This is a genomic window from Streptomyces sp. NPDC048211 (genome assembly GCF_043202315.1).
In the GTDB taxonomy this organism is placed as follows: domain Bacteria; phylum Actinomycetota; class Actinomycetes; order Streptomycetales; family Streptomycetaceae; genus Streptomyces.
Genome location: NZ_JBIDAD010000001.1, coordinates 276981 through 332587, shown reverse-complemented (window position 1 = coordinate 332587; position 55607 = coordinate 276981). Strand labels below are relative to the sequence as shown.

57 protein-coding genes and 1 pseudogene (2 of these 58 cut by a window edge) are annotated in these 55607 nt (G+C 71.2%); 21 read left to right on the top strand and 37 right to left on the bottom strand.

Features of this window, described 5'->3' with window-relative positions; all coding sequences use genetic code 11:
* The 4 genes from ACGFZA_RS01625 to ACGFZA_RS01610 form a co-directional block, all read right to left on the bottom strand.
* A protein-coding gene (locus tag ACGFZA_RS01625; RefSeq protein ID WP_007453079.1) for a GuaB3 family IMP dehydrogenase-related protein crosses the window boundary here: on the bottom strand, positions 1-532 show its 5' end (the start). 593 nt of this gene lie to the left of the window's left edge; the window shows 532 of its 1125 coding nt (coding positions 1-532); it begins with the start codon at positions 530-532; its stop codon lies off the left edge, out of view.
* A gap of 105 nt (positions 533-637) precedes the next feature.
* A complete protein-coding gene (guaB, locus tag ACGFZA_RS01620) occupies positions 638-2140 on the bottom strand; it encodes an IMP dehydrogenase (protein ID WP_385284241.1) in 1503 nt (500 codons plus the stop codon).
* A gap of 137 nt (positions 2141-2277) precedes the next feature.
* Positions 2278-2853, bottom strand: coding sequence for a sigma-70 family RNA polymerase sigma factor (locus ACGFZA_RS01615; protein ID WP_326738164.1), 576 nt, complete (start codon positions 2851-2853; stop codon positions 2278-2280).
* A 314-nt stretch (positions 2854-3167) separates the two neighbouring features.
* The gene (locus tag ACGFZA_RS01610) at positions 3168-3779 is read right to left on the bottom strand and encodes a response regulator transcription factor (protein ID WP_003948568.1); all 612 of its coding nucleotides are present in this window, start codon (positions 3777-3779) and stop codon (positions 3168-3170) included.
* Between the two features lie 411 nt (positions 3780-4190).
* Between ACGFZA_RS01610 and ACGFZA_RS01605 the strand changes: the two genes are divergently transcribed.
* Positions 4191-4517, top strand: coding sequence for a WhiB family transcriptional regulator (locus ACGFZA_RS01605; protein WP_385284238.1), 327 nt, complete (start codon positions 4191-4193; stop codon positions 4515-4517).
* 94 nt (positions 4518-4611) lie between these two features.
* Here the strand turns inward: ACGFZA_RS01605 and ACGFZA_RS01600 are convergent, their stop codons facing one another.
* Positions 4612-5502 (bottom strand): LysR family transcriptional regulator, encoded by an 891-nt coding sequence (locus ACGFZA_RS01600; RefSeq protein WP_385284235.1) that lies wholly within the window; start codon positions 5500-5502, stop codon positions 4612-4614.
* A gap of 118 nt (positions 5503-5620) precedes the next feature.
* Here ACGFZA_RS01600 and ACGFZA_RS01595 point away from each other — a divergent pair, with 118 nt between their 5' ends.
* Positions 5621-6286 carry an MOSC domain-containing protein gene (locus ACGFZA_RS01595; protein WP_385284315.1) on the top strand — a complete coding sequence of 222 codons (666 nt, stop codon included), beginning with the start codon at positions 5621-5623 and terminating at the stop codon, positions 6284-6286.
* Between the two features lie 57 nt (positions 6287-6343).
* A complete protein-coding gene (locus tag ACGFZA_RS01590) occupies positions 6344-7117 on the top strand; it encodes an SDR family NAD(P)-dependent oxidoreductase (protein WP_385284232.1) in 774 nt (257 codons plus the stop codon).
* An 8-nt stretch (positions 7118-7125) separates the two neighbouring features.
* On the opposite strand, the gene ACGFZA_RS01585 is transcribed toward ACGFZA_RS01590, so the two are convergent.
* Entirely contained in the window at positions 7126-8655 is a 1530-nt protein-coding gene (locus ACGFZA_RS01585; protein ID WP_393676416.1) for a right-handed parallel beta-helix repeat-containing protein, read from the bottom strand.
* Positions 8656-8903: 248 nt separating this feature from the next.
* Between ACGFZA_RS01585 and ACGFZA_RS01580 the strand changes: the two genes are divergently transcribed.
* The 5 genes from ACGFZA_RS01580 (at position 8904) to ACGFZA_RS01560 (ending at position 14271) form a co-directional block, all read left to right on the top strand.
* The gene (locus tag ACGFZA_RS01580) at positions 8904-9989 is read left to right on the top strand and encodes a substrate-binding domain-containing protein (protein ID WP_385284226.1); all 1086 of its coding nucleotides are present in this window, start codon (positions 8904-8906) and stop codon (positions 9987-9989) included.
* 144 nt (positions 9990-10133) lie between these two features.
* On the top strand, positions 10134-11462 hold the full coding sequence (locus ACGFZA_RS01575; RefSeq protein WP_393676413.1) for an ABC transporter substrate-binding protein: 1329 nt from the start codon (positions 10134-10136) through the stop codon (positions 11460-11462).
* Positions 11462-12355, top strand: a complete 894-nt coding sequence (locus tag ACGFZA_RS01570) for a carbohydrate ABC transporter permease (protein ID WP_385284221.1) — start codon at positions 11462-11464, stop codon at positions 12353-12355. Before ACGFZA_RS01575 ends, ACGFZA_RS01570 begins: the two co-directional genes overlap by 1 nt.
* Entirely contained in the window at positions 12352-13206 is an 855-nt protein-coding gene (locus ACGFZA_RS01565) for a carbohydrate ABC transporter permease (RefSeq protein ID WP_385284218.1), read from the top strand. The genes ACGFZA_RS01570 and ACGFZA_RS01565 overlap by 4 nt, the downstream gene beginning before the upstream one ends.
* Before the next feature lie 36 nt (positions 13207-13242).
* Positions 13243-14271, top strand: a complete 1029-nt coding sequence (locus ACGFZA_RS01560) for a hydroxyacid dehydrogenase (protein WP_393676410.1) — start codon at positions 13243-13245, stop codon at positions 14269-14271.
* Between the two features lie 228 nt (positions 14272-14499).
* On the opposite strand, the gene groL is transcribed toward ACGFZA_RS01560, so the two are convergent.
* From groL to ACGFZA_RS01540, 4 genes are all read right to left on the bottom strand, one after another.
* Entirely contained in the window at positions 14500-16122 is a 1623-nt protein-coding gene (groL, locus tag ACGFZA_RS01555; RefSeq protein WP_359132140.1) for a chaperonin GroEL, read from the bottom strand.
* 102 nt (positions 16123-16224) lie between these two features.
* Positions 16225-16533: a co-chaperone GroES gene (gene groES, locus ACGFZA_RS01550; protein WP_024490209.1), complete on the bottom strand. Its 309-nt coding sequence runs from the start codon at positions 16531-16533 to the stop codon at positions 16225-16227.
* 343 nt (positions 16534-16876) lie between these two features.
* The gene (locus tag ACGFZA_RS01545) at positions 16877-17197 is read right to left on the bottom strand and encodes a hypothetical protein (protein WP_393676408.1); all 321 of its coding nucleotides are present in this window, start codon (positions 17195-17197) and stop codon (positions 16877-16879) included.
* The gene (locus ACGFZA_RS01540; protein WP_385284211.1) at positions 17194-18210 is read right to left on the bottom strand and encodes a polysaccharide deacetylase family protein; all 1017 of its coding nucleotides are present in this window, start codon (positions 18208-18210) and stop codon (positions 17194-17196) included. The genes ACGFZA_RS01545 and ACGFZA_RS01540 overlap by 4 nt, the downstream gene beginning before the upstream one ends.
* Positions 18211-18306: 96 nt before the next feature.
* Here ACGFZA_RS01540 and ACGFZA_RS01535 point away from each other — a divergent pair, with 96 nt between their 5' ends.
* A complete protein-coding gene (locus tag ACGFZA_RS01535) occupies positions 18307-19572 on the top strand; it encodes a methyltransferase domain-containing protein (RefSeq protein WP_393676406.1) in 1266 nt (421 codons plus the stop codon).
* A 9-nt stretch (positions 19573-19581) separates the two neighbouring features.
* Here the strand turns inward: ACGFZA_RS01535 and ACGFZA_RS01530 are convergent, their stop codons facing one another.
* The 9 genes from ACGFZA_RS01530 to tsaB all read right to left on the bottom strand — a co-directional run bounded on the left by ACGFZA_RS01530 (position 19582) and on the right by tsaB (position 25654).
* Positions 19582-19947: a hypothetical protein gene (locus ACGFZA_RS01530; protein WP_385284205.1), complete on the bottom strand. Its 366-nt coding sequence runs from the start codon at positions 19945-19947 to the stop codon at positions 19582-19584.
* Between the two features lie 56 nt (positions 19948-20003).
* A complete protein-coding gene (locus ACGFZA_RS01525) occupies positions 20004-20669 on the bottom strand; it encodes a hypothetical protein (RefSeq protein ID WP_385284202.1) in 666 nt (221 codons plus the stop codon).
* A 52-nt stretch (positions 20670-20721) separates the two neighbouring features.
* A complete protein-coding gene (locus ACGFZA_RS01520; RefSeq protein ID WP_385284198.1) occupies positions 20722-21192 on the bottom strand; it encodes a VOC family protein in 471 nt (156 codons plus the stop codon).
* A 72-nt stretch (positions 21193-21264) separates the two neighbouring features.
* Entirely contained in the window at positions 21265-22515 is a 1251-nt protein-coding gene (locus ACGFZA_RS01515; protein WP_393676403.1) for an RNA polymerase sigma factor, read from the bottom strand.
* A 51-nt stretch (positions 22516-22566) separates the two neighbouring features.
* Complete coding sequence (locus ACGFZA_RS01510; RefSeq protein ID WP_385284192.1) at positions 22567-22929, bottom strand: YciI family protein; 363 nt, start codon at positions 22927-22929, stop codon at positions 22567-22569.
* Between the two features lie 163 nt (positions 22930-23092).
* The gene (locus ACGFZA_RS01505; protein ID WP_385284189.1) at positions 23093-23371 is read right to left on the bottom strand and encodes a hypothetical protein; all 279 of its coding nucleotides are present in this window, start codon (positions 23369-23371) and stop codon (positions 23093-23095) included.
* A complete protein-coding gene (gene tsaD / locus ACGFZA_RS01500; protein ID WP_393676400.1) occupies positions 23368-24471 on the bottom strand; it encodes a tRNA (adenosine(37)-N6)-threonylcarbamoyltransferase complex transferase subunit TsaD in 1104 nt (367 codons plus the stop codon). Before tsaD ends, ACGFZA_RS01505 begins: the two co-directional genes overlap by 4 nt.
* Positions 24471-25010, bottom strand: a complete 540-nt coding sequence (rimI, locus tag ACGFZA_RS01495; RefSeq protein ID WP_385284184.1) for a ribosomal protein S18-alanine N-acetyltransferase — start codon at positions 25008-25010, stop codon at positions 24471-24473. The genes tsaD and rimI overlap by 1 nt, the downstream gene beginning before the upstream one ends.
* Positions 25007-25654: a tRNA (adenosine(37)-N6)-threonylcarbamoyltransferase complex dimerization subunit type 1 TsaB gene (gene tsaB, locus ACGFZA_RS01490; protein WP_393677595.1), complete on the bottom strand. Its 648-nt coding sequence runs from the start codon at positions 25652-25654 to the stop codon at positions 25007-25009. Before tsaB ends, rimI begins: the two co-directional genes overlap by 4 nt.
* Positions 25655-25849: 195 nt before the next feature.
* On the opposite strand from tsaB, the gene ACGFZA_RS01485 reads away from it, so the two are divergent.
* Positions 25850-26386, top strand: coding sequence for a hypothetical protein (locus ACGFZA_RS01485; RefSeq protein WP_385284308.1), 537 nt, complete (start codon positions 25850-25852; stop codon positions 26384-26386).
* A gap of 70 nt (positions 26387-26456) precedes the next feature.
* Here ACGFZA_RS01485 and ACGFZA_RS01480 read toward each other — a convergent pair whose 3' ends face one another.
* The 9 genes from ACGFZA_RS01480 to ACGFZA_RS01440 all read right to left on the bottom strand — a co-directional run bounded on the left by ACGFZA_RS01480 (position 26457) and on the right by ACGFZA_RS01440 (position 35682).
* Positions 26457-26621: a hypothetical protein gene (locus ACGFZA_RS01480; protein WP_385284181.1), complete on the bottom strand. Its 165-nt coding sequence runs from the start codon at positions 26619-26621 to the stop codon at positions 26457-26459.
* Between the two features lie 138 nt (positions 26622-26759).
* A complete protein-coding gene (gene tsaE, locus ACGFZA_RS01475; RefSeq protein WP_393676397.1) occupies positions 26760-27320 on the bottom strand; it encodes a tRNA (adenosine(37)-N6)-threonylcarbamoyltransferase complex ATPase subunit type 1 TsaE in 561 nt (186 codons plus the stop codon).
* Positions 27289-28539 carry an alpha/beta fold hydrolase gene (locus tag ACGFZA_RS01470; RefSeq protein WP_385284175.1) on the bottom strand — a complete coding sequence of 417 codons (1251 nt, stop codon included), beginning with the start codon at positions 28537-28539 and terminating at the stop codon, positions 27289-27291. Before ACGFZA_RS01470 ends, tsaE begins: the two co-directional genes overlap by 32 nt.
* A gap of 130 nt (positions 28540-28669) precedes the next feature.
* Positions 28670-29839, bottom strand: a complete 1170-nt coding sequence (gene alr, locus ACGFZA_RS01465; RefSeq protein ID WP_393676394.1) for an alanine racemase — start codon at positions 29837-29839, stop codon at positions 28670-28672.
* A 72-nt stretch (positions 29840-29911) separates the two neighbouring features.
* Positions 29912-30304 carry a DUF488 domain-containing protein gene (locus ACGFZA_RS01460; RefSeq protein ID WP_385284170.1) on the bottom strand — a complete coding sequence of 131 codons (393 nt, stop codon included), beginning with the start codon at positions 30302-30304 and terminating at the stop codon, positions 29912-29914.
* Positions 30305-30330: 26 nt separating this feature from the next.
* Complete coding sequence (locus ACGFZA_RS01455) at positions 30331-31797, bottom strand: NAD(P)H-hydrate dehydratase (protein ID WP_393676392.1); 1467 nt, start codon at positions 31795-31797, stop codon at positions 30331-30333.
* Positions 31798-31837: 40 nt separating this feature from the next.
* Complete coding sequence (locus ACGFZA_RS01450; protein ID WP_393676390.1) at positions 31838-32206, bottom strand: holo-ACP synthase; 369 nt, start codon at positions 32204-32206, stop codon at positions 31838-31840.
* 28 nt (positions 32207-32234) lie between these two features.
* Positions 32235-34082, bottom strand: a complete 1848-nt coding sequence (glmS, locus tag ACGFZA_RS01445; protein WP_385284164.1) for a glutamine--fructose-6-phosphate transaminase (isomerizing) — start codon at positions 34080-34082, stop codon at positions 32235-32237.
* A 118-nt stretch (positions 34083-34200) separates the two neighbouring features.
* Positions 34201-35682 carry an MFS transporter gene (locus ACGFZA_RS01440; RefSeq protein WP_393676387.1) on the bottom strand — a complete coding sequence of 494 codons (1482 nt, stop codon included), beginning with the start codon at positions 35680-35682 and terminating at the stop codon, positions 34201-34203.
* 126 nt (positions 35683-35808) lie between these two features.
* Here ACGFZA_RS01440 and ACGFZA_RS01435 point away from each other — a divergent pair, with 126 nt between their 5' ends.
* Positions 35809-36792, top strand: a complete 984-nt coding sequence (locus tag ACGFZA_RS01435) for an Lrp/AsnC family transcriptional regulator (RefSeq protein ID WP_385284158.1) — start codon at positions 35809-35811, stop codon at positions 36790-36792.
* Between the two features lie 126 nt (positions 36793-36918).
* Here the strand turns inward: ACGFZA_RS01435 and ACGFZA_RS01430 are convergent, their stop codons facing one another.
* From ACGFZA_RS01430 to ACGFZA_RS01420, 3 genes are all read right to left on the bottom strand, one after another.
* Positions 36919-38802 carry an ABC transporter ATP-binding protein gene (locus ACGFZA_RS01430; protein ID WP_393677592.1) on the bottom strand — a complete coding sequence of 628 codons (1884 nt, stop codon included), beginning with the start codon at positions 38800-38802 and terminating at the stop codon, positions 36919-36921.
* Positions 38803-39158: 356 nt separating this feature from the next.
* Positions 39159-39365 carry a DUF397 domain-containing protein gene (locus tag ACGFZA_RS01425; RefSeq protein WP_393676385.1) on the bottom strand — a complete coding sequence of 69 codons (207 nt, stop codon included), beginning with the start codon at positions 39363-39365 and terminating at the stop codon, positions 39159-39161.
* A complete protein-coding gene (locus ACGFZA_RS01420; RefSeq protein ID WP_393676383.1) occupies positions 39362-40213 on the bottom strand; it encodes a helix-turn-helix domain-containing protein in 852 nt (283 codons plus the stop codon). The genes ACGFZA_RS01425 and ACGFZA_RS01420 overlap by 4 nt, the downstream gene beginning before the upstream one ends.
* A 136-nt stretch (positions 40214-40349) precedes the next feature.
* Between ACGFZA_RS01420 and ACGFZA_RS01415 the strand changes: the two genes are divergently transcribed.
* The gene (locus ACGFZA_RS01415; RefSeq protein WP_393676381.1) at positions 40350-40838 is read left to right on the top strand and encodes an ATP-binding protein; all 489 of its coding nucleotides are present in this window, start codon (positions 40350-40352) and stop codon (positions 40836-40838) included.
* A gap of 233 nt (positions 40839-41071) precedes the next feature.
* Here the strand turns inward: ACGFZA_RS01415 and ACGFZA_RS01410 are convergent, their stop codons facing one another.
* On the bottom strand, positions 41072-41482 hold the full coding sequence (locus ACGFZA_RS01410; RefSeq protein WP_385288895.1) for a hypothetical protein: 411 nt from the start codon (positions 41480-41482) through the stop codon (positions 41072-41074).
* A gap of 614 nt (positions 41483-42096) precedes the next feature.
* On the opposite strand from ACGFZA_RS01410, the gene ACGFZA_RS01405 reads away from it, so the two are divergent.
* Positions 42097-42486 (top strand): RidA family protein, encoded by a 390-nt coding sequence (locus tag ACGFZA_RS01405; protein WP_393677589.1) that lies wholly within the window; start codon positions 42097-42099, stop codon positions 42484-42486.
* A gap of 36 nt (positions 42487-42522) precedes the next feature.
* On the opposite strand, the gene ACGFZA_RS01400 is transcribed toward ACGFZA_RS01405, so the two are convergent.
* The gene (locus tag ACGFZA_RS01400; protein ID WP_393676379.1) at positions 42523-43440 is read right to left on the bottom strand and encodes a LysR substrate-binding domain-containing protein; all 918 of its coding nucleotides are present in this window, start codon (positions 43438-43440) and stop codon (positions 42523-42525) included.
* Between the two features lie 141 nt (positions 43441-43581).
* Between ACGFZA_RS01400 and ACGFZA_RS01395 the strand changes: the two genes are divergently transcribed.
* From ACGFZA_RS01395 to ACGFZA_RS01360, 8 genes and pseudogenes are all read left to right on the top strand, one after another.
* A complete protein-coding gene (locus ACGFZA_RS01395) occupies positions 43582-44007 on the top strand; it encodes a nuclear transport factor 2 family protein (RefSeq protein WP_393676377.1) in 426 nt (141 codons plus the stop codon).
* A gap of 25 nt (positions 44008-44032) precedes the next feature.
* Positions 44033-44962 carry a zinc-binding dehydrogenase gene (locus ACGFZA_RS01390; RefSeq protein ID WP_393676375.1) on the top strand — a complete coding sequence of 310 codons (930 nt, stop codon included), beginning with the start codon at positions 44033-44035 and terminating at the stop codon, positions 44960-44962.
* Between the two features lie 163 nt (positions 44963-45125).
* Complete coding sequence (locus ACGFZA_RS01385) at positions 45126-45599, top strand: carboxymuconolactone decarboxylase family protein (RefSeq protein WP_393676373.1); 474 nt, start codon at positions 45126-45128, stop codon at positions 45597-45599.
* A 139-nt stretch (positions 45600-45738) separates the two neighbouring features.
* Complete coding sequence (locus ACGFZA_RS01380; protein ID WP_385288910.1) at positions 45739-46662, top strand: RNA polymerase sigma-70 factor; 924 nt, start codon at positions 45739-45741, stop codon at positions 46660-46662.
* Between the two features lie 170 nt (positions 46663-46832).
* On the top strand, positions 46833-48278 hold the full coding sequence (gene argG / locus ACGFZA_RS01375; protein ID WP_326738122.1) for an argininosuccinate synthase: 1446 nt from the start codon (positions 46833-46835) through the stop codon (positions 48276-48278).
* Positions 48279-48585: 307 nt separating this feature from the next.
* A complete protein-coding gene (coaA, locus tag ACGFZA_RS01370) occupies positions 48586-49581 on the top strand; it encodes a type I pantothenate kinase (protein WP_393676370.1) in 996 nt (331 codons plus the stop codon).
* Between the two features lie 27 nt (positions 49582-49608).
* Complete coding sequence (locus ACGFZA_RS01365; RefSeq protein WP_393676368.1) at positions 49609-50583, top strand: DUF389 domain-containing protein; 975 nt, start codon at positions 49609-49611, stop codon at positions 50581-50583.
* A gap of 124 nt (positions 50584-50707) precedes the next feature.
* Positions 50708-50977 (top strand): annotated as a pseudogene (locus tag ACGFZA_RS01360) (PH domain-containing protein); the annotation flags it as partial.
* A 239-nt stretch (positions 50978-51216) separates the two neighbouring features.
* On the opposite strand, the gene glmM reads toward ACGFZA_RS01360, so the two are convergent.
* From glmM to ACGFZA_RS01340, 4 genes are all read right to left on the bottom strand, one after another.
* Complete coding sequence (gene glmM, locus ACGFZA_RS01355) at positions 51217-52575, bottom strand: phosphoglucosamine mutase (protein ID WP_385288844.1); 1359 nt, start codon at positions 52573-52575, stop codon at positions 51217-51219.
* A 163-nt stretch (positions 52576-52738) separates the two neighbouring features.
* Positions 52739-53266 (bottom strand): 30S ribosomal protein S9, encoded by a 528-nt coding sequence (rpsI, locus tag ACGFZA_RS01350; protein ID WP_385288847.1) that lies wholly within the window; start codon positions 53264-53266, stop codon positions 52739-52741.
* Positions 53267-53311: 45 nt separating this feature from the next.
* Positions 53312-53755: a 50S ribosomal protein L13 gene (gene rplM, locus ACGFZA_RS01345; RefSeq protein WP_266781688.1), complete on the bottom strand. Its 444-nt coding sequence runs from the start codon at positions 53753-53755 to the stop codon at positions 53312-53314.
* A gap of 790 nt (positions 53756-54545) precedes the next feature.
* Positions 54546-55607, bottom strand: the 3' portion of a protein-coding gene (locus tag ACGFZA_RS01340; RefSeq protein WP_326738115.1) for an ATP-binding cassette domain-containing protein. 558 nt of this gene lie beyond the right edge of the window; the window shows 1062 of its 1620 coding nt (coding positions 559-1620); its start codon lies beyond the right edge, outside the window; its stop codon occupies positions 54546-54548.

Below are 55607 nucleotides of genomic sequence, written 5' to 3'. Positions count from 1 at the left end.
TCAGCGGCTCGGCCGCGCCCGAGACGTGCTCGGCGGAGACCGTCGTACCGCGGATGACGAAGATGTCCACGCCCGCGTCGACGACGGCCTTGGAGAACTGGGCGGTGCGCTGCGGGGAGAGCGCGGCGGCGGTGACGACACCGGAGTCGCGCACCTCCTTGATGCGCTGCCCGATCAGCTCCTCCTGGATGGGGGCGGAGTAGATCTCCTGGAGCCGGCGGGTCGCGGACTCGACCGGCATCTCGGCGATCTCGTCGAGGAGCGGCTGCGGGTCGGCGTGCCGGGTCCACAGGCCTTCCAGGTTGAGCACGCCAAGGCCGCCGAGCTCGCCGATGCGGATGGCGTGCTGCGGGGAGACGACGGAGTCCATGGGAGCGGCCAGGAACGGCAGCTCGAAGCGGTAGGCATCGATCTGCCAGGCGATCGAGACCTCCTTCGGGTCGCGGGTCCGGCGGCTCGGGACGACGGCGATGTCGTCGAATGCGTATGCCCGGCGGCCGCGCTTGCCGCGCCCGATCTCGATCTCAGTCACGATGGTGTGGCCTTTCCCTCTACGTCTGCGCTGTCCAGTATCCCCGACACATGGGGGAGGGGCGGTTCCGGGAACCCCGGACCGCCCCTCACCTGCGCTGTCGCGTTACTTCCTGCTGTAGTTCGGTGCTTCGACCGTCATCTGGATGTCGTGCGGGTGGCTCTCCTTGAGACCCGCCGAGGTGATCCGTACGAAACGGCCCTTGCTCTCCATCTCGTCGACGGAGGCCGCGCCCACGTAGCCCATCGTCTGGCGGAGACCGCCGACGAGCTGGTGCAGCACGTTGGCCAGCGGGCCGCGGTAGGGCACCTGGCCCTCGATGCCCTCGGGGACGAGCTTGTCGTCGGAGGACACCTCGGCCTGGAAGTAGCGGTCCTTCGAGTACGAGCGGCCCTGTCCGCGGGACTGCATCGCGCCGAGCGAACCCATGCCGCGGTACGACTTGAACTGCTTGCCGTTGATGAAGAGGAGCTCGCCGGGCGACTCCTCGCAGCCGGCCAGCAGGGAGCCCAGCATCACGCTGTCGGCACCGGCGGCGAGCGCCTTGCCGATGTCGCCGGAGTACTGGAGGCCGCCGTCGCCGATGACCGGGACGCCCGCCGCACGGGCCGCGAGGGCGGCCTCGTAGATCGCGGTGACCTGCGGGACGCCGATGCCGGCGACCACGCGGGTGGTACAGATCGAACCGGGTCCGACCCCGACCTTGACGCCGTCCACGCCGGCGTCGACCAGGGCCTGGGCGCCGTCGCGGGTCGCGACGTTGCCGCCGATGACGTCCACGTTCACGGCCGACTTGATCTTCGCCATCCAGTTGAGGGCGTTGCTGTTGTGGCCGTGCGAGGTGTCGACGATCAGGAAGTCCACCCCGGCCCCGGCCAGCGCCTGGGCGCGGTCCAGCGCCTCCGGGCTGGCGCCGACGGCCGCGCCGACGAGCAGGCGGCCCTCGGCGTCCTTGGCCGCGTTCGGGTACTGCTCGGCCTTCTTGAAGTCCTTGACCGTGATGAGGCCCTTGAGGATGCCCGCCTCGTCGACCAGCGGAAGCTTCTCGATCTTGTGGCGGCGCAGCAGCTCCATGGCGTCCACGCCGGAGATGCCGACCCGGCCGGTGACCAGCGGCATCGGCGTCATGACCTCGCGCACCTGGCGCGAGCGGTCCGACTCGAAGGCCATGTCGCGGTTGGTGACGATGCCGAGCAGCTTGCCCGCCGGGTCGGTGACCGGGACGCCGCTGATGCGGAACTTGGCACAGAGCGCGTCGGCCTCGCCGAGCGTGGCGTCCGGGCTGACCGTGATCGGGTCGCTGACCATGCCGGACTCGGACCGCTTCACCAGGTCGACCTGGTTGACCTGGTCCTCGACCGAGAGATTGCGGTGCAGTACGCCGACGCCGCCCTGACGGGCCATGGCGATGGCCATACGCGCCTCGGTCACCTTGTCCATGGCGGCGGACAGCAGCGGGATGTTCACCCGTACGTTCCGCGAGATGAGCGTCGAGGTGTCGACCGCGTTGGGCAGCACTTCAGATGCGCCCGGCAGCAGCAGCACGTCGTCGTATGTCAGCCCGAGCGTCGCGAATTTCTCGGGCACTCCGTCGACGTTTGCAGTCATGACACCTTCCCCAAATGGCCTTGATCGGTGCGGATGTCCATGCTAACGGCCTCCGGGGGTGTCTCATTCCATGAACAAGATCACCGGGAGGTTCTGTAGCTTCCTACGGCACCATTCCGCGACGCCCCAGGCCGGGCTCACTGTTCCGCGAGGGCCCGCAGCCGGCTCAGGGCACGGTGCTGGGCGACCCGGACGGCACCCGGCGACATGCCGAGCATCTGTCCGGTCTCCTCGGCGGTGAGCCCGACGGCCACCCGCAGGACCAGCAGTTCCCGCTGGTTCTCCGGAAGGTTGGCGAGAAGCTTCTTGGCCCAGGCGGCATCGCTGCTGAGGAGCGCCCGCTCCTCGGGCCCGAGTGAATCGTCCGGCCGCTCGGGCATCTCGTCGGAGGGCACCGCGGTCGATCCCGGGTGCCGCATCGCGGCCCGCTGGAGATCGGCGACCTTGTGCCCGGCGATGGCGAAGACGAAGGCTTCGAAGGGCCTGCCGGTGTCCTTGTACCGCGGCAGCGCCATCAGCACCGCGACACAGACCTCCTGCGCCAGGTCCTCCACGAAGTGACGGGCATCACCGGGCAGCCGGTTCAGCCGGGACCTGCAGTAGCGCAGCGCGAGGGGGTGGACGTGGGCCAGCAGATCATGGGTGGCCTGCGCGTCGCCCTCGACGGCACGATGCACCAGGGCACCGATCACCGTCGTTCCTTCCTCGCGCATCGAACCATGGTGCCCCGGCGCCGCATCATCCGCGGCACCGCGTCCGTAGTTGTGCACCGAAGCGTTATGAGCGGGTGCGCCGGAAGTCATGTCCTGCGCCCTCCCCTTCCGCTCGACCGAATCGTTCCCGAGGAACTCCACGTCTCAAGGATGCGTCATCGGCCGGGAAGCGTCACATGCCGCCGGGGCGGCGGGCTGCACGGGCGGGGTACGAGCAGGTCGCGTCCGGGGAGGCGACCCGGCACCGCACCCCTCACCCGGGGTCGCCCCGTCCGCCCACGAGCGGACGGGGAGTGGATGTCGGCGGCCGGCCCTCAGCGGACCAGCCCCCAGCGGAATCCGAGCGCCACCGCGTGCGCGCGGTCCGAGGCGCCGAGCTTCTTGAACAGGCGCCTGGCGTGCGTCTTCACCGTGTCCTCGGAGAGGAACAGCTCCCGGCCGATCTCCGCGTTGGAGCGGCCGTGGCTCATCCCTTCGAGCACCTGGATCTCACGAGCGGTGAGCGTGGGCGCCGCACCCATCTCGGCCGAGCGCAGCCGCCGCGGGGCGAGCCGCCACGTCGGATCGGCCAGGGCCTGGGTGACGGTCGCCCGGAGCTCCGCCCGGGAGGCGTCCTTGTGCAGATATCCGCGGGCCCCGGCGGCGACCGCGAGCGCGACACCGTCCAGGTCCTCGGCGACGGTCAGCATGATGATCCGCGCCCCGGGGTCGGCGGAGAGCAGCCGGCGGACGGTCTCCACACCCCCCAGACCGGGCATGCGTACGTCCATCAGAATCAGATCCGAACGGTCGGCACCCCAGCGGCGGAGGACTTCCTCCCCGTTGGCAGCCGTCGTCACCCGCTCGACGCCGGGCACGGTCGCGACCGCACGACGGAGCGCTTCTCGGGCAAGCGGGGAATCGTCGCAGACGAGAACGGATGTCATGACCGCCCTCCGAAGCTGATGCGCGTCACCTTGAGCCTCCAGGCTGTTACAAGTCGTCACCTGTGCGGTTGACGCTCTCGGACACCTGCCCGATCGCTTTCTCTGCCAACCGCCTCCGCACTCTCAACGATGGTCACTCGAAAGAGTTACGGCCCGGACGGCCGAGTTCGGCACTCTACGTGAGGGGCCGAGTACGGAGGAGAGCGCCACGAGGTCGTCCAGCCGTCAACCGAACCATTCCAGGAACTTATGCCCCATTTAGCGGGTTTTCTTCCCTTTTGCTGGTGTCTGTGGCTAGATTCGCAATCAGTCATATTTACATCTACTAACACCGTAGATGTACGGTCATGGGCACGGTACGACGGACGACCACGACGTTTCCGACTCAGCATGGTTTCGAGGGGACAAGCAATGGCAGATTTCTCCCGCCTTCCCGGACCCAACGCCGATCTGTGGGACTGGCAGCTGCTGGCGGCCTGCCGAGGGGTCGACAGCTCACTGTTCTTCCATCCCGAGGGGGAACGCGGAGCAGCCAGGAGCGCCCGCGAGACCTCCGCGAAAGAGGTCTGCATGCGATGCCCGGTACGCGCCGAGTGCGCCGCTCACGCGCTGGCGGTACGCGAGCCCTACGGAGTGTGGGGAGGGCTGACAGAAGACGAGCGCGAGGAGCTCATGGGCCGGGCCAGGAGCCGGCTGATCAGCGCGGCGGCACCTTCGTCGCCGCCGGGACACGGCTGACCCACCCGCACCCCATCAGGGCAGAAACGCTTCTTCACTCAGGCCGCGGTCGTACGGTCCACCCCGCCCGGGCCCGTGGACCCACGCAGGCCGCTCAGCGGGCGGCCGCCAGCGACAGCTGGTCCAGGGTGGCCGCCACGGCCGGGACCTGCGCGAGGTCGGGCAGGGTCAGCGCGACGATCTCGCGCTCGATGGCCGGCTCCACGCCGACGGTCCGGGCGCCCCTGGGACGTACCGACTCGACGGCCAGCGCCGGCAGGACGGCCACGCCGAGACCCGCGCCGACCAGGCCGATCACCGCCGGGTAGTCGTCGGTGGCGAAGTCGATCCGCGGAGTGAAGCCGGACGCCTCGCAGACCTCCACCAGCTGCCTGCGGCAGCGCGGGCAGCCGGCGATCCACGGTTCGCCGGCGAGCTCACCGATGCCCACCTCGGCCCGGTCCGCGAGTGCGTGGCCCTCGGGAACCAGGCCGATCAGCCGGTCGGTCAGCAGCGGGCGCACCACCAGGTCGTCCCACTCGGCGCCCGGCGTGCCGTAACGGAAGGCCAGCGCGATGTCGCAGTCGCCGTCGCGCAGCATCTCCACCGAGCGGGGCGGCTCGGCCTCGACCAGGGAGACCCTGGTGCCGGGATGGGCGGCCCGGAGTGCCGCGAGGGCACCCGGGACCAGGCTGGAGCTGCCGCTGGGGAAGGAGACGAGCCGGACCCGTCCGGCCCGGAGCCCGGCGATCGCGGCGACCTCCTCCTCGGCGGCGGTGAGCCCGGCGAGGATGCCCGAGGCATGGCGCACGAGGGCCTCACCGGCCTGCGTCAGCCGCATCTCGCGCCCCGTGCGGATGAGCAGCGTGGTGCCGGCCGAGGACTCCAGCGCCTTCATCTGCTGGCTCACGGCGGGCTGGGTGCAGCCCAGCTCGCGGGCGGCGGCGGAGAAGGAGCCGGTGCCGGCCACGGCGCGCAGGACTCGGAGATGACGGGCTTCGATCACCCTTCCAACATAAGGGATTCTTGGGTCAGTCGCTAATTTCCGGCAGGTGACTTTGAGTCGGGGGCGGTGGGCGTGCCGCCATCGGGCCGGGAGTGGTTAGCGTGCAGCCATGCATGCGATGACTGTCCTGACCGTGAACACGGGCCGCCCCGTGGCGGTGGACTACACCGACTCCCCCGGCGGCGTGACCGGGATCGACAAGCGCCCCGCGGAGGGGCTCGTACGGGTCTGCGATCCCGGCCCCGAGGGCACCGGCGGCAGCGGCCTGGCCGGGGACGCGGTCTGCGACCTGCGCCATCACGGCGGCTCGCACCAGGCCGTCTACGCCTTCGCCCGCGAGGAGCTCGACGCGTGGGAGCGGGAGCTGGGGCGTCCGCTGGCGAACGGCGCGTTCGGCGAGAACCTCACCACGAGCGGGGTGAAGGTCAGCGGCGCGCTGATCGGTGAGCGCTGGCGGATCGGTGCCGAGCTGGTCCTGGAGGTCACGTCCGGCCGGATTCCGTGCCGTACGTTCGCGGGCCACCTCGACGAGAAGCGCTGGGTCAAGCGGTTCACGCAGGCGGCGATACCCGGGGCGTACTTCCGGGTGATCACGCCGGGCAGCATCCGGGCCGGTGACCCGGTCGAGATCGTGCACCGGCCCGATCACGAGGTGACGGTGGAACTGCAGTTCCGGGCCGTGACGACCCGGCGCGAGCTGCTGCCGCGGCTGCTCGCGGCCGGCGACGCGCTGCACCCCGAGGCACTGCGCAAGGCACGCGCGTACGTGGCACCTCAGGGATGAACGGGGAGCGGTGGGCGGGTCGTCCGACGGCATACGCGGGGCACTAACGTGCCGCGTATGACGACTGCACTGATTACGGGCGCGACCGCGGGCATCGGGGCCGCCTTCGCGCGGCGGCTCGCGGCCGAGGGGCACAACCTCGTGCTGGTGGCCCGCGACACCGACCGGCTGCGGGAGCAGGCCACCGAACTGCACGACCGGCACGGGATCGAGGCCGAGGTGCTGACCGCGGACCTTTCCCGGGACGACGGGATCGCCGCGGTCGAGACCCGGCTGGCCGACCGCAAGGAGTCGGTCGATCTGCTGGTCAACAACGCCGGGTTCGGCAACAAGGGCCATTTCCTCGACGTCCCCATGGCGGACGAACTGGCGATGCTGAAGGTGCACTGCGAGGCGGTCCTGCGGCTGACGTCGGCGGCCGCGGCCGGCATGAAGGAGCGGGGCAGGGGCGGCGTGGTGAACGTGGCCTCCGTGGCGGCGTTCGTGCCGCGCGGTACGTACGGTGCGTCCAAGGCGTGGGTCGTGCAGTTCACCCAGGGCGCGGCCAAGGACCTGGCCGGTTCGGGCGTGCGGATGATGGCGCTCTGTCCCGGCTTCGTACGGACGGAGTTCCATCAGCGGGCCGGGATGGGCACCGGCAACATCCCGGGCTGGATGTGGCTCGACGCCGACAAGCTGGTGGCCACGGCCCTGGCGGACCTGGCGCGCGGCAAGTCGGTCTCGGTGCCGGACCCGCGGTACAAGGCGCTGATGGGACTGGTGAAGCTGACGCCTCGCGGCCTGCTCGGAGGGGTCACCTCCAAGACAGGCCGCAAGTACGGACCTCAGTGAGCGGTGGGTTACCGCAGGCCGTGGCCCGCGTAGGCGCCCATGTTGGGGGCGCCGGGCTTCAGCCGGTTGCCGAAGTAGTCCTTGCCGCCGTTGTCCTCGATGACGGCTCCGGCGGCGAGGGCGGGCGATCCCGCGCCGAGCCGGAAGTCGTCCCGGAGCTTCGGGTCGGCCGTGATGCCGCCGGGGTCCGGGCGCGTCATGTCGATGCCGTAGAAGGCGTTGTGGCCGAAGGAGAGCCCGGGGGTCGGGTTCTTGAAGGCGTAGCCGCCGGTGCCCTCGCTCACGAAGACGTTGTTGCGGATGGACAGTTCGTGCTGGGTCGTGGCGGGGCTGCCGGCGTCGTCCTGGACGAGGAAGCCGGGGATCTGCGCCTTGTTGTGGAAGGTGTTGTTGTAGATCTCCGTGCCGAGGATCGGGCCCCAGCAGTTCTGGATCAGACGGGCGCCGTCATCGCGGCTGACGTTGTAGCGGGCGACCGTGCCGATCGTCTTCGCGCCGCTGTACGGGCAGATCAGCAGGAAGCCGCCCTTGTTGTCGTGACTGTAGTTGTACTGGAAGACGGTGTTCTGCGAGGCGCCGTCGGCGTCGAAGGACATGCCGTCGTGGGTGTTGCCGCCGCCCGACACCTCGTTGTACTCGACGGTCGTGTCGTCGGTGTTGAAGGTCCAGATGCCCGCGTTGGCGGAGGGCGAGCGGAGCTGGAAGCCGTCGACCCGGTTGTGGTCGACCCGGGCACCGCTCGTGGTGTCGAGCTTCATGCCGTCGCCGGCCAGGGACTTCAGCGTGTTGTGGTGGATACGGACGCCGGTGCTCGGAGTCCACTCCCCCGGGTACACGTTCGGGTCCTGCTGCCCTCCGACCAGATCGCGCCTGGAGAAGGTCGACTTGAAGTAGACGCCCTCGCGGTCGACGTCCTCGATGCGGTTGTGGCCGATGTCCAGGCCGTCGTACCAGCTGGCCTTCGCCGTGCCCTCGACCGCGATGTGGATGGCGCTGGAGCCGGACACGGTCTTGTAGTCGCCGCCGCGCACGTCGTGGATGTAGAGCCCGCTGATGTCGAAGCCGCGGGCGACGCCGAAGTCGGTCAGGCGCAGGCGGACGCCGTTGCGCTCGCTGCCCGGCTGGTCGGCGTTGGTGATCTCCAGGTCCCTGAGGTGCACGTACTGCGTGTTGGACAGCAGGACGGTGTCGTGGGCCCCGGCGCCGTCGAGCCGGGCACGGTCCGGGCCGTTGCCGTAGTCGGCGATGGTGAACGGCGCGCGGGCGGAGCCGGTGCCCGTGGGGGCGAGGGTGCCGGTGCAGGCGGCGCCGCGCTTGAAGAGGAGCCGGTCGCCGGGCCCGTAGGAGTGCGCGTTGGCCTCGGCGAGGGTGGTCCAGGGGTGCTGCCTGCTGCCGGTGGCCCCCTGCGGCGCGGCGCCGCAGTCGACGTGGAAGGTACGGCCGGCGGGTGCCGCCTGCGCGGCGCTCGGGCCTGCGGCGGCCAGACCGGCGGCGGCCGTCAGGGCCGCGAGCGCCGCGGCGGTGACGCGATGTCTCACAATTCCTCCGTACGAACAGTCAGGGTCGGAACAGTCGGGGTCGAAGCGGGCCGGGCACGGCCGGGTCGGGCCAGGCCGGCCGGGTCGGCATCGCCGGGAATCCTGGACTCGGATTGATCGAACGTCAATGGATTACGTTTGAATGATCGAAACTGCCATCGTTCGATCACGTTGGTCTAAGGTCGGACATCGGCTCCGGCACCGGCCGGGTCAGGGGCCGGGTCACACACTGCGAGGGGACTGCCGCCGTGCGCGAAAGTGCTGCTGAACGTCATGACCGCCTGCTCGGGCTGGTCCGCGACCGGGGCTCCGCCCGGGTGTCGGACCTGGCTTCGCAGCTGGGGGTGTCACCCGTCACGGTGCGCCGGGACGTCGAGGACCTGGCGAGCCGCGGCCTGCTCGAACGGGTCCACGGTTCGGTCTCCTGGCCCCAGGACACCGCCCCCGCCACGGGGCCCGCCGGCGCGGGGAACGGGCTGGTGCTCGGCATGCTCGCGCCCTCCGCGACCTACTACTTCGCCGAGGTGATCCGGGGTGCCCACGAGGCCGCCGCCCGGGCGGGCGCCCGGCTGATCCTGCGGATCTCCGACTACCGCCCGCAGGAGGACCAGGCCCGCACCGAGGGGCTGCTGTCCGCGGGGGCCGAGGGGCTGCTCGTCGCACCCGGCTGGCAGCATCCGGGCGACCCGTCGGCCTTCGGTGACTGGATCAGCTCGCTGCCCGTACCGACCGTCCTGCTGGAGCGCAGGCCCACCGCCGGATCACCCCTGGACGGCCTGGACCGGGTCTGCTCGGACCATGCGCACGGGGTGCTGCTGGCCATGCGCCACCTGGTGGAGCTCGGGCACGGGGCGCCGCTGCTGATGGCCCGCGCGGACTCCCCGACCGCCCTCGCGGTGCGCTCCGGATACGCGGAGGCGCTGACCGTGCTCGGCCTGCGCCCCCCGCAGGACGTGATCGATTCCGTACCGGCGGAACTGGCCCCGGAGGCGTTCGAGGAAGCCGTGCAGGCCCTGCGCGAAGCGGTCCGGACGGGGGTGGCGACGGCGGCGCTGATCCACAACGACGTGGACGCGATCCAGGTGGTCCAGCGCCTGGCCGAACTGGGTGTGCGAGTGCCGGAGGACCTGGCGCTGATCGCGTACGACGACGAGGTGGCGGCGCTCGCGGACACCCCGCTCACCGCCGTGGCCCCGCCCAAGCGGGAGGTGGGCCGCCATGCGACGGAACTGCTGGTGGAGCGGCTGGGGCAGAGCCCCGACACCCCTCGCCGGCATCTGACGCTGCTCCCGCAGCTGCGGGTCAGGGACTCCTGCGGAGGGCCGCTTCCGTAGGCGATCCCAGGCGCCCCGGAGGCTTCCGTACGCAACTTTTCTGATCTTTTTTCGATCAATCGCTCTTTCGCTCTTGACTTCGGTCACGGCTGGTCCAAGGATCACGGCCAACGCCCATGTCGCCGCCTGTTCAGGAGCCTCGCTGTGAGCCGCAGTTCGAGCAGAACGTCCCTCGCCGTAGTCGGAGCCGCCACCGCCCTCGCCGTTCTCACGGCCTGCGGCGGCAGCGGGGACGACAGTTCCGCCGCCGGAAGTGACGGCAAGCCCGTCAGCATCACCTTCTGGGGCTGGACCAAGGGGTCCAAGGAGGTCGTTGACGCGTTCAACGCCTCCCACACGAACATCAAGGTGGTGTACGAGGAGATCCCGTCCGGCAACGCGGGCGGCTACGCCAAGATCTCCAACGCCGTGAAGGCGGGCAACGCCCCCGACCTCGTCTCCATCGAGTACCCGCAGCTTCCGGAGTACGTCAGTCAGGGCGCCCTCCAGGACATCGGCCAGTACTTCACCGAGGACATCAGGAAGAAGCTGCTGCCGCAGGCGGTGGAGCTGACGACGCTCGGCGGCAAGAACTGGGCCGTCCCCTTCGACGCCTCGCCGCAGTCCTTCTACTACCGCAAGGACCTGTTCGAGAAGTACGGCGTGGAGGTCCCCAAGACCTGGAACGACTTCCGCAAGGCCGCGGAGAAGGTCAAGAAGGCCGACAAGAAGGCCCGGATCGGCACGTTCTTCCCGGACGACCCCACCACGTTCCAGGCGATGGCCTGGCAGGCCGGCGCCCAGTGGTACAAGCCCGAGGGCGACACCTGGAAGGTGAGCACCGCCGACGCCGCGACCAACAAGGTCGCCGACTACTGGCAGGGCCTGCTCGACGACGACCTGATCCGCGCCAACGCCTCCTTCAGCCCGGAGTGGACCAACTCCCTCAAGAACGGCGGCACCGTCGGTTACCTCGGCGCGGCCTGGGGCGCGGGTGTCCTCAAGGGCACCCTGCCCGAGCAGAGCGGCAAGTGGGCCGTCGCCCCGATGCCCAGCTGGGACGGCAAGCCGGCCAGCGGCATGCTCGGCGGCTCCACCTTCGCCGTGACGAAGGACAGCAAGAAGGCGGAGGCGGCGGTCGAGTTCGCCACCTGGATGTCGACCACCCCGGAGGGCATCAAGGCCCGCATCGAGTCCGGCACATCGAGCGCCTTCCCGGCCGCGGCGTCCCTGCGCCCGGTCGCGAAGAAGGCCTTCGACGCGGACTACTACGGCGGCGAGGACATCTACCAGGTCTTCGAGGACGCCGCGACGTCCATCGGCCCGAACTGGAACTGGGGCCCGACGACCGGCACCACGAACACCACGATGAAGGACCAGTTCGGCAAGGTCGCGAGCGGCGGAACCACCGTCAAGGACGCGGTGAAGGCCGGGCACGACGCCACGGTCGCCGAGCTGAAGAAGCGCGGTCTGAAGGTCGAGGACGCAGGCTGATGAAGCGCGCCCGGACCTCCAGAGCCGCCGCCATCCTGCTGGGGCCCTTCTTCGTACTGTTCACGCTGGCGATGGTGCTGCCGATCGGCTACGCGGTCTGGCTCAGCCTGTTCACCGAGAAGCAGTCCGGCCTGGGCTTCGGCGGCACCGAGACCGTCTTCAGCGGACTCGACAACTACACGGCGGCCTTGGGCGACCGGGCGTTCCGCGAGGGCTTCGGCGTACTCCTCGGATACTGCCTGTTCTACATCCCGCTGCTCCTCGTCGGAGCCCTCGCCCTCGCGCTGCTGCTGGACTCCACGCTGGCCCGCGCCCGCCGGTTCTTCCAGCTCGCGCTGTTCCTGCCGCACGCCGTGCCCGGCATCATCGCCGCGCTGATCTGGGTGTACCTGTACACCCCGCAGCTCAGCCCGGTGGTGAGCGCCATGGAGTCCGGCGGCATCGGCTTCGACTTCTTCTCCCCCGACGGGGCCCTCCCCTCGGTCGTGAACATCGCGCTGTGGGAGTGGCTCGGCTACAACATGGTGATCTTCTATGCCGCGTTGCAGGCCATCGACCGCTCCGTACTCGAAGCGGCCACCGTCGACGGGGCCGGCGCCTGGCGGATCGCGATCGGCATCAAGGTCCCGCTGATCCGCGCCTCCGTCGTGATGGTCGCGCTCTTCACCGTCATCGGCTCGCTCCAGCTGTTCACCGAGCCACTGATCCTCAACAAGGGGACCGGCTCCGCCGTCTCCTCCACCTGGACGCCGAACATGTACGCGTACACCGCGGCCTTCGAGCGCAACGACTACGGCCTCGCCGCGGCCGCCTCCATCCTGCTGGCGCTCACGGCCGCGCTGCTGTCCTTCGTCATCACCCGCTTGACCGGCCGGAAGGGCAAGAAAGCATGAGTTCCCCCGCCTCCCGCGGCCGCTGGATGTCGAAGACAGCCGTCAACGGCTTCCTGCTGCTCGCCGTCGTCTACATGCTCTTCCCCCTCGTCTGGCTGGTCACCGCGGCCACGAAGGACACCGGTGGCCTGCTCGCGGGCAACGCGTTCTCCTTCGACGGCTTCAACCTCGGCGAGAACCTCTCGAACCTGGCCTCCTACGGCGACGGCATCTACTTCCGCTGGTACCTCAACAGCCTTCTGTACGCGGGCGGCGGTGCGATCGTCTGCTCGCTGATCTGCGTCGCCGCCGGGTACGCCTTCGACAAGTACGCGTTCCGGGGCAAGGACCAGCTGTTCGGCCTGGTGCTGATGGGCGTGCTCGTCCCCACCACCGCGCTCGCCCTGCCGATGTACCTGCTGGCGTCCAAGGTCGGCCTGGTGAACACCTACTGGTCGGTGCTGATCCCGGTGCTGGTCAACCCGTTCGGCGTGTATCTCGCCCGGGTGTTCAGCTCGGGCTACATACCGAACGAGGCCCTGGAGGCCGCACGTATCGACGGGGCGGGTGAGCTGCGCATCTTCTGGTCCGTCGGTCTGCCCATGGTCATGCCGGGCTTCGTGACCGTCTTCCTCTTCCAGTTCACCGCGATCTGGAACAACTTCTTCCTCCCTCTCGTGATGCTCTCGGACCGCAAGCTCTTCCCCCTGAGCCTCGGTCTGTACTCGTGGAACACCAACACCCACGGCGAACCGAGCTTCTACCCCCTCGTCGTCACCGGCTCCCTGCTCGCCGTCATCCCGCTGATCGTCGCCTTCGTCTCCCTGCAGCGGCACTGGAAGGCGGGACTGACCGCCGGAAGCGTCAAGTGACCGTCCACGCGAGCCCCGAGGAGTACGAGTTCCACCATGCAGCACGCCACTGACAACCGGCCCCGGGCCCTGCTCGCGATGGCCCCCGGCATCGCCGGGCGCCTCCTCGCCGAACACCACCACACCCGGCTCGCCGCCCTCACCCGCACGGACACCCGGCTCGTCGCCCACGACCTGGCCGACCCGACCCCCGAGGTGGCGGCCGCGCTCGCCGAGGCCGACGTGCTCTTCACCTGCTGGGGCGCGACGCCGCTCACCGCACCGGTGCTGGCCGCCGCCCCCCGGCTTCGGGCGGTGGTGCACGCGGCCGGGTCCGTGAAGCACCACATCACCGACGCCTGCTGGGAACGGGGCATCGCCGTCACCTCGGCGGCCGGGGCCAACGCGCTGCCGGTGGCCGAGTTCACCCTCGCCGCGATCCTCTTCGCGGGCAAGCAGGTCCTGCGTTCGGCGCAGCGCTACCGGGATCTGCGCACCGGGCACGACTGGCTCGACGAGCTGGGCGGCACCGGCAACTACCGCCGTACGGTGGGCATCGTCGGCGCCTCCCGCATCGGCCGGCGGGTGATCGAGCTGCTGCGCCCCTTCGATCTCGACGTCCTGCTGTACGACCCGTATGTCGGCGAGGAGGAGGCGGCGCGGCTGGGCGTCCGTCTCACCACGCTCGACGAGCTGTGCGCGAGCAGCTCCGTCGTCTCCGTGCACGCCCCGCAACTGCCCGAGACGCGCCACCTCATCGGTGCCGCCCAGCTGGCGGCGATGCCGGCCGGCGCGACGCTGATCAACACGGCGCGCGGGTCGCTGGTCGACGAGGACGCGCTGCTGCCCGAGCTGACGAGCGGACGGCTGCACGGGGTCCTGGACGTGACGGACCCCGATCTCCCCGGGGCGACCTCGCCGCTGTACGACCTGCCGAACGTGCTGCTGACTCCGCACGTCGCCGGATCACTCGGCAACGAGCTGCACCGGATGGCGGACCAGGCACTGGACGAGCTGGAACGCTTCGCGAGCGGCCTCCCCTTCGCGGACCCGGTGCACGGGGACACGCTCTCCCGGTCGGCGTAGTCAGCCCGTTCAGGTCGTTCAGGCCGTTCGGGCCGGAGAGGCCGGAGAGGCCGGAGAGGCCGGACGGCCGGAGAAGCCGGAGAAGCCGGAGAAGCCGGAGAGGCCGGAGAGGCCGGAGCAGCCGGAGAAGCCGGAGAGGCCGGAGCAGCCGGAGAAGCCGGACACGCGAAAGGCCCGGTACCCCTCGCGGGGTACCGGGCCTCACCGCTTGCGCGGGGCAGCTACACGCTAGTGCGAGTGGCCGTGGCCGTGACCGGCCTCGGCCTCTTCCTCGGCCGGCTTCTCGACGACCAGGGTCTCGGTCGTGAGCAGCAGCGACGCGATGGACGCGGCGTTCTCCAGCGCGGAGCGGGTGACCTTGACCGGGTCGATGACGCCGGCCTTCACCAGGTCGCCGTACTCGCCGGTCGCGGCGTTGAAGCCCTGGCCCTTGTCGAGCTCGGAGACCTTCGAGGTGATGACGTAGCCCTCGAGGCCCGCGTTCTCCGCGATCCAGCGGAGCGGCTCGACGGCGGCGCGGCGCACGACCGCGACACCCGTGGCCTCGTCGCCGGTCTTGTCGAGGTTGCCCTCGAGGACCTTGACGGCGTGGACCAGAGCGGAGCCACCACCGGAGACGATGCCCTCCTCGACCGCGGCGCGGGTCGCGGAGATGGCGTCCTCCAGACGGTGCTTCTTCTCCTTGAGCTCCACCTCGGTGGCAGCACCGACGCGGATCACGCAGACACCGCCGGCCAGCTTCGCCAGGCGCTCCTGGAGCTTCTCGCGGTCCCAGTCCGAGTCCGTGGACTCGATCTCGGCCTTGATCTGGTTGACGCGGCCGGCGACCTCGTCGGACTTGCCGCCACCGTCGACGATGGTGGTGTCGTCCTTGGAGACGGTCACGCGACGGGCGGTGCCCAGCACGTCCAGACCGGCCTGGTCGAGCTTGAGGCCGACCTCCTCGGCGATGACGGTCGCACCGGTGAGGGTGGCGATGTCGCCGAGCATGGCCTTGCGGCGGTCACCGAAGCCCGGGGCCTTCACCGCGACGGCGTTGAAGGTGCCACGGATCTTGTTGACGACCAGGGTCGACAGGGCCTCGCCCTCGACGTCCTCGGCGATGATCAGCAGCGGCTTGGAGGCACCGGCCTGGATGACCTTCTCCAGGAGCGGCAGCAGCTCCTGGATCGAGCCGATCTTGCCCTGGTGGATCAGGATGTACGGGTCGTCGAGGACGGCCTCCATACGCTCCTGGTCGGTCACCATGTACGGGGACAGGTAACCCTTGTCGAAGGCCATGCCCTCGGTGAAGTCGAGGTCCAGACCGAAGGTGTTGGACTCCTCGACGGTGATGACACCGTCCTTGCCGACCTTGTCCATCGCGTCCGCGATGAGCTCGCCGACCTGGGTGTCCTGCGCGGAGAGCGCGGCCACGGCGGCGATGTCGGACTTGTCCTCGATCGGGCGGGCGGTCGCGAGGAGCTCCTCGGACACGGCCTTGACCGCGGCGTCGATGCCCTTCTTCAGGGCGGCCGGGGACGCGCCCGCGGCCACGTTGCGCAGGCCCTCGCGGACGAGCGCCTGGGCCAGGACGGTGGCGGTGGTCGTACCGTCACCGGCTACGTCGTTGGTCTTGGTCGCCACCTCCTTCACCAACTGGGCACCGAGGTTCTCGTACGGGTCGTCCAGCTCGACCTCGCGCGCGATGGTGACACCGTCGTTGGTGATGGTGGGCGCACCGAACTTCTTGTCGATGACGACGTTGCGGCCCTTGGGGCCGATCGTCACCTTCACCGTGTCGGCAAGCTTGTTGACGCCGCGCTCGAGGGCGCGACGGGCGTCCTCGTCGAACTTCAGGATCTTCGCCATGGAGCTGAACTGTCCTCTCAAAAACAAGAACTGCGCCCCTGCCGCCCGGCTAGTTATTTCGCAGGGGGCCAGGGGCGCAGAACAGAAGCAAACGTGGGTGAATTACTTCTCGATGATCGCGAGCACGTCGCGAGCCGAGAGGACGAGGTACTCCTCGCCGTTGTACTTCACCTCGGTGCCGCCGTACTTGCTGTACAGCACGACATCGCCGGTCTTGACGTCGAGCGGAAGGCGCTCGCCGTTCTCGAAGCGGCCCGGGCCCACGGCCAGGACGACGCCCTCCTGGGGCTTCTCCTTGGCAGTGTCCGGAATGACCAGGCCGGAGGCCGTGGTCTGCTCGGCGTCGAGCGGCTGGACCACAATGCGGTCCTCGAGCGGCTTGATCGCAACCTTGGTGCTGGTCGACACGATCCGGTCTCCCCCTTCGGAGATCTCACGGGGTTATCAGTCTTTGGGGTGGCGACCAGGTGGGCCCGTCGTCGCGGGTGCCGGACCTGCCGGTCGCACAGTACTGCTGGCACTCTCCAGTGGGGAGTGCCAGCACTGAGACTATGACCGCGATTAGCACTCGGTCAAGCGGAGTGCCAATTCACGCCCCTCGTGGCGTCCGGGGCCCTCCTCCTCGTACGGCTGCGCCCGTACAACGTTCCGGTCCCCGTAGGGACAACGCGGGGACCGCGCGCGCCGTTCCGTACGACGGGGCCGCATGCTCATGCGACCCGCCGGACCGGCAGCTCACGGCATGGCACAGCGACTACCGGCTCGCGCACCCCGCGTCCGCCGCGGCCCCTTCGCCGGACCGCTCCGGCCACCACTGGACCGGCTCGCGCACCCCGGAACCACCTGCCGACGCGGGGCGGCCGCAGGCGACGACGACCATCGCCCCCGGCGCCCCGTGATCACCGCGCACCGCCGCGGGCCGCGCCCGGGGGACGCTCGGCGACGGGCGCACCCGCTGCGCGGCCTTGCGGCCCAGCCGCTCGATCGGGTCCACCGACTGTGCGCAGCCGGCGGTGGCGGTCAGGAGCGCACCGGCGGTCAGCAGCCCGGCCAGCAGCCGGTGCGCCCTTCTCATACGTAGTCCTCCAGCCGGGCCACGGCGTAACCCTTGTCCGTGATGACCTTCATGACGGACCGGATCAGGTCGGGCATGCTGCCCTTCCAGTCCTTCTTGCCCCGGAAGTGCGTGAGGATGATGTCGCCGGGGTGCAGGTCCTGGTCCTCCTCGCGCCACTCCATGTGGTCGGGGAACGCCTCCGCGGCCCACAGCGGCACGGCCGTGATGCCGCAGGACCTGGCGATGCGCAGGGTGTCGCCGTTGTAGTTGCCGTACGGCGGCCGGAAGAGCCGGGGGCGCTCGCCGTACTGCTTCTCCAGGATGTCCTGCTGGTCGCAGATCTCCCGCTGCTGCTCCTCGTGGGAGAGACCCGGCATGTAGCGGTGGTTCAGCGTGTGGTTGCCGAGGACGACGCCACGGGCCTGCGCGTCCTTGAAGTACGCGTAGTCGTCGCGCACCAGGTAGTCGCTGAGGAAGGCGCTGTACGGGATGTTCAGTTCCGACATCATCCGCAGCAGCTCGGGGTCCTTGTCGTCCCCGTCGTCCATCGTCAGGAAGACGATCTTCTCCTTGGTGGGGACCGTGGTGAAGACCGGCGGCAGCGACGCGTCGCCGCCCTCGACCTCGAAGCCCTTGCGGGTGGTGAGGTGCGGCTTCACGGCGGGCGGAGCGGGCGGAGTCAGCGGGGTGCTCGCCAGCCCCCACTTCTTGGCGGCGACGGCCCGTGCGGCCTGGACGCGGCGCGCCTTCTCGGCCTCGGCCGCGACGGACCCGGCCGCCCCCACCGGGGCGCCGGCCGCCGGTCCGGCATGGGCCGCGGCCTCGCGCACCGGGTCGCTCGCGGCCCGGTGGCCCGTCTCGGCCGCGCACCCCGAGGCCGCCGCGGCGACGAGCAGCGCCGCCAGGGCCGCGTAGCCGGGCCGGCGCCGCAGGTGGCCCCGTCCACGCGCCGCACGTCCACGCCCGCCCGACACCACACCCGGTCTGCGCCGCTTCATAGCAAATTCTTCCTTTTGTCGTACTGGCTGCATGGCGCCGCATCCTGCCAGCCCGGGATCGGGTATCCGGGCCGACACAGCACCCGCCCCGCACGGTCCCCCGCCTGGCGCGCAGCCGACTGGCCCACAATGGGACGGGTGAACGCTCTCGCCCCGACCGGCCCGTCCGACGCATCCGGCCCGTCCGACGCCCCCGACCCGCTCGCCGCCTTCCTGGCCCTGCGCACTCCCGAGGGCGCGGGACTGCTGGCCGGACTGCGGTCGTACGACCCCGCCACCGAGCTGGCCACCGCCACCCGGCTGCGCCGCAGCCACCCGGCCGCCCTCGTCTCGGCGGCCCTGGGACAGGCCCGGCTGCGGCAGCGGGCGGTGGCGAAGTTCGGCGCCGAGGACGCGCACCGGATGTTCTTCACGCCCAACGGGGTGGAACAGGCGACCCGCACGTCGGTGGCCGGCTACCGGGCCCGCCGGTTCGCGGGCGCCGGGGTGCGCAGCGTCGCCGACCTCTGCTGCGGGATCGGCGGCGACGCGATCGCCCTGGCCCGGGCCGGGATCTCCGTCCTCGCCGTGGACCGCGACCCGCTGACCGCCGAGGTGGCCCGCGCCAACGCCGTCGCGCTCGGCCTGGACGCCCTGATCGAGGTGCGGTGCGCCGATGTCACGGAGATCGACACCGCGCCCTACGACGCGGTCTTCGTCGACCCGGCCCGACGGGGCGGACGCGGCCGGATCTTCGACCCGGAGGCGTACTCCCCGCCCCTGTCCTGGGCGACCGAGGCCGCGCTGAAGGCGCCGAGAGCCGCGCTGAAGATCGCCCCGGGGGTGCCGCACGAGGCGATCGGGCCGCAGGCCGAGGCGGAGTGGATCTCGGACGGCGGCGATGTGAAGGAGGCGGTGCTCTGGTTCGGCGAGGGCTTCGAGGCGGGCTCCTACCGCGCGACCCTGCTCCCGTCGGGCGCCACCCTGTCCGCTCCGGCCGCGCTGCCCGCCCCGCCGGTCGGCCCGGTGGGCCGCTACCTGTACGAGCCGGACGGCGCGGTGATCCGGGCGCATCTGGTCGCCGCGGTCGTGGAGCGCTGCCGCGGCCGGCTGTTCGACGAGATGATCGCGTACGTCACGAGCGACGAGCTGTACGACTCCCCGTACACCGCCGGCTACGAGATCACCGATCAGCTGCCCTTCAACATGAAGCGGCTGAAGGCCCTGCTGCGGGAGCGGGAGGTCGGCGTCCTCACGGTCAAGAAGCGCGGATCGGCGGTCGAACCGGAGGAACTGCGCAGGAAGATGAAGCTCCAGGGCCCGAACGCGGCCACGGTCTTCCTGACCCGGGTCGCGGACGCGCCGACGATGCTGATCGGCCGTCCGGTGACCGGCCCGGAGGCCGGTCACCGGTAGCGGACGGGGCTACGCGAGGTCGGTCAGGTCCTCCGCGTACACCTGCGAGAGCGGCTGCGGACCCACGTACTGCTGGCAGTTGCACTGCCCGGACTCGAAGTGCACCGGCTTCTTCTGCTCGTCCCACGCGGTCGGCACCTCGACCCGCTCGTGGCACTTGCCGCGCTTGTCGTGCTTGGCGAGGTGGTGCGTGCAGCCGCAGACCGGTTCCGGCGGCCGGTTCGCCGCCTCGACCGCCAGCCGCTCCTGCTTGCCGGCCTCCAGCAGTTCCAGCCTGCGGGTGTGCCGGTTGCGCAGCGCCGTACGGACGTTGTCGACCGCCCAGCCGAAGCCGCCCGTCCAGAAGATGATGAGCAGCCACCAGTACCACTCCATGGAAACGCCCTCCCCCTGAGTCGCCCGTGTACGCGCCAAGGATAGGGCCGCCGGGGTCAGCGGCGCGTACCTCCGCCGGAGGAGATCAGCGGCTCGGGCGCGGCCGTTCCGGCCAGTGTGCCGAGGATCCAACTCCGGTGCCGGAACGCCTTGGTGACGCCGATGAGGCCGACGAGCCAGCCGATGAATCCGAGGCCCATGATCAGGGCCATCAGGCCGTAGGTGTCGTTGCCCCGGACGGCGCCCGCGGGCACGGCGAAGCAGGCGTACAGACCGAGGGCGCAGAGGGCGAAGGAGCCCAGCAGCCAGGCCAGGCTGAGGCCGGGCAGCCGGAGCGCGCTGTCGCCCGCCGGATCACGGTCCAACGCGCCCCACTGCGTGAGCAGTCGGCGGATGCTCCGGTCCCGGCGCAGGCCGATGACGACGAGGATGACCGCCGGCACGAGGGCGCCGGCGCCCAGGACGAGCATGACCCCGCCGATGAGGGCGCTGATGACGTCGTACGACTCCTCGAAGGTGATGAAAGCGGTGCCGATCAGCGCCCAGCCGGACGCCCCGAGCGCTCCCCACGCCCACAGCAGGCCGAGACGGCCCGGCCCGATGTGCATCCTCACCAACGCCCCGAGGATGAAGGCCCGGTCGGCGAGCATCGCCCCCCGGTCGGGCCAGGTGCGTATCTCCACGGGCGGCGGGGGCGGCGGCAGCGCCGGTCGAGCGGACATGGGCCAGACCCTACCGAGCGACGGACGGCGCCCGCACCCGGGTGACGCCGTCTCACGCGTTGCGCAGGGCCTCGATGTCCAGGCGCTTCATGCCGAACATCGCCTTCATGGCGCGGGCGGCCTTGTCCGGGTCCGGGTCGGTCAGGGCGTCACCGAGACCGGGCGGGATGATCTGCCACGAGACGCCGAACCTGTCCTTGAGCCACCCGCACTGGCTCTCCTGACCGCCGTTCGCGGTGAGCGCGTCCCACAGCCGGTCGGCCTCCTCCTGCGACTCGCACTCGACGGAGAGGGAGACGGCCTCGCTGAAGGGGAACTCGGGGCCGCCGTCGAAGGCGATGTACTCGGTGCCGTCCAGCTGGAAGCGGACCGTCATCACCGCTCCGTCCTCGCCCGGTGACGCCGCCGTCCAGCGGGTCACGTCCAGGACGCGCGAGTCCCCGCCGATCACGGAGATGTAGTGGTCCGCCGCCTCCTCGGCCTGGTTCTTGTCGAACCACAGGAACGTGGTGACCTTCTGCATGGTCTTCTCCTCACTCGGTGGTGCCGGTGGTGCGAAACGCCGTGCAGGGTAGACCGCCGGCGGGCCCGGAACTCATCGGCCGGCCCGGCCCAGGAGCAGGGCCCGTTCCCGCTCGTTGCGGGTGAGCTCCGCCGCCCGTACGAACGCCGCGCGCGCCTCGTCCGTACGCCCCATCCGCTCCAGCAGATCCCCGCGGACGCTCGGCAGCAAGTGGTAGCCCTTGAGCGCGGGGTCGGCGGCCAGCGCGTCGACCAGCACGAGTCCGGCGGCCGGGCCCTCGGCCATGGAGACGGCGACGGCGCGGTTGAGCTCGACGACCGGTGACGGGGTCAGGGCGGCGAGCCGGCCGTACAGCGCGACGATGGCGGCCCAGTCGGTGTCCTCGTAGCGCGCCGCACGGGCGTGGCAGGCGGCGATGGCGGACTGGAGGGCGTACGGCCCCAGGGCCTGGCCCGTCTCCGCCGCCGTCTCGCTCGCCCGGAGCAGGGCCGCGAACCCGCGGCGGATCAGCAGACGGTCCCAGCGGGCCCGGTTCTGGTCGGCGAGCAGCACCGGGGCACCGTCCGGCCCGGTTCTGGCGGCGGTGCGCGAGGCCTGGAGCTCCAGCAGGGCGGCCAGCCCGTGCGCCTCGGGCTCCCGGGGCATCAGCCCTGCCAGGAGCCGGGCCAGGCGCAGGGCGTCCTCGCAGAGCCCGGGGCGCAGCCAGTCGTCGCCGACGGTCGCGGCGTAGCCCTCGTTGAAGACGAGGTAGATGACTTCGAGCACCGATCCGAGCCGGGCGGCGCGCTCGGGTCCGTACGGCACCTCGAAGGGGACCCCGGCCCGGCCGAGCGCGCGTTTGGCCCGGACGATCCGCTGGGCGACGGCCGGCTCGGTGGTGAGGAAGGCGCGGGCGATCTCCTCGGTGGTGAGGCCGCCGAGGAGCCGCAGGGTGAGGGCGATCCGGGCGTCGGTGGAGAGCACCGGATGGCAGGCGGTGAAGATCAGCCGCAGCAGGTCGTCGTCGATGCGGTCCGGGTCCACCGCGCCCGGGTCGGGTTCGCCGGAGACCCCGTCCAGGTCGCGGCCCATCTCGGCCAGCTTGCGGGCGTACGTCTCGCGGCGGCGTACGAGATCGATGGCGCGGTGCTTGGCCGTGGCCATGAGCCAGGCTCCCGGGTTGTCCGGGACACCCGACTCCGGCCACTGCTCCAGCGCGGCGACCAGGGCATCCTGCGCGAGCTCCTCGGCGATGCCCACGTCCCGGACGATCCGGGCGACACCGGCGATGATCCGCGCGGACTCGATCCTGAACACCGCTTCAACCGCGCTCGCTGCCGTCACGGCCACCCATCAGAGCAGCCGCCCGGTACCCGGGCAAGCGCGGCCGGCCGGTCAGACCGTCGCTTCGTCGATGGCCCGGACCTCGGAGGTGACGCTCCAGCTCTCCGGGTGGCACCGCAGGAACCGCTTGGTCCATTCCAGTGCCTCGTCCTTGTCCTTGCACTGGAGGATGGCGTACCCGCCGACGACCTCCTTGGTCTCGGTGAAGGGCCCGTCGGTGTGGCTGATCCTTCCGCCGGACCAGTGGACGCGGGTGCCCTCGGCGGTCGGGGTGAGGCCGGCCGTCTCCAGCATGACGCCCGCCTTGGTGATCTCCTCGAACAGGGCGCCCATGCGCTTCTCGAAGTCCGGGTCGGGCTCGAACCCGGCTGCCGCCTGCTCGTCGATGCGGATGAGTGACATGAAGCGCGGCATGGTGACTCCTCGGTCGGGAGGGCGGGGGCTTTCCCCGCCTCTCACCTCTGCGTCGAACGGGAGACAGCCGGATCGACACTCCCTCCGGAATTCTTCTGAGAATGTTCCGGATCGGCCACCGGGACGGCTTCGGGTCCGTATTCCGACGCACCCGACGCCGTCGTCACCGGTCCGCGGGCCCGAGGGACTCGAAGCGCCAGCGGTGCACCGGACGGGTGACGATCGCCGCGTCCGGCTCGGGCAGCTCCGGCAGCTCGTCGCCGTAGGCGCCCTCCCACCAGGTCAGGACCAGGACGCGGTCCTGCGGGGCGCGCAGCAGTTCGCTGCGCAGCGGGGGCCGCGCCAGCTCGCCGGTGCGGGCGCGCGCCCACTCCAGCAGTTCCGCGCCCCGGCCCTCGGTGGCCCGCGCCTCCCACATCAGCGCGACGGTCGTCCCGCTCATGAGTAGAGGTTGTCCTTGCTGATCTCGTGCACGTGGTCGTGCGTGTGGGTGTGGTCCGCGCCGGGCACGTGGGTCTCGGTGACCGGGAGCGAGGAGTCGGCCGACAGCTCCAGGTCGGAGGCGGGCCGGTTGCGGGCCACCATCTCCGCACCCAGTGCGGCGACCATGGCCCCGTTGTCGGTGCACAGTCCGGGCCGCGGCACGCGCAGCCGGATGCCGGCCCGCTCGCAGCGTTCCTGGGCGAGGGCCCGCAGCCGGGAGTTGGCCGCGACGCCGCCGCCGATCATCAGGTGGTCGACGCCCTCGTCCTTGCAGGCACGGACGGCCTTGCGCGTGAGCACGTCCACCACGGCCTCCTGGAAGGACGCCGCCACGTCCCGTACCGGCACCTCCTCGCCCGCGGCGCGCTTCGCCTCGATCCAGCGGGCCACGGAGGTCTTCAGGCCGGAGAAGGAGAAGTCGTAGGCGGGGTCGCGCGAGCCCGTCAGGCCGCGCGGGAACGCGATGGCCTTCGGGTCGCCCTCCCTCGCGAGCCGGTCGATGACCGGGCCGCCGGGGAAGCCGAGCTGCAGCACCCGGGCGATCTTGTCGAAGGCCTCGCCCGCGGCGTCGTCGATCGTCGCGCCGAGCGGGCGCACGTCGTTGGTGATGTCGGGTGCGAGCAGCAGCGAGGAGTGCCCGCCGCTGACCAGCAGCGCCATCGTGGGCTCGGGCAGCGGGCCGTGCTCCAGCTGGTCGACGCAGATGTGCGAGGCGAGGTGGTTCACACCGTAGAGCGGCTTGTTCAGCGCGTACGCGTACGCCTTCGCCGCCGAGACGCCGACGAGCAGGGCGCCGGCGAGTCCGGGTCCCGCGGTGACGGAGATGCCGTCGAGGTCGCGGCCGGTGACGCCGGCCTCCTTCAGGGCGCGCTCGATCGTGGGGACCATCGCCTCCAGATGCGCGCGCGAGGCGATCTCCGGGACGACGCCGCCGAAGCGGGCGTGCGTGTCGACGCTGGACGCGACGGCGTCGGCGAGCAGCGTCGTCCCGCGGACGATGCCCACGCCGGTCTCGTCGCAGGAGGTCTCGATGCCGAGTACGAGCGGTTCGTCAGCCATCAGTCAGTCTCTGTTCCCTGTACGTGCCCTGATACGTCTTCGTGTGCGTCCTCGCGTACGTCTTCGTGCACGTGGAGGCGCATGACGAGTGCGTCGATGTTGCCCGGCTGGTAGTAGCCGCGGCGGAAGCCGATCGGTTCGAAGCCGAAGCGCTCGTACAGCTTCTGCGCCCGGGTGTTGTCGACGCGTACCTCCAGCAGCACCTCGGCGCACTCGAAGGCCGTGGCGTGCTTCAGCAGGTCGGTCAGCAGCTCGGAGCCGAGTCCGCCGCCCCACTGGCTCCGGGAGACGGCGATCGTCTGTACGTCGGCGAGGTCGCCGGCCGCGGCGAGGCCCGCGTATCCGACGATCCGGCCGGTGACCGGGTCCTCGGCGACCACATAGCGGCGGGTGGCCTGCGGTCCGCGGGCGTGCGCCAGCTCGGACCAGAACATCCCGGCCGACCATGCGTCGTCCGGGAACAGCTCGTGCTCCAGGTCGAGCACCGGGTCGATGTCCCACCAGCGCATCTCGCGCAGCACTGCGGTCGTGGCGGTCACTTCGGCGTGACCACCTTGTAGTTCTTCGGGACCTGCGCGTCGGGCCTGCGCAGGTAGAGCGGCTGCGGCGGCAGCAGTACGTCACCCGCGGCAAGGCGCTCGGCGGCGAGGGCGGCCATCGCGCCGGCCGCGAGGTGCTCGGGGCCGCGCGCGTCCGGGAACGCGTCCGGGTAGAGCACCGCGCCGCCACCGACGACGGGGAGACCGGCGAGCTGCCCGGCGATGTCGGCGGGCCGGTCGACGGCGGGTTCACCGGTCCGGGTGCGGGGGTCCTCGTACCGCGCCCAGTACACCTCCTTGCGGCGGGCGTCCGTGGCGACGGCGAACGGTCCCGCCACCCCGGCCTGCCCCGCGGCGTACGCCAGGGCGTCCAGGGTGCACAGCCCGTGCACGGGCACGGAGAGCGCCGAGCCGAACGTCGCGGCCGTCACCAGGCCGACGCGCAGTCCGGTGTACGGGCCGGGGCCGACGCCCACGACCACGTCCGTCACGGTGTCGAGCGTCACGCCGGCCTCGGCGAGGACCCGGTCGACGGCGGGCAGCAGCAGCTCCCCGTGCCTTCGGGCGTCGACCTGACCGGACTCGGCGACGACGTGGGTCCCGTCGTACAGGGCGACGGTGACGGCGGGGGTGGCGGTATCCATAGCGAGCAAGAGCACGCAAACAGCCTACGGCTCCGCCGCGGGCGGTATCGCGCCCCGTACGGCGTCCCGGTGCGGGGGTGCTCCGGTGCTACCGTCACCGGGTATAAGCGGAGTACGTGTAAACGCTTGTACGACATACGACGGACCGCAACGGTGAAAGAGGCGCGAACGGTGGCTAGGGGCAGCTCGGGAATCGTGGCCGCGCTCACCGCGGCGGCCGTGGCCGCGGTCGGCTTCCTGGCCTACCAGGCGTCGGCGAACGTCCCCGACGACCTCGCCGTCACACCGAAGGCGTCCAGCAGCGCACCGGCCAAGGGCGGCCACGCCAAGCCGAAGCCGAAGAAGGACCCGCTCGCGGTTCCCGCCTCGTCCGGCACGGGCATGCGCGTGGTGTACGCGTTGGGTGACCGCCGGGTGTGGCTGGTGAACGCGAAGAACAAGTCGACGCGGACCTTCAAGGTGATGCCCAGCGCGGTGAGTCCGCTGCCGGGCACCTATCCGGTGAGCTCGCGCTCCGGCAGCGTCACGGGCTCCGACGGGGTGCCGATCGAGCACGTGGTCCGGTTCGCGACGACCGATGACGTGGCCATCGGCTTCAGCGCCGCGCAGGACGGCTCGATGGAGAGCCCGGATCCGAATCTGAAGGCGGGCGGCGTCCGGATGTCCCGTGCGGACGGCAACGCGGTGTGGACGTTCGCCACGGTGGGCGTGAAGGTCAACGTCATCCCTTAGGACCCTGCGTCCGGCACGTGCCGCGCCGGCGGACGGGGGACCCCGGCCCTCGGGGGCGTGTCCGTGGGGTTCAGGCCCGCTTCGGGCGGGCTCCCGCGCCCTCGCGCGGGGCGGGGGCCGCGCCGCGCGGACCGGTCGGCGGGGTGGAGACGGCGTCCGCCGCCGCCCCCGCGGCCAGCAGGTCTCTCATCGAAACCGCCCGCGGCGGCTGCACGTCACGCTCGGATGTCGGCATGGACGCCTCCTCGGGCTCCGGTGGAAGGCACGGTTAGGCAGACCTAACCTGCTCTCGTCCTCCATGTCACCACGCCCGCACCGCCCCGCGCAACAATTTGCCGACACGATGTCGGAAACGGCCCCGTGCGGCCTCGCCTCAGGCGCCCGCCACGTCCCACGGGTCCCAGGAGTCATTGCGCAGCCCCGCCCACCGCACGCCGACGCCCACGAGCGTCACCACGCGACGTTCGTCGTCCGTGCCACCGACCGCGCGGTCGATCAGCACCTGGAGCCGGTCGTCGGAGAGTTCCTCGACCTTGCCGTCGCCCCACTCGACGACGACCACCGAGTCCGGCAGCGACACATCGAGGTCCAGGTCCTCCATCTCGTCGAGCCCGCCGCCCAGGCGGTACGCGTCGACGTGGACCAGCGCGGGGCCGTCACCGAGCGGGGGGTGGACGCGGGCGATCACGAAGGTGGGGGACGTGACGGCGCCGCGCACGCCCAGGCCCTCGCCGAGACCGCGGGTCAGGGTCGTCTTGCCCGCCCCGAGTTCGCCGGTGAGCATCACCAGGTCGCCGGGGCGCAGGACACCGGAGATCCTGCGGCCCAGGGCCTGCATCTGTTCGGGTGATTCGACGGCCAGCGTGACGGTGACGGTGCCGTGCGCGACGGATCCGGCGGTCTCAGCCGCCGGGCTGCTGTGCGGTGCTTCCATGCCCGCCAACGTTAGAGGATTCCGGCACCGCCCCGGCCCGCACCAGCAGGTCCGCCAGCCGGTCCGTCACCGTCTCCGGGTGCTCCAGCATCACCAGGTGCCCGGCGTCCGGAACGATGACCAGTTCCGCGTCGGGCAGCTGGTCCGCGATCGCCTCGCTGTGCGAGCTGGGCGTCACCAGGTCCTTGTCGCCCGCCAGGACCAGCACCGGGACGTCCCGGAACAGCGGCAGCGCCCTGCTCTTGTCGTGCTCGGCGAAGGCCGGGTAGAACTCCGCGACGACATCGATCGGCGTGGACTCGATGAGCCGTTCGGCGAACCGCTCGACCGCCGGGTCCACGTCCCGTGAACCGAACGAGTACCGCTTGATCAGCCCGGCGAACAGGTCCGCGGTCGCCCGCCTCCCCCGCTCCACCAGCTCCGCCTGCGAGCCGAGCGCCTTCAGCACGCCGGGCAGCACCCGCCGTACCGCGTTCACGCCCGCCACCGGCAGCCCGAAGCTGACCTCGCCGAGCTTCCCGCTCGACGTGCCCACGAAGGCGACGGCGGCGACCCGGTCGCGCATCAGGGCCGGGTACTGGTCGGCCAGCGCCATGATCGTCATGCCGCCCATCGAGTGCCCGACCAGTACCACGGGCCCTTCGGGGGCGGCCGCGTCGATGACGGCCTTGAGGTCGCGGCCGAGCTGGTCGATGCCGACGTGCACGCCCTGTGCCTGCGCCCGGCCGCGCTCGGAGCGGCCGTGACTGCGCTGGTCCCAGTGGACGGTGCGCACGATGCCGCGCAGGGCCGCCCGCTGGAAGTGCCAGGAGTCCTGGCTGAGGCAGTAGCCGTGGCTGAAGACGACCGTGACCGGGGCGGGCGCCTTGCGCCCGAAGAGACGGCGCCTGCGCGGACCGGCGGCGGTGCCGGGGGGCGTTCCGCCCGTTCCCGTACCGCTGCCCGGGTCGACCTCGTCGATCTCGTAGTACAGCTCGGTGCCGTCGTCGGCCGTCGCCCGGCCCGGCAGCCCGCGCAGCGAGCCGTACGGCCCGGTGGCGTCCAGGGCCAGCCTGGCGCGCTTGCGCATCCCGCGGCCGACCGTCAGCCGCTCGACCGCGACCCCGGCCGCCGCGCCTGCGGCGATCACGCCTATGGCGGCCCCGGCGATCCCCGCCCGGCGCCAGCCGACCGCCGAAGCGGCCGTCGTCACCGCGTCCCCCGCGCTGATCTCGCTCACCGTGCCGCACTCCTCGTCGGTCGTGCCGTGTCCGTCGGGTCAGGGTCGAAGGGGCGGCCCGGTCTTCTGCGCTCTCGTCCGGCCGTCCCCGGCATGCTCAGATCGTGCCTGGTCAGGGGCGCTTGTTCGGTCAGGACCCGGCCGAGGGGCCCGGTGGCGTTTCGTCGTCGCGGTAGACGCGCGGCACTCTGGCGCTGATCCGGGTGACGATCTCGTACGCGATCGTGCCGGCCGCCTGCGCCCAGTCCTCGACGCTCGGCTCGCCCCGGTCCCCCGGGCCGAACAGCACGGCGTCGCTGCCCACCGCGGGCTCGTCCCCGTGGAGGTCGACGACGAACTGGTCCATGGCCACCCGGCCCGCGACCGTCCGCCGGACACCGCCGGCCAGGACCGGGCCGCGGCCCGACGCGTGGCGCGGGATGCCGTCCGCGTACCCCAGCGGCACCAGGCCGAGCGTGGTCTCCGCGGAGGTCGTGTAGTGGTGCCCGTAGCTGATGCCGTGACCGGCCGGCACCCGCTTGACCAGGGCGAGGGACGCGGCCAGCGTCATCACGGGACGGAGTCCGAAGTCCGCCGCGGTGCCGAGCTCGGGGCTGGGCGAGATGCCGTACATCGCGATCCCGGTCCGCACGAGGTCGAAGTGCGACTCGGGGACCGTCAGCGTCGCCGGGGAGTTCGCGATGTGCCGCACCTCGGGCTCGGCACCGGCCTTCTCCGCGTACGCCACCATGTCGCGGAACGTGTCCAGCTGCGCGGCGATGGAGGGGTGACCGGGCTCGTCCGCGCAGGCGAAGTGGGACCAGAGGCCGATGATGCGGACGGTGCCCGCCTGCTCGGCGGCGCGGGCGGCGGCGACCAGTTCGGCCCAGTCGGCGGGCTGGCAGCCGTTGCGGCCGAGGCCGGTGTCGGCCTTGAGGTGGACACGGGCGGGCCGGCCCGCCTCCGCTGCCGCCGCGGTGACCTCGTCCAGCGCCCACATGCCGCTCACCGACACGTCGATGCCGGCCTCGATCGCCTCGCGCCACGGGCCGCCCGGCGTCCACAGCCAGCACAGCAGCCGGCCGCCGACACCGGCCGCGCGCAGGGCGAGCGCCTCGTGCGGGGTGGCGGTGCCCAGCCAGGTGGCGCCCGCTTCGAGCGCGGCGCGGGCGCAGCGCTCCGCCCCGTGCCCGTATGCGTCGGATTTGACCACCGCCATGAGCTGCGCCCCGGACGCCCGGGCCCGCAGTACGCGCACGTTGGCGCGGAGTGCGGCGAGGTCGATCTCGGCACGGGCTCTCAAGGACGCTGTCTCGTTCATCGCGCCCAGTCTCTCACTGGCGTACGACGGGGCCCCAGGGCGACAGCCGGGGCAGGGCGGTGGACGCGCACGTCAGCGGTGGCGCAACTCGTGTTCCACATGGTCGACGAGAACCGGTACGTGGCTGTGCGGGACGTCCTTCACCGCCGTGACCAGCGTCACCGGGCCGCCGGCGCGGACCAGCGCCGTCAGCTCGTCCACGGACGCCGCCTGCACGGGGCCGGCGAGCTCGGCGCGGTAGCGGTCCACGAAGGCGTCGTACCGGGTACCGGAACGGTCCTCGTGGTACCAGGAGCGCAGTTCGTCCGACGGGGTGAGGTCCTTGAGCCACTTGTCGATCGCGGCCCGCTCCTTGGAGACACCGCGCGGCCACAGCCGGTCGACGAGGACGCGAGTGCCGTCGCCGTCCTCCCGGGGGTCGTACACCCTGCGTACGCGCAGGTCGCTGTCGGCGGTCACCGGCACTCCCCTCTCGCCGCTCCCAGCATCACTCAGGCCCGTACGTCCCGCCATGCCGCCGCGATCGCGTCCGCGACGTCCTGCGCGGCGACCGGGGAGCCGTCGGACGCGTGCCGGGCGGCGAGGCCGTGGAGGTGCGCGCCGACGGACGCGGCGTCGCGCGGGGCGAGTCCCGCGGCCAGCAGCGAGCCGGTCAGCCCGGAGAGGACGTCGCCGCTGCCCGCCGTGGCCAGCCAGGAGGTGCCGGTCGGGTTGACCCGCACGGGTGTGTGCGGGGTGTCGGTGGCGATCAGGGTCGTCGACCCCTTGAGCAGGACCGTGGCGCGGAACCGGGAGGCGAGCGCGCGTACGGCGGCGAGCCGCCCCGCCTCGACCTCCTCGCGCGGTACGCCGAGCAGCGCAGCGGCCTCCCCGGCGTGCGGGGTGAGGACGGTGGGCGCGGTGCGCGCCCGTACGACGTCGGCGTCCAGCAGCCGCAGCCCGTCCGCGTCGACGAGCACCGGCACGTCCGTGGCCAGCACGTCGGAGACGGCCTCGACGGCGTCCGTGCCGTCGCCGAGCCCCGGCCCGACCACCCACGCCTGGACGCGTCCGGCCTTCGACGGCGGACCGGCGTGGACCAGGGTCTCCGGATGCCGCGCGATCACGGCGTCACCGCCCGGCCCGACGTAGCGCACGGCCCCCGCCCCTCCGCGCAGCGCCCCGGAGACGGCCAGCACCGCGGCCCCCGGATAGCGCGCCGATCCGGCGACGATGCCGACGACGCCGCGCCGGTACTTGTCGCTCTCCGCGGCGGGCACGGGCAGCAGCGCGGCGACGTCCGCGTACTGGAGCGCCTCCAGATCGGGCACGTCGGGGAGTTCGGCGCCGAGCCCGATGTCGACGAGGTGCAGGGCCCCGGCCCGTTCGGCGGCCGGGTCGACGAGCAGCCCGGGTTTGTAGGCACCGAAGGTGACCGTCGCGTCGGCACGCACGGCGGCCCCCCGCACCTCGCCGGTGTCCGCCTCGACACCGCTCGGCAGGTCGACGGAGAGGACGGGCACCCCGTGGGCCGCGTAGTGCTCCACCACGGCGGCGGCCTCCGGCCGCAGTCCCCCGCGCCCGCCGATCCCGGTGATGCCGTCCACGACGAGGTCGATGTGTCCGCCCCAGTCGCGGTGCGGGGCGACGTCGCCGCCGTCCATCACCCGCCCGCCGGCCGCCAGCAGGGCCGCGACCCCGCCCTCGTGGGCCCGGCCGGGTGACACCCGCACGGCCACGACTCCGGCGCCCCGCCGGGCCAGCCGGGCTCCCGCGTACAGCGCGTCGCCGCCGTTGTCGCCGCTGCCGACGAGGAGGACGACCCTGGATCCGTAGACGCGGCCGCTCCGCCGCAGCAGATCGGCGCAGGCGGCCGCGAGTCCGGCGGCGGCGCGCTGCATCAGCGCGCCTTCGGGAAGCCGTGCCATCAGGGCCTGTTCGGCGGCCCGTACGGTCGAAACGCTGTAGGCGGTACGCATGGCTCCAACGTACGCAGGAATCCGCGCCCACGCCCCGGGCTCACCCTTCCGCGATCACCACCGCCGAGGCCACCCCCGCGTCGTGGCTCAGCGACACGTGCCACTGCCGCACGCCCAGCTCCTCCGCACGCGCGGCGACGGTGCCCCGGACCCGCAGCCGGGGCTGCCCGCTCTCCTCCACGTACACCTCGGCGTCCGTCCACAACAGCCCGCTGGGCGCGCCCAGCGCCTTGGCGAGGGCCTCCTTGGCGGCGAACCGGGCGGCCAGCGAGGCGATGCCGCGCCGCTCGCCGCTGGGCAGCAGCAACTCCTGCTCCAGGAAGAGGCGTTGGGCCATCTGCGGCGTACGCTCCAGCGCCGCGTCGAACCGCTCGATCTCCGCCACATCGATCCCGACCCCGATGATCACGTACGCACCCTCACTGTTGGCCTGCGGCTCACTCCACGGTGACGGACTTCGCCAGGTTGCGCGGCTGGTCCACCTCGTTGCCGCGGGCCGTCGCCAGCTCGCAGGCGAAGACCTGCAACGGCACGGTGGCGACCAGCGGCTGAAGCAGCGTAGGCGTTGCGGGGATGCGGATGAGGTGGTCGGCGTACGGGACGACCTCCTCGTCGCCCTCCTCCGCGATGACGACGGTGAGGGCGCCGCGGGCCCGGATCTCCTGGATGTTCGACACGATCTTGCCGTGCAGCACGGAGCGTCCGGCCGGTGAGGGGACGACCACGACCACGGGCAGTCCGTCCTCGATGAGCGCGATCGGCCCGTGCTTGAGCTCCCCGGCGGCGAACCCCTCGGCGTGCATGTACGCGAGCTCCTTGAGCTTCAGCGCGCCTTCCAGGGCGACCGGATAGCCGACGTGCCGGCCGAGGAAGAGCACGGTGTCGTGCGACGCGAGCGACCGCGCCAGCTCGCGCACCGGTTCCATGGTCTCCAGGACCCGGTCGACGGATCCGGAGATCTCGGAGAGCTGCCGGATGACGGTGCGGATCTCGTCGCCCCACTTGGTCCCGCGGACCTGGCCGAGGTAGAGCGCGACGAGGTAGCAGGCGACGAGCTGGGTCAGGAAGGCCTTGGTGGAGGCGACGGCGACCTCGGGACCGGCGTGCGTGTAGAGCACGGCGTCGGACTCGCGGGGGATGGTCGACCCGTTGGTGTTGCAGATGGCGAGGACCTTCGCACCCTGCTCGCGGGCGTGCCGGAGCGCCATCAGGGTGTCCATCGTCTCGCCGGACTGCGAGATGGCGATGACCAGGGTGTGCGGGTCCAGGATCGGGTCGCGGTAGCGGAACTCGCTGGCGAGCTCGGTCTCGCAGGGGATCCGGGTCCAGTGCTCGATGGCGTACTTGGCGATCATCCCGGCGTGGAACGCGGTCCCGCAGGCGACGATCACCACCTTGTCGACCTCCCGGAGCTCGCCCCGCGTGATCCGCACCTCGTCGAGGTGGAGCGTGCCCTCCGGGTCGATCCGGCCGAGGAGGGTGTCGGTGACGGCCTTGGGCTGCTCGGCGATCTCCTTGAGCATGAAGGAGGCGTAGCCGCCCTTCTCGGCTGCGGAGGCGTCCCAGTCCACGTGGTACGCGCGCACCTCGGCGGGCTCCCCGTCGAACCCGGTGACCTGGACGCCCTCCCGCCGCAGTTCGACCACCTGGTCCTGGCCGAGCTCGATCGCGGAACGGGTGTGGGCGATGAACGCGGCGACGTCGGAGGCGAGGAAGGCCTCGCCGTCCCCCACCCCGACGACGAGCGGCGAGTTCCGCCGGGCCCCGACCACCACGTCGGGCGCGTCCGCGAACACGGCGACGAGCGTGAACGCCCCTTCGAGGCGCCGGCAGACCTGCCGCATCGCCTCCGCCGGGTCCGCGCTCTGGGAGTACGCCTCGGCGAGCAGATGGGCGACGACCTCGGTGTCGGTCTCGGAGAGGAGGTCGTGGCCGCGCCCGCCGAGCTCGGCGCGCAGGGCGGCGAAGTTCTCGATGATCCCGTTGTGGACGACGGCGACGCGGCCGGCGTTGTCGAGGTGCGGGTGGGCGTTGGTGTCGGTGGGGCCGCCGTGGGTGGCCCACCGGGTGTGGCCGATCCCGGCGCTGCCGGCCGGCAGCGGCCGCTCGACCAGCACCTTCTCCAGGTTGAGGAGCTTCCCGGCCTTCTTGGCGGCGGCCAGTCCCCCGTCGGCGAGGATCGCGACCCCGGCGGAGTCGTACCCCCGGTACTCCAGCCGTTTGAGACCGGCGACGACGACGTCCTGCGCCGACTGCCCACCGACGTAACCCACGATTCCGCACATAGTGGTCCTTTCCTGGTCACCGGCCCCTGTTCTTCGCATAGTCGCAGAAGCGACCGCTATTTCAAGCCCACCAACCAGGCCGGTCGGGCACGTCGAGCCCACCGGGCCCGCCCCCTGTTCACCGCGCGGGCACCCGTTCCGCCGCCGGAACCGGGACCTCCGCACCCTTCCGGGTCCCCTTCACCAGCAGAAGCACCGCCGCCCCCGCGACGACCCCCACCACGCCGGCCACCACGGCCGCCGTGTTCAGCCCGGAGGCGAACGCCGCCCGCAGCGCGTGCTCCGGCACCCCCGCCGCCCGCAGCCCCGATGCCCCGCCCCCCGCGAGCCCGTGCGACTGCTCCTCGCTCAGCGTCTCGCCGATCCGCGAGGTCAGCACCGTCCCGAGCACGGCCACTCCGAAGGCGTACCCGAGCTGCCGGAAGGTGTTCACCGCGCCACCCGCCATGCCTGCCCGCTCCGGCTCCACCGCCGCCAGCGCGGCGCCCGCGAGGGCAGGCGAGACCAGACCCGTACCGATGCCCGCGACCACGAGCCCCGGCAGCAGCGCGGGCCACGAGGAACCCGCGCCGAGGACCGCCTGGCCGAGCGTTCCGACGCCGATCAGCGCGAGCCCGATGCCGATCGTCAGCCTCGGCTGCGCCCCGTGCAGCAGCCGGCCGCCGGCGGCCGCCACCACGAAGGCCGTCGCGGCCAGCGGCAGGAGAGCGAGGCCGCCCTGGACGGGGCTGAGCCCGAGCACGGTCTGCAGCCAGATCGAGGTGTACGGCAGGACGGCGAAGGCCGCCAGGTTGTAGGCGAGCGCCCCGGCCATCACACCGGTGAACGCGGACTTCCGGAACAACGACAGCTCCAGCAGAGGGTGTTCGGCGCGCAGCTCGACGAGCACGAAGCAGAGCAGCGCGAGCGCGGCGACCCCGAACGTGGCGAGCGTGCGCCCCGATGCCCAGCCCAGGCTCCCCGCCCGTACGACGGCGTACGTCGCCGCCGCCGCGAACACCGCGAAGCTCACGGTCCCCGCCCAGTCGATCCGGCGGCCCTGCGCCCCGCGCGACTCGGGCACGGTCCGGGCCGTCAGCCAGACCGCGGCGACACTGACCGGAAGGTTCACGAAGAAGATCCAGCGCCATCCGGGCCCCTCGGTCAGCAGCCCGCCGACCACCGGTCCGACCGCGGCGGCTCCCCCGCTCACCGCACCCCACAGCCCGAGCGCGACGGACCGGCCCTTGCCCCGGTAGACGGAGGCGAGCAACGGCAGCGTGGTCGCGAACATCGCGGCGGCGCCCACTCCCTGGACCCCGCGCGCGGCGACCAGCAGCGCCGGCGAGGAAGCGAGCCCGCAGGCCAGCGAGGCGAGGGCGAAGACCACGACGCCCACGACATGGACCCGGCGCCGCCCGAGCAGATCGGCGGCGGCCCCGATGCCGAGCAGCAATGCGGCGAGCGCGAGTGCGTAGCCGTCGATGACCCATTGCAGGTCCGACAGCGACGCGCCCAGCACCCGCGCCATGTCGGGCAGCGCCACGATGACGATCGTGACGTCCAGCAGCAGCATGAACGTCCCCAGACAGACCGCGGTGAGCGGTCCCCACTTGCGCATGTGTTTCTCCCTGTACGGCTTCGGTGTGGTCGGCGACCACTCCCCGTACGATCGGAGAAGCGCGGCCGAAACCACCGGCCAGAGAGCGCGGATCGGCGGAATTCGACTTGGATGAGGCCACCACCGATGGAATCCAACACAGCGGGCGATGCTCTCGACCTCCGGATCCTGCACGCGCTGGAGCTGGACGCCCGCGCCCCGTTCAGCCGGATCGCGGCCGTTCTCGGCGTCTCCGACCAGACCGTGGCCCGCCGCTTCCGCAGACTGCGGTCCGAGGCGGGCCTCCGGGTCGTCGGGGTCCGCTGCGCGGCAGCCGAGGACTCGCTCGACCACTGGCTGCTGCGCGTGCGCTGCGCCCCCGAGGGCGCGACGGCCATCGCGGAAGCCCTGGCCAAACGGCCGGACACGGCGTGGATCGGCCTCACTTCGGGCGGTACGGAGGTCACCTGCACGGCGAACGTCCGCTCGCGGGACGACGCGGACGACCTGCTCCTCGGCAAGCTGCCGCGTACCCCGCACATCGTCGACATCCGCGCCCACCAATTGCTGCACCGGTTCTACGGCGGGCCGTCCGGCTGGCTCCACAAGAGCGGCGCGCTGTCCCCCGAGCAGTCGGCGGCTCTCACTCCCGCGCCCCTTCCGGAACACCGGGGCCCGGCCGTCATCACCGCCGAGGACGAACCCCTGGTCACCGCGCTGGAGGCGGACGGCCGGGCCACGTACCCCGAACTCCAGAAGGCCACGGGCCGCTCCGAGTCAGCGATCAAGCGCAGCATGGCCCACCTCGTGGCCTCGGGCGCGCTGTACGTGGACGTCGAGTTCGACTCCGGCCACTTCGGCTTCCGCCACCCGACGATGCTCTGCATCACCGCCGCGCCCCGCGCCCTGCGCACGGTGGGCGAGGCGCTCGCCATCCACCCGGAGGTCGCCTACGCGGCGGCGACCACGGGCACGTCCAACCTGGTGGCGGTCGTGATCACCCGCGACACGGGCCATCTGTACCGGTACCTGAGCGAGCGTCTGGGCGCGCTGGAGGGAGTCGAGCATGTGGAATCGATGCCGTTCCTGCGCCGCGTCAAGCAGCTGACCTACCGGCCGTTCCGGGGGTAGCCGTAAGCACTGAGGGGTGAAGTAGGAGCGGCTCATACTTTGAGCCGCTCCTACTTCGGGAAAGCCCGTGGCCTTCACCTGACATACCCGTGGGCTGCGTCCGGCAGCGGTGGGTCCGGCCCGCCGTCACCGGTCCTTGGCGAGGGCCACGAGTTCGGCGAACAGACCCCCGGCATGGATCAGGTCGTCGTACGTACCGTCCTCGGTCACCCGGCCGTGCTCCATGACGATGATCCGGTCGGCCAGCCGGGTGTTCTCCAGCTGGTGCGTCACGACGATCGTCATGCAGTCGGCGGCCAGCCGCTTGATCTCCAGGAACATCCGGTGCTCTCCCCGGGCGTCCATCTGCGAGGTCGGCTCGTCCAGGATCAGCAGCGGAGTCCGCCGGTACAGCGCCCGTGCGCACGCGAGCCGCTGCCACTGGCCGCCGGAGAGCTCCGCCCCGCCGAACAGTTCACGGGCGAGCAGGGTGTCGAGCCGGTTCGGCAGTTCTTCCACGGCCTCGCGCATGCCCACCGCGTCGACGGCCTTCCACACCAGGTCGTCGTCCCACGACCTGGGCTGGCCCAGCGTGACGTTCTCGCGGGCCCGCAGCGGCCAGGTGGCGAAGTTCTGCGGTACGAGCGCGGTCCGCTTCCACACGGCCTCGGCGTCGGCGTGCGCCAGGTCGACGCCGTCCCACAGCACCCGGCCCTTGTCCGGGAGGAGGAGGCCGGTGATGAGCTTGGTGAGCGTCGACTTGCCGGAGCCGTTCTCGCCGACCACGGCCAGGATCTCGCCCCGGCGCAGGGTCAGCGAGACGCCGTCGACGGCGGGCTGCTCCTTGCCCGGGTACTGGTGGACCACGCCGTCGAGCCGGATCTCGTCCACCACCTCCGGGATCGTCAGCTCGCCGCGCTTCGGAGCGCGTTGGTCGGCCAGGTCGAGGAACGCGCGCATGTCGGCGAGGTAGAGCGACGTGTGGAACAGGGCGGCACCCTGGATGACGAGCTGCGCCAGCGCGCCGAGGGTGGTCTGCACGGCGACGACGGCGGTCGCGGCGACCGCCAGGGGGACGCGCCCCGTGGTGGCCAGCCACGCGAGGAGGACCCAGGTACCCGTGAGGAAGACACCGCTGACGGCGCTGGTGGACACGTCGATGCGCAGCTGCCGCGGTGCGGCGGTCAGGGTGCGCCGGTCGATGCGCCCGGACAGGGACCGGTACCAGAACAGGAGGTAGCCGGTCATGCCGTTGGCGCGGACCTCGTCGCCGTACCGCGAGGACGTGGCCCACCAGCGCATCATGCCGCGCACGTTCCGGTCGCCCACGTTGAGGTAGTGCGTCTCGTAGTCCACCCGGGCCCGGAGAACGGCGCCGAGCCCGGCCGGGAACACGGCGAGCAGGAGGGCGGGAAGCATGGTCCAGTGCAGGACGGTGATGACACCGCCCGCGGCGGCCATACGGACACCCGCCGCCATGAACCGCTGGGCGTCGCCGACCAGGGTGGTGGTGCGGGTGACTCCCACTTCGGCGGCTTCCTGCCGGTCCGCGAAGCCGTCCTCCCCGTACGCGGCCACCTCGACCCGGCACACGGCGGCGACCAGCGCCACATCGGCCTCGGTCATCAGCAGGGGCGTGATCCGGCGCTCCGCGTGCGAGGCGAGGGACATGCCGAGACGGCCCGCCCCGGCGGCGACGGCCACCACGACGAGCGCGGGCAGAGCGCCGTGCAGGCGTTCGGATACGGAGCCTGTGGCCAGCAGGTACGTCATCGCCCTGGCCGTGAAGGCGAGCGTGAGGGCGGCCGCGGTTCCGGTGAGGAGCTGGCAGCCCAGGAGGATCAGGACAGCGGCCCGGTCCACGGCCCAGGCGAGGCGGACGGTATGCCGCAGAACACCGGGAAGGCGTCCGCACATGGTGCGGAAACCGGCTTCTGCCAGCGGGTTCCTGCCGTGCTTGCCCTGGAAGTCGAGAACGGCCGGGGGTGGGGGTGGTGGTGTATCCGAGTGCGCGGTCAAGGCGTCAGTCACAGTCACCTGCGTCCCTCCTGGGACTCGGTGCCGCACCTGGATGGCTCGGCGGTGCACGGCCTAACGACGCGCACGGAGAATCGAACGCACTCGATTCCGGACGCGTGTGACCTCAGCAACGACAGGGGTCCGCGGGCTCCCGCCGCGCGCTGGAGCGGTCCCGGAACGGCGCGTTGTGGCCGAATCGCCGAGGCTTGAAACGCCTGTGACGGATGGGTTTCGAAGCGGGTGGCGGCCGCATGGTTCGCGCTCCCGGCCCGACGGACGCGCGGCCGGGGAAGTAACCCCATGACGTCCGCGAGGGCCTGTGACGCGCGTGCGTCACAGGCCCTCGCGGACGTCGGCCGGACCGGCGATCAGACGGCGCAGGCGTACGGGACGAAGTCGGCCCAGGCGGCCGGGGTGAAGCCGAGCTCGGGGCCGGGGATGTTCTTCGAGTCGCGGACGTGGACGGTGGCGGGGGCGGCGGCTACCTCGACGCACTGTGGGCCGTCATTGGTGCTGTAACTGCTCTTGACCCAGGTCAGATCTGAAGGGTTTGCAGCCGAGGGCTTGGCACTCATGTCTCTCCCAGCAGTTTTTCGATGAAGGTCCGCGACAGCCGAGGCGTGAGCGCTTGTGCCCTGATCATGCCGTACCGCATCTCAAGGATCTGAACTTCCCTGGGATCGCTGATCAGTCGGCTGATGAGCTGGACCTCGTTGTGTCCCACAGCCGAACCGTCACTCAACTTGAGCACCTCGTGCGAGCCGCCCAAGCCTGCGTGCTCCTCTGCCTCCGTCGGCATCACCTGGATTTCGACGTGCCTCAACACACTCAGTTCTAGCAGGCGTTCGAGCTGTTCACGCAACACGTTTTTCCCGCCCGTCGGCCTGCGGAGCGTTGCCTCTTCCTGGACGAAAGTCAGCAGAGGGGCAGGCCGGCGTTCGAAGACTGACTGACGTGCCATGCGGGCCGCCACGAGCCGGTCGACCTGCTCCTCCGTGTACGCGGGGCGCCGTTCTCCGTACAGGGCCCGCGCATACGCCTCGGTCTGGAGCAAGCCGTCGATGACGACACCGGCATACGAACCGATCTCCACCGCCTCGGCCTCCAGCTTGGCCAGGTCCCGGACCTTCTTCGGGTACCGCGCCTCCGCCACGTCCTGCTTCATCGCGGCGATCCTGCCGCCCGCCCCCAGCGCCTCGTCCGCCCGGTCGAGGAACTCCGGCTTCGGAATCCGCGTCCCGGCCTCCACCTTGTAGACCAGGTTCTCCCCGTACCCGATCGCCTCGCCGAGCTCAGCGGCACGTAACCCCGCCGCCTCCCGCCAGAGGCGGATCTGCCGGCCGACCACCGCGATCACGGCGCCCGAATCGTCCTCGGGTTCGGCGCCCCACTCCCGCTCGTCCGTACCGTCGTTGACACCCATACGCCACCCGCCTCCGCCCGTGACCGGCACCTGACCGCTGTACGCGTGGGACAGGCCCGTATAGCGGCTGGACAGTCACCGTCCGTACACGCGTCACTGCTGTTCAGCGTAGACACGGGCCGCCACGCTGAGTGACGTGAACCGAGAAATCACCCCACCACGCTCCCGGAGCGGCCAGTTCGCCGTGCAGCTCTCCGCCACCCGCCGGGGCGCCCGCCTGGCCCGCCTGCTGGCGAGGGAGCAGCTCCGCTCCTGGGGCCTGCCGCTGGAGGACGCGAGCCATGTCGTCGCCGAACTGGCGGCCAACGCCGTGCTGCACGGATACGTACCGGGGCGGGACTTCCGCGTCCTGCTGACGGTCGACGGGGACAGGCTCCGTATCGAGGTCACGGACGCGCGCGGCGATCAGCTGCCGCGCGTCCTGCGGCAGTCCGAGGCGTACGAGTCGGGCCGGGGGCTGATCGTCGTCGGCGCGTTGGCCACCCGCTGGGGCGTCGAGCCCGGGCCGTTCCCCCGCAAGACCGTCTGGGCGGAGCTCGCGCTGACCGGGTCCGCAATCCACGACCCGGTGGGCCGCGACGCGGCTGCGTACGACGCGGTGACGCACGACGTAAAAGGCTTTTAAGTCCTTCGGGAAGAAGAAACTGCGACTTTCGCCTCTTTCCGGAAGTGTGACGCGAAGTCGAACGCATCACGCCGGGCACCGTCGTCCAGCACACTCACCCCTGCGGCCTTCGCATGAACAAGCTTCCGTGGCGGAATGCATGGTCAGGCGAAGGCCGTCCGCCTGCCCGGCGAACTCTCCAACGAGTGGGCCCGTACGGGACGACGTTCGAGGCCAGAGGTTAAAATACAAGCTCAGGCGCTACCGAAAGTAATTTCGCCACAGGTCTCCCACAGGATTCCGTCCGTCGCAGTGCCGGACCAATCACCGAGGCAGGACTTGATGCCTACCTGGGCATTTTCAGCGAATTCCATATTTACCCTTCTCGTAGTGTCGGCACCTTTACTGTTCCAGTAGTAGTAGGTGGAGTTGGCGATGTTGATGACACCGACGGCAGAGTGACCGTCCGCACACGTGTCTGTGACAGTCAGCCATTCGCCGTACGACTCGAAGCCGGTCTTCCCTCCGTACGAGCAGCTCGATCCCAGTTCGTGGCGGGAGTGGGCGACATACTTTGCGTTACCGGCAGCATTGGCAGGAGCTGCAGCGAAGGCCGCCAAGGCTAGCGACGAGGCAGTGATGGCTACACGTGCAAGCATGCGCATTTGCGTTCCTTTTCTTTCAGGTTTACTTTATCAATATTGTCGGCGCGGGGATCGAATAGCGCGATCTGACTCTCTGGTCGGATCCGAAAGAGCAACTGTTGCATTTCGCTTGAAGCGCGATCCGCCCCATGTGTGACGGCGGCAAAGAAAGCATTCCCTATCCGGGTTGCAGGGCGCTTGCAATCCGATTGCAGCGCGCCTGCAGCGAGGTGTTGGAGCCCAGCCCCCTGACCAATCGCCGCTTTGAGTTCGGCGGTGGTGCGGGTGGCGAGGGTGCGGCCCAGTTGGACTGCGGCGCGCAGGCGCGTGTCGAGGGCTTCGCTGCGGCGGGTGATCGCCCTCTCGGACTGAGACGGCCCCCGCCGGGATTGCCATCCCGGGCGAGAACCTGACCGCCTGGACCGGACGGCCTCGGCGGTCCTGACCGACCTGGCGCAGCGGACCCCCGCGTTCGAGCTCAACCGCGCCGAGTGCCGACGGGAGCTCACCGCCGCCCCATAGCGACCGGGCGGGGCCTGTCCGAACTCGCCCGCCCGTGCCTATCGTTGGGTCGCCGAGCAGACCCGGGGAGAGAGGTTGCCGTGGAGGACGAGACCGACGGTTCCGAAGAGACCATGCTGACCCACAACCCGCCCGACGGGGTCGCACCCGCCCGGGGCTACAGCCATGTGGTCATGGGTGAGGGCAGGCTGGTCGTGATCTCCGGCCAGGTCGCCCTGGACGAGAAGGGAAGCGTGGTCGGGGAGGGTGATCCCGCCGCCCAGGCCCGTCAGGTCTTCGAGAACCTGAGGCGTTGCCTCGCAGCGGGGGAAGCGACGTTCGCCGACGTCGCCAAGCTCACCTTCTACGTCACCGACATCGGGTTCCTGCCGGCCGTCCGGGACGCGCGGGACGCGCACATCGACGTGAAACGGCCCCCGGCCAGTACCGCCGTACAGGTGGCCGCGCTCATCCGGCCGGAGTTGCTCATCGAGGTGGAGGCGCTCGCCATCATCCCCTGGTGACCCGGCGAAGTGACCGGGTGCGCGCCGCGCCGGGGGTCACACGGCCGCGTCCGGCGACCGCAGCCAGCCGCCCGCCCGGGCCGTCTCGCCTGCCGTACGCAGCAGTTGGGCCACGACGGGGCGTGCGCCGCTGCCCCTCGTCAGCAGGTGCAGCTCGATGGCGACTCCCCCGGCCAGCGGCCTCCACACCAGGCCCGCGGGCAGGCTCGACGCGGCCGATCCGCCGACGACGGAGACGGCGTCGCCGCGTACCACCGGGGTGTGACCGGCGTCGAACGACAGCGGGCGGAGCATCAGCCGCGGGCTGACGCCGACACGGTCCAGGATGGCGGTGATCGCGTCGTAGTGACCGGGGTTGGCCTCGCGCGGGTGCACGAGAAGGGTTTCGCCGGCCAGGGCGACGGGGTCGATGACCGGCTCGGCGGCGAGCCGGTGCCCGGCGGCCATGAGGACGCCCTGCGGCTCCAGCCGGACGAGCGTCCGTACGAGCTCGGGCGTGGGCGGCGGGCAGCGGACGAGGCCCGCGTCGAGGGTGCCGTCGGCGACACCGGCGAGGATCTCGGCCGTGGGGAGGAGTTGCGTGGTGGTGGCGATGCCGGGCCGGCGTTCGGCCAGGGCGGCGAGGAGGGCGGGGGCCGTCTCGTAACTCGTGCTCATGCTGTACCCGAAGGCCAGCGTGCCCTGCCCGCCGCCGGCGAAGCCGCGTACGTCGCGCCAGAGCCGGTCGGCCTCCTCGCAGAGGGCGGCGCCCCGCTCCATCAACACCGCGCCCGCTTCGGTCGGTTCGACGGAGTGGGTGGTGCGGTCGAGGAGTTGCACGCCCAAGTCCTTCTCCAGTTCGCGTATCTGCCGGCTGAGCGCGGGCTGGGCGATGTGGAGCCGCTCGGCGGCACGGGTGAAGTTGCGTTCCTCGGCCACGGCCAGGAAGTAGCGCAGGCGCCGAAGTTCTGACATGCGCAGCAGCATACGAGCGGCGCTGAGCTGGGGCGATGCCGGTCCGTTCTGGAGCGATCGAAAACAGGTCTTTCCCTGCGCACCCCTCCCCTTCCTAGCCTTCAGGAGTCGGAGCACAACCGCAGGAAAGGCCACGGAATCATGAACACCACCGCTACCCCCGCCACCGCCGTTCCCACCCCGAAGGACGTCGTCCTCGACTACATGAACGCTCTCGCCGAGGGTGACATGGACCGGTTGCGCGCGTTCTTCGACGCCGACGTGACCTGGACGCTCGCCGGGGACCTGCCGGTGTCGGGCACCTGGACCGGGCCGGACGAGATCTTCGACGCGTTCGTGGCCCAGATGGTCGCCCGGCTGGTGCCGGAGTCGATGGAGATCGAGTTCGAGGGCGTGATCGCCGAGGGCGAGCGGGTCCTGGCGGAGTGGAACACACGGGGGCTGACCAGGAAGGGCGCCCGGTACGACCAGCACTGCCTGGCCGTCTTCACGGTCCGGGACGGCCGCATCGCGTCGGTCCGCGAGCACTTCGACACGCTGCACGCCCACACCGTCGTCTTCGCGTGAGCCGGGAAGAGGCAGGGAGCATCCGATGAGAGCACTGATTCCCACCCCCGAGGGCACGGTCCTCCTGGGCGAAGCCCCGGAGCCCGGGCCCGCCCAAGACGAGGCCCTGATCGCGGTGGAGGCGTACTCCGTCAACCGGGGCGAGACCTTCCAGCTCGACGGGCAGCTGGACCGGCGCTGGGCGGGCTGGCGGCCCGGCAAGGACGTCGCGGGCACGGTCGCAAGGGCGGCAGCCGACGGTACCGGACCGGCTGCGGGCACCCGGGTCGTCGCCCACCCGCCCGCGTACGGCTGGGCCGAGCACGTCGCCGTCCCCGTCCACAGCGTGGCCGAACTCCCGGACAGCGTCGACGCGGTGACGGCGGCGGCACTCCCCCTGGCGGGCATCACCGCGCTACGCCTGCTCCGGGCGGCCGGCCCGGTGGCGGGGCGGCGGCTGCTGATCACCGGGGCGAGCGGAGGCGTCGGCCACTACGTCACGGAGCTGGCCGCATCGTCGGGCGCGGCGGTCACGGCGGTCAGCGCGACGCCGGAACGGGGGGCGAGGCTGCTGGACCTGGGCGCCCGTGCCGTGGTGACGTCACCGGACGAGGCGCAGGGACCGTACGACATCGTGCTGGAGTCGGTGGGCGGAGACTCCCTGCCCACGGCCCTGGGCCGGCTGGCCCCGGGCGGACTGCTGGTCTGGTTCGGCCAGGCGAGCCGCACCCCGGTGACGCTGGACTTCTTCGACTTCTTCAAGGGACCGGCCCAGGCCCGTATCGCCCACTTCGACTACACCCGCGCGGACACGACGTACGCCGACGATCTCGCCACCCTGGTCCGGCTGGTGGCGGGCGGTCGCCTCCACCCGGAGATCGGTTCGGTACGGGACTGGTCACGGACGGCGGAGGTCATCGGGGACATCCGGGGGCGGCGGGTGCGGGGGAACGCGGTGCTGACCGTCGGGAGGTGAGGGCGCACGACGCCGTCGAGCAACAGCTCCGCCCTGCCGCTCGCCCGTCCGTCATCCCTGTCGGCGACGGCACAGGGCCCGCCGCTCACGCATCCGTGTCACAGGGCATCGGGCTGTCTCGTCCCAGGGGGTGTAACCACCGACGAGCACGGAGGAGCACATCATGGACGCGCGACTGAACTACTTCGCCGACCCCACGTCGGCCAAGGTCCTCAAGCACTTCATGTCGGCGGGCAAGGCGCTGAAGGAGACGACGCTGCCGGCTACGACGCAGGAGCTGACGGCCCTGCGGGTGAGCCAGATCAACGGCTGCGCCGTCTGCATCGACATGCACACCAAGGAGGCCGCCGCGGCGGGCGAGACCGCGGTGCGGCTGCACCTGGTGGCGGCGTGGCGCGAGGCCACGGTCTTCACTCCTGCCGAACGGGCCGCGCTGGAGCTGGCGGAGCAGGGCACCAGGGTCGCGGACGCGGCCGGCGGGGTCGACGACGAGGTGTGGGCGCGGGCTGCGAAGCACTACGACGAGGAACAGCTCGCCGCGCTGGCGGCCCTGATCGCCTTCATGAACGCGGCGAACCGGCTGAACATCATCGCCCAGCAGCCGGCCGGGGACTACGAAGCCGGGCAGTTCCACTGAGGTCCCGCCGACGCCCGGGGCGCTGTCGGACGCCCCGGGCCGCCAGAGGTCTTGTACGGCCCCGCCGATGAACACAGGATCAAGCCGGAACGTGCCCCCTCCGGGAGGGCGGGGCGGTGGACCTCAAAGGAGATGCGACGTGGACAAGGTCGGAGAGTTCGAGGAGCTGCGGCCGCTGCTGTTCTCCATCGCCTACCGGATCCTGGGCAGTGTGAGCGAGGCCGAGGACGCGGTGCAGGAGACGTGGCTGCGCTTCGACCGCTCGGCGGCCCGCCCCACGTCGGTCAAGGCGTTCCTGTCGACCACGGTGACGCGGCTCTCGATCGACGTGCTGCGCTCCGCGCGGGTGCGGCGGGAGGAGTACGCGGGCCCGTGGTTCCCCGAGCCGCTGCTGAGCGACCCGTATCAGGATCCGGCGCGCTCGGCGGAGCTGGCCGACTCGGTTTCGATGGCCGCGTTGCTGCTGCTGGAGCGGCTCAGCCCGCTGGAGCGGTCGGTGTTCGTCCTGCGGGAGGTGTTCGGCTTCGGGTTCGACGACGTCGCCTCGGCGGTCGGGCGTTCGGAGGCGGCGTGCCGGCAGCTGCTGGTACGGGCCCGGCGGCACATGGAGGCCGGGAGGCCCCGGTTCGAAGCGGACCGTCAGGAGCGTGAGGAGCTGGCGAAGCGGTTCTTCGACGCCCTCCGCGAAGGCGACGTCGCCGGTCTGCGGGACCTGCTGGCCGCCGACGTACAGCTGGTCGGGGACGGTGGCGGCAAGGCACCGCAGCTGGCCAGGGCCGTCGTCGGCGCCGAGAACGTGGCCCGGCTGCTGGCGTCCGTCTTCCCGGTGATGGCCCGGATCGACGTGACGTGGGAGCCGCAGCAGGTCAACGCCCAGCCCGGTGCCGTCTTCCGCGACAGGGACGGCAAGGTGCTCCACACCCTGACCCTCGACGTGCTCGGCGGGCGGATCCAGACCATCCGCACGGTGCTCAACCCCGACAAGCTCGGCCACCTCGGACCGGTCGCCGACGCCTGGACCATCAGCGACGAGGTGAGACGGGCCCGACGCCAGACGAAGTGACCCCGGGCAGGCCGACCGGCTGCGCCGCCGGTCTCCTCCCGGGGCGGCCCTGCCCCGCTCTCCTCCCGGGGCGGCCGGGGCAGCCCCGTGCCATGGTGGGATTCCGGGGTCCGGGGCCACAGGATTCACCTCGCGTTGCATGATCATGCGAGATGATGCATAATCTTCCTATGTCTAAGGTCCTCACCTCCCTGCCCACCGGCGAGCGCGTCGGCATCGCCTTCTCGGGCGGCCTCGACACCTCGGTCGCGGTCGCGTGGATGCGCGACAAGGGTGCCGTCCCGTGCACCTACACCGCCGACATCGGCCAGTACGACGAGCCCGACATCGCCTCCGTGCCCGGCCGTGCCAAGGCCTACGGCGCCGAGCTCGCGCGACTGGTCGACTGCCGTGCGGCGCTCGTCGAGGAGGGGCTGGCCGCGCTCACCTGCGGGGCGTTCCACATCCGCTCGGGCGGGCGGGCGTACTTCAACACCACGCCGCTCGGCCGCGCCGTCACCGGCACGCTCCTGGTCCGGGCGATGCTTGAGGACGACGTACAGATCTGGGGCGACGGCTCCACGTACAAGGGCAACGACATCGAGCGGTTCTACCGCTACGGCCTCCTCGCCAACCCGCACCTGCGGATCTACAAGCCCTGGCTCGACGCGGACTTCGTGACCGAGCTCGGCGGCCGCAAGGAGATGTCCGAGTGGCTGGTCGCCCATGACCTGCCGTACCGCGACAGCACGGAGAAGGCGTACTCCACCGACGCCAACATCTGGGGCGCCACCCACGAGGCCAAGACCCTGGAGCACCTGAACACCGGCGTCGAGACCGTCGACCCGATCATGGGCGTCAAGTTCTGGGACCCCTCGGTCGAGATCGAGACCGAGGACGTCACGATCGGCTTCGACCAGGGCCGCCCGGTCACCATCAACGGCGAGAAGTTCGACTCCGCCGTCGACCTGGTGATGAAGGCGAACGGCATCGGCGGCCGTCACGGCATGGGCATGTCGGACCAGATCGAGAACCGGATCATCGAGGCCAAGAGCCGGGGCATCTACGAGGCCCCCGGCATGGCCCTGCTGCACGCCGCGTACGAGCGCCTCGTCAACGCGATCCACAACGAGGACACCCTCGCCCAGTACCACAACGAGGGCCGACGCCTGGGCCGTCTCATGTACGAGGGCCGCTGGCTGGACCCGCAGGCGCTGATGGTGCGCGAGTCGATCCAGCGCTGGGTCGGCACCGCCGTCACCGGCGAGGTCACGCTGCGGCTGCGGCGCGGCGAGGACTACTCGATCCTCGACACCACGGGCCCGGCGTTCAGCTACCACCCGGACAAGCTGTCCATGGAGCGCACCGAGGACTCCGCGTTCGGCCCGGTCGACCGGATCGGCCAGCTCACGATGCGCAACCTCGACATCGCCGACTCCCGCGCCAAGCTGGAGCAGTACGCGGGCCTCGGCCTGATCGGCACCGCCAACCCGGCCATCGGCGCGGCCCAGGCCGCCGCCACCGGCCTGATCGGCTCGCTGCCCGAGGGCGGCGCCCAGGCCATCGCCTCCCGCGGTGAGGTCTCCGAAGCCGACGAGATGCTGGACCGCGCCGCGATGGAGTCCGGCACGGACTAGGGCGCGTTCTGAAAGTAGCGTCGTCCGCCCGGAGTGCGGGGCTCGCGGCGTCCGGTGCGGTGCATCGCAAGGCGGAGGGTCGCCCGCGTACTGGACGTACTCGGGCGATCCCGACAACGCGGCGAGGTGCCGTGCCAGGCGTCGCGAGCCAGACCGGACTTTCACCACACGCCCTAGTACCCCGCCCCGCGAAAAGGCCGGCCCGGCGCACTGCGCGCCGGGCCGGCCTTTTCGTCCGCCCGCCACGTGACCGAGCCCACCCCCCACTCCGTTCGAACTCCCGTCGAACTCCCGCAACAATGAACCCGTGATCACCTCGCCGACACGGAGCACGAACCGACGCGCCGATACCGCCGCGACGCCGTACGTCGACCTCTCCCGGGCGGAGTGGAGCGCGCTGCGCGACAAGACGCCGCTGCCGCTGACGGCCGACGAGGTGGAGCGGCTGCGCGGACTCGGGGACGTCATCGACCTCGACGAGGTACGGGACGTCTACCTGCCGCTCTCGCGCCTCCTCAATCTGTACGTCCAGGCCACCTCCGGACTGCGCGGCGCCCTGAACACCTTCCTCGGGGACGCGGGCAACGGGCACGGGGAACAGCGCGGGACCCCGTTCGTCATAGGGGTCGCGGGCAGTGTCGCGGTGGGGAAGTCCACCAGCGCCCGTATCCTCCAGGCGCTGCTGGCCCGCTGGCCGGAGCACCCGCGGGTGGAGCTGGTGACCACGGACGGGTTCCTGCTGCCGATGAAGGAGCTCCACGCGCGCGGGCTGATGTCGCGCAAGGGCTTCCCGGAGTCGTACGACCGGCGCGCCCTGACCCGTTTCGTCGCCGACATCAAGGCGGGCAAGGACGAGGTGACGGCCCCCGTCTACTCGCACCTGATCTACGACATCGTGCCGGACGAGCGGCTCACGGTACGGCGTCCGGACATCCTCATCGTCGAGGGGCTGAACGTGCTCCAGCCCGCACTGCCCGGCAAGGACGGCCGGACCAGGGTGGGGCTCGCCGACTACTTCGACTTCAGTGTGTACGTGGACGCGCGCCCCGAGGACATCGAGACCTGGTACCTCAACCGCTTCCGCAAGCTGCGCGCGACGGCGTTCCAGGACCCGTCCTCGTACTTCCGCAAGTACACACAGGTCTCCGAGGCGGAGGCGATGGAGTACGCGGCGACGATGTGGCGGACCATCAACAAGCCCAATCTGGTGGAGAACGTGGCGCCGACCCGCGGCCGTGCCACCCTGGTGCTGCGCAAGGGCCCGGACCACAAGGTCCAGCGGCTGTCACTGCGCAAGCTCTGATCCGTCCGAGCCACCCAGAGGAGCGTTGTGCTGCATCTGCGCCTGCTCGTCCCCGCCGACCGCACGGACGAGGTGACGGGCCTGCTGGAGCGGACCGTCGGCACCGCCCATCTCGTGGTGCTGCCGGGGGTGGCCCGTGATCCGGTCGGCGACGTGGTGCTGTGCGATGTCGCGCGGGAGGCGGGCGACGAACTGATCGCGGCACTGCGGCGGCTCGGGGTCGACACGTACGGTGCCATCACGGTCGAGAACATGGACCTGACCCTCTCCGCGCGCGCCGACCGGGCGGAGGAGGACGCACCGGGCGAGGGCGCCGACGCGGTGCTGTGGGAAGAGCTCGTGGAGGCCACGCACGACGAATCCACGTTCAGCGCGACCTATGTGGCGTTCCTCGCGGTCGCGACGATGCTGGCCGCCTGCGGTGTGATGCTCGACAACGCGATCCTCATCGTGGGAGCGATGGCGGTGGGGCCGGAGTTCGGGCCGTTGGCCGGGATCTCCACGGCGCTGGTGCAGCGCGCCCCGTACCTGGTGTGGCGGTCGTTGTACGCCCTGATCGGCGGCTTCGCGGCCGCCATGGTCCTGACGGCCGGCTTCGCCTGGCTGATGGACGCCTTCGGCCTCTTCGACATGGCGATGATCGAGGCGGAACGGCCCAACACGGCCTTCGTCTGGCAGCCGGACTGGATGTCGTTCGTGGTGGCGTTCCTCGCGGGGATCGCCGGGACGCTCTCCCTGACCTCCGCGAAGTCCGGAGCCCTGATCGGCGTCGCGATCTCGGTGACCACCGTGCCGGCCGCGGCGAACGCGGCGGTGGCCTTCAGCTACCGCGACTACGGCCAGATGACGGGCTCCATCCAGCAACTGCTGGCGAACCTCGGCGGCATCGTGCTCGCCGGGACGCTGACGCTGCTCGCCCAGAAGGTCCTGTGGCGGACGACCCGCCGCCACCAGCGGGCCCACCAGCGCGCCCACACCAAGCCGACCGCGCCGACGCGCTGAGCACGGGTGCCCGGCCCCGCCCGTACACCCCCGCCCTCGGGTGACGGCCCGGCAAGGTGAACACCTCGGAAACTGCCGCACATCGCCAGGGCGCGCACATACGTGCGGGTGACATGCTCCAGCCATGACCGAGGCCGGGGAAGTAATCTGCCGCATCACGCGGCCACGCGTCCTGTGGTGGTGCGTCGCGCTCGGCACGGCGGGAGCGGCACTGACCGCGGTGAGCGCGGTGCACGGGGGCGGGCTCCTGGGAGCCCTGGGGCTGCTGGTCACGCTCGTGGGCCTCTGCGCCCTGTACGTGGCCACCGCCCGGGTGAGCGCGGACGCGTACGGCCTGCGCACCCGCACGTTGCTGCGCCGCCGGACGATGCCGTGGTCCGACATCGCCGACCTGCGCGCGTACATCCAGTACGGGCGGAATCAGGAGATCAGGGGCGGCGACGGCGACACCCTCCAGAGGAGCTGGCACATCGCCGAGCTCGACGACGCGGGCACCCCGGTCCGCCTCGCGGCCGCTCCGGCCGACCTGACCCGCGTCCTCGACGAGCTGGGGCTGGGCCACCGCGACGACCTGCCGCGGAACGCGGAGAGGGCCGGCCGTGAAGCCGGGCCCTCCCCGGAGTCGGGGGCGGGTCAGCCGAGCGCGGACTTCACCACGTCGGCCAGGCGTCCGGCCACCGCGCGCGCCTGCTCGATGTCGGCCGCCTCGACCATGACCCGGACCAGCGGCTCCGTGCCCGACTGGCGCAGCAGCACCCGGCCGGTGGCACCCAGCTCGCGCTCGGCCTCGGCGACGGCCGCGGCCAGCTCCGGGGAGGTGGACACCCGGGACTTGTCGACGTCCGGCACGTTGACGAGAACCTGCGGCAGACGCTCCATCACACCGGCCAGCGCGGCGAGCGTACGGCCGGTGGCGGCGACCCGGGCCGCCAGCATCAGACCGGTCAGCGTGCCGTCCCCGGTGGTGGCGTGGTCCAGGACGATGACGTGTCCGGACTGCTCGCCGCCCAGGGCGTAGCCCTCGGCCTTCATCGACTCCAGGACGTAGCGGTCGCCGACGGCCGTCTGGACGAGGTGGATGCCCTCGCGCTCCATGGCGATCTTGAAGCCCAGGTTCGACATCACGGTGCCGACGACGGTGTCCTTGCGCAACTGCCCGGCCTCGCGCATGGCGAGGGCCAGCACCGCGAGGATCTGGTCGCCGTCGATCTCCTCGCCGGCCGCGTCCACGGCCAGGCAGCGGTCGGCGTCGCCGTCGTGCGCGATGCCGAGGTCGGCGCCGTGCTCGACGACGGCGGCCCGGAGCAGCGACAGGTGCGTGGAGCCGCAGCCGTCGTTGATGTTCAGGCCGTCCGGCTCGGCACCGATCGTGACGACCTCGGCCCCGGCCCGCGCGAAAGCCTCGGGCGAGACGTGGGCGGCGGCGCCGTGCGCCTCGTCCAGGACGACCTTCAGGCCGTCGAGCCGATTGGGGAGCACTCCGATGAGATGGGCGACGTAACGGTCGAAGCCCTCGGCGTAGTCGCTGATCCGGCCCACGCCGGCGCCGGTGGGACGGGCCCACGGCTCGCCGGTGCGGTGCTGCTCGTAGACCGTCTCGATGCGGTCCTCCAGCTCGTCGGCGAGCTTGTGGCCGCCGCGGGCGAAGAACTTGACACCGTTGTCCGGCATGGCGTTGTGGCTGGCGGAGAGCATGACTCCGATGTCGGCGCCCAGGGCGCCGGTGAGGTAGGCCACGGCCGGGGTCGGCAGCACGCCGACGCGCAGCACGTCGACGCCGGCGCTGGCGAGGCCGGCCACCACGGCGGCCTCCAGGAACTCTCCGGAGGCGCGGGGGTCGCGGCCCACCACGGCCGTCGGCCGATGGCCCTCGAAGGTGCCTGCCTCGGCCAGTACGTGCGCCGCCGCGACCGACAGACCGAGCGCGAGCTCGGCCGTCAGGTCCGCATTGGCGACACCGCGCACGCCGTCCGTGCCGAAGAGTCGTCCCACTGGTGTCCTCCGAAGGTGCTCCGAAACGCAAAAATCAGACTAAGCAAGCAACAAGCCTATGAATGCCTTATGCCGTTATATGCCCGTGACCGCTAATAAACGAACGCCCCGGCAGCACGAGTGTGCCGCCGGGGCGAACGTGTAACGCGGTTGAGCAGGCGGTTTAGCGCTTGCTGTACTGCGGGGCCTTACGGGCCTTCTTGAGACCGGCCTTCTTGCGCTCGACCGCACGGTCGTCGCGGGAGAGGAAGCCGGCCTTCTTCAGCGTGGCGCGGTTGTTGTCCACGTCCGCCTCGTTCAGCGAGCGGGCCACACCGAGGCGCAGGGCACCGGCCTGACCGGAGACACCGCCACCCGAGATGCGGGCCACGACGTCGTAGCGGCCGTCGAGCTCGAGAACCTTGAAGGGCTCGTTGACTTCCTGCTGGTGCACCTTGTTGGGGAAGTAGTCCTCAAGGGTGCGACCGTTGATCTTCCACTTGCCGGTGCCCGGGATGATCCGGACGCGGGCGATGGCGTTCTTGCGACGGCCCAGGCCGGCCGCCGGCTGCGGGTCGCCGAAGCGGCCCGCGAGCGACTCGGAGGTGTACTCACCCTCGACGGGGACCTCCGACTCGAAGGTGGTCACCTCGGCGAAGGTCTCTTCGCCCTCGGTGCCCTCGATGGGCGTCTCTGCAGTGGTCTCGGCCACGATTCTCCTCAGATCTTTCTTTACGTCTTTAGGGGGAGGCCGGAACTACTGCGCGACCTGGGTGATCTCGTACGGAACCGGCTGCTGCGCAGCGTGCGGGTGCTGGTCACCCGCGTAGACCTTCAGCTTCGAGATCATCTGGCGGCCCAGGGTGTTCTTGGGGATCATGCCCTTGATGGCCTTCTCGACGGCCTTCTCGGGGTTCTTCGCGAGCAGCTCGTCGTAACGCACGGAGCGGAGACCACCCGGGAACCCGGAGTGGCGGTACGCCATCTTCTGGGTCTTCTTGTTGCCGGACAGGTGAACCTTGTCGGCGTTGATGATGATGACGAAGTCGCCCATGTCCATGTGGGGGGCGTAGATCGCCTTGTGCTTGCCTCGGAGGAGGTTCGCGGCCGTGGTGGCCAGACGGCCGAGGACGATGTCCTCAGCGTCAATGATGTGCCACTGGCGAGTGACATCGCCGGGCTTGGGGCTGTACGTACGCACTTCGTAGCCTTCGCTTCTTCAGTGGATGGGGTCCAGACACACGGCACCTCTGAAGCGATCATGCAGCTGGGGCTCACAATGCCGGGGACGCTGCCCGTATGCGAACCACTGGTAACTGCTCCAGGGAACCTACGTAAGGGCCCTTCGCGTGAGAACGACGAAGCCAATACGTATAACAATCCCCGACAGTACCCGGCTCGCCCCGGACGGGTCAAAACGGGTCCCTCGGCCGGGCGGGCACGCGGGTGCGGGGTTCCCTTGGCGCGGGGTTCCCTGGGCGCGGGGTTCCCTGGGCGCGGGGTTCCGTCCTCAATCGCCGGACGGGCTTGTTTGTGCGGGTGCTCCGCGGTGCGGGGTGCGCCTCTGCCCTGTGGGTGGGGGGCCGGGGCCCCTCCGGGGCGTCTCCTCAAACGACGAACGTTCCGCCGGTACGTGATGGACCCGGGTCGGTGTTCGTCGTCCTGCGGGGACTCCCCTGCACGGCCCCGGCCCCGGCCGCCTTGCGTCTGCGGCAGTCGCCGGGCCGGTGTGCAGACGCGGGCGATGCCGGGTGGGGGCGTGCAGGGGAGTCCCCGCAGGAAATGGCGTACGACCCGGGTCCCTCACGGTCCTGGGTGAACACGCCATTTCTGAGGAGACGCCCCGGAGGGACCCCACCCCCACCCACCGGACGGTGGCAGCCCCCACCCCGCGGAGCGACCCGCACCTCTCAAGCCCGTCCGGCGATTGAGGACGGAACCCCGCGCCCGGAGAGGGGCAACCAACACGCTGCCGCCCGCCCAAGGGCCAGTCACCGGGCCCGTTCCACCCGGCGCTCGTCCCACACCGGCTCCGCCGTCTCGCGTACGACCCCGTCCGAGCCGAAGACCAGGTACCGGTCGAAGGACTTCGCGAACCACCGGTCGTGCGTGACGGCCATCACCGTGCCGTCGTACATCTCCAGCCCGTCCTGAAGGGCCTCCGCCGACTCCAGGTCCAGGTTGTCCGTCGGCTCGTCCAGCAGCAGCGCGGTGGTGCCGGCCAGCTCCAGGAGCAGGATCTGGAAGCGGGCCTGCTGTCCGCCGGACAGCCTCTCGAAGGCCTGGTCCCCCTGCCGCTCCATCTCGTACCGGCGGAGTACGGACATCGCCCCGCCCCGGTCCTTGGCATGCTCCGTCCACAGGATCTCGACGAGCGTCTTGCCCAGCAGCTCCGGATGGGCGTGGGTCTGCGCGAAGTGCCCCGCCACGACGCGCGCGCCGAGCTTCCACTCGCCGGTGTGCGCCACGTCGCCGCCCGCCAGCAGCCGCAGGAAGTGCGACTTGCCGGACCCGTTCGACCCGAGGACCGCGACGCGCTCCCCGTAGAAGATCTCCAGGTCGAACGGCTTCATCAGGCCGGTCAGCTCCAGGTTCTTGCAGGTCACCGCCCGCACTCCGGTCCGGCCGCCGCGCAGCCGCATCTTGATGTCCTGCTCGCGCGGCGGCTCCGGGGGCGGTCCGGCGTCCTCGAACTTCTTGAAGCGGGTCTGCATCGCGTGGTAGCGGTTGGCCATGTCCGGGCTGTTCGCCGCCTGCTGCCGCATCCGCAGGACGAGGGCCTTCAGCCGGGCGTGCTCCTCCTCCCAGCGGCGCAGCAGTTCCTCGAAGCGCGCGAACCGTTCCTTGCGGGCCTCGTGGTACGTACCGAAGCCACCGCCGTGCACCCATACGTCGCTGCCCGCCGGTCCCGGCTCCACGCTGACGATCTTCTCGGCGGCCCGGGAGAGCAGCTCCCGGTCGTGGGAGACGAAGAGGACCGTCTTACGGGTCTCCTTCAGCTTCTCCTCCAGCCAGCGCTTGCCGGGGACGTCGAGGTAGTTGTCCGGCTCGTC

Bases quoted from the DNA above. Each gene is read 5' to 3' on its own strand.
- guaB (WP_385284241.1), bottom strand. From the start codon at position 2,140: ATGACTGCAAACGTCGACGGAGTGCCCGAGAAATTCGCGACGCTCGGG.
- ACGFZA_RS01615 (WP_326738164.1), bottom strand. From the start codon at position 2,853: ATGCGCGAGGAAGGAACGACGGTGATCGGTGCCCTGGTGCATCGTGCC.
- ACGFZA_RS01610 (WP_003948568.1), bottom strand. From the start codon at position 3,779: ATGACATCCGTTCTCGTCTGCGACGATTCCCCGCTTGCCCGAGAAGCG.
- ACGFZA_RS01605 (WP_385284238.1), top strand. From the start codon at position 4,191: ATGGCAGATTTCTCCCGCCTTCCCGGACCCAACGCCGATCTGTGGGAC.
- ACGFZA_RS01595 (WP_385284315.1), top strand. From the start codon at position 5,621: ATGACTGTCCTGACCGTGAACACGGGCCGCCCCGTGGCGGTGGACTAC.
- ACGFZA_RS01590 (WP_385284232.1), top strand. From the start codon at position 6,344: ATGACGACTGCACTGATTACGGGCGCGACCGCGGGCATCGGGGCCGCC.
- ACGFZA_RS01570 (WP_385284221.1), top strand. From the start codon at position 11,462: ATGAAGCGCGCCCGGACCTCCAGAGCCGCCGCCATCCTGCTGGGGCCC.
- ACGFZA_RS01565 (WP_385284218.1), top strand. From the start codon at position 12,352: ATGAGTTCCCCCGCCTCCCGCGGCCGCTGGATGTCGAAGACAGCCGTC.
- ACGFZA_RS01560 (WP_393676410.1), top strand. From the start codon at position 13,243: ATGCAGCACGCCACTGACAACCGGCCCCGGGCCCTGCTCGCGATGGCC.
- groL (WP_359132140.1), bottom strand. From the start codon at position 16,122: ATGGCGAAGATCCTGAAGTTCGACGAGGACGCCCGTCGCGCCCTCGAG.
- ACGFZA_RS01545 (WP_393676408.1), bottom strand. From the start codon at position 17,197: ATGAGAAGGGCGCACCGGCTGCTGGCCGGGCTGCTGACCGCCGGTGCG.
- ACGFZA_RS01540 (WP_385284211.1), bottom strand. From the start codon at position 18,210: ATGCAGCCAGTACGACAAAAGGAAGAATTTGCTATGAAGCGGCGCAGA.
- ACGFZA_RS01535 (WP_393676406.1), top strand. From the start codon at position 18,307: ATGGGACGGGTGAACGCTCTCGCCCCGACCGGCCCGTCCGACGCATCC.
- ACGFZA_RS01530 (WP_385284205.1), bottom strand. From the start codon at position 19,947: ATGGAGTGGTACTGGTGGCTGCTCATCATCTTCTGGACGGGCGGCTTC.
- ACGFZA_RS01525 (WP_385284202.1), bottom strand. From the start codon at position 20,669: ATGTCCGCTCGACCGGCGCTGCCGCCGCCCCCGCCGCCCGTGGAGATA.
- ACGFZA_RS01520 (WP_385284198.1), bottom strand. From the start codon at position 21,192: ATGCAGAAGGTCACCACGTTCCTGTGGTTCGACAAGAACCAGGCCGAG.
- ACGFZA_RS01510 (WP_385284192.1), bottom strand. From the start codon at position 22,929: ATGCCGCGCTTCATGTCACTCATCCGCATCGACGAGCAGGCGGCAGCC.
- ACGFZA_RS01505 (WP_385284189.1), bottom strand. From the start codon at position 23,371: ATGAGCGGGACGACCGTCGCGCTGATGTGGGAGGCGCGGGCCACCGAG.
- tsaD (WP_393676400.1), bottom strand. From the start codon at position 24,471: ATGGCTGACGAACCGCTCGTACTCGGCATCGAGACCTCCTGCGACGAG.
- tsaB (WP_393677595.1), bottom strand. From the start codon at position 25,654: ATGGATACCGCCACCCCCGCCGTCACCGTCGCCCTGTACGACGGGACC.
- ACGFZA_RS01480 (WP_385284181.1), bottom strand. From the start codon at position 26,621: ATGCCGACATCCGAGCGTGACGTGCAGCCGCCGCGGGCGGTTTCGATG.
- tsaE (WP_393676397.1), bottom strand. From the start codon at position 27,320: ATGGAAGCACCGCACAGCAGCCCGGCGGCTGAGACCGCCGGATCCGTC.
- alr (WP_393676394.1), bottom strand. From the start codon at position 29,839: ATGAACGAGACAGCGTCCTTGAGAGCCCGTGCCGAGATCGACCTCGCC.
- ACGFZA_RS01455 (WP_393676392.1), bottom strand. From the start codon at position 31,797: ATGCGTACCGCCTACAGCGTTTCGACCGTACGGGCCGCCGAACAGGCC.
- glmS (WP_385284164.1), bottom strand. From the start codon at position 34,082: ATGTGCGGAATCGTGGGTTACGTCGGTGGGCAGTCGGCGCAGGACGTC.
- ACGFZA_RS01440 (WP_393676387.1), bottom strand. From the start codon at position 35,682: ATGCGCAAGTGGGGACCGCTCACCGCGGTCTGTCTGGGGACGTTCATG.
- ACGFZA_RS01435 (WP_385284158.1), top strand. From the start codon at position 35,809: ATGGAATCCAACACAGCGGGCGATGCTCTCGACCTCCGGATCCTGCAC.
- ACGFZA_RS01425 (WP_393676385.1), bottom strand. From the start codon at position 39,365: ATGAGTGCCAAGCCCTCGGCTGCAAACCCTTCAGATCTGACCTGGGTC.
- ACGFZA_RS01420 (WP_393676383.1), bottom strand. From the start codon at position 40,213: ATGGGTGTCAACGACGGTACGGACGAGCGGGAGTGGGGCGCCGAACCC.
- ACGFZA_RS01410 (WP_385288895.1), bottom strand. From the start codon at position 41,482: ATGCGCATGCTTGCACGTGTAGCCATCACTGCCTCGTCGCTAGCCTTG.
- ACGFZA_RS01405 (WP_393677589.1), top strand. From the start codon at position 42,097: ATGCTGACCCACAACCCGCCCGACGGGGTCGCACCCGCCCGGGGCTAC.
- ACGFZA_RS01400 (WP_393676379.1), bottom strand. From the start codon at position 43,440: ATGTCAGAACTTCGGCGCCTGCGCTACTTCCTGGCCGTGGCCGAGGAA.
- ACGFZA_RS01395 (WP_393676377.1), top strand. From the start codon at position 43,582: ATGAACACCACCGCTACCCCCGCCACCGCCGTTCCCACCCCGAAGGAC.
- ACGFZA_RS01390 (WP_393676375.1), top strand. From the start codon at position 44,033: ATGAGAGCACTGATTCCCACCCCCGAGGGCACGGTCCTCCTGGGCGAA.
- ACGFZA_RS01385 (WP_393676373.1), top strand. From the start codon at position 45,126: ATGGACGCGCGACTGAACTACTTCGCCGACCCCACGTCGGCCAAGGTC.
- argG (WP_326738122.1), top strand. From the start codon at position 46,833: ATGTCTAAGGTCCTCACCTCCCTGCCCACCGGCGAGCGCGTCGGCATC.